General features: G+C 65.9%; 56 protein-coding genes and 2 tRNA genes (2 of these 58 running past the window's edge). 29 read left to right on the forward strand and 29 right to left on the reverse strand.

Annotated features, from left to right (window positions below; all coding sequences use genetic code 11):
* From AC5P8R_RS09820 to AC5P8R_RS09880, 13 genes are all read right to left on the reverse strand, one after another.
* Window positions 1–434, reverse strand: the 5' portion of a protein-coding gene (locus AC5P8R_RS09820) for a type II secretion system F family protein (RefSeq protein ID WP_014646168.1). 421 nt of this gene lie to the left of the window's left edge; only the first 434 of its 855 coding nucleotides appear in the window; its start codon is at window positions 432–434; its stop codon lies beyond the left edge, outside the window.
* Complete coding sequence (locus AC5P8R_RS09825; RefSeq protein WP_111205553.1) at window positions 427–2151, reverse strand: TadA family conjugal transfer-associated ATPase; 1725 nt, start codon at window positions 2149–2151, stop codon at window positions 427–429. The genes AC5P8R_RS09820 and AC5P8R_RS09825 overlap by 8 nt, the downstream gene beginning before the upstream one ends.
* Window positions 2152–2164: 13 nt before the next feature.
* On the reverse strand, window positions 2165–3661 hold the full coding sequence (locus AC5P8R_RS09830; protein WP_495223328.1) for a type II and III secretion system protein family protein: 1497 nt from the start codon (window positions 3659–3661) through the stop codon (window positions 2165–2167).
* Entirely contained in the window at window positions 3648–4442 is a 795-nt protein-coding gene (gene cpaB / locus AC5P8R_RS09835; protein WP_014036170.1) for a Flp pilus assembly protein CpaB, read from the reverse strand. Before cpaB ends, AC5P8R_RS09830 begins: the two co-directional genes overlap by 14 nt.
* Window positions 4439–4624, reverse strand: coding sequence for a hypothetical protein (locus AC5P8R_RS09840; RefSeq protein ID WP_014646171.1), 186 nt, complete (start codon window positions 4622–4624; stop codon window positions 4439–4441). The genes cpaB and AC5P8R_RS09840 overlap by 4 nt, the downstream gene beginning before the upstream one ends.
* Window positions 4625–4634: 10 nt before the next feature.
* The gene (locus AC5P8R_RS09845; protein ID WP_495223329.1) at window positions 4635–5303 is read right to left on the reverse strand and encodes a hypothetical protein; all 669 of its coding nucleotides are present in this window, start codon (window positions 5301–5303) and stop codon (window positions 4635–4637) included.
* Entirely contained in the window at window positions 5287–6102 is an 816-nt protein-coding gene (locus AC5P8R_RS09850) for a TadE/TadG family type IV pilus assembly protein (RefSeq protein ID WP_014036173.1), read from the reverse strand. The genes AC5P8R_RS09845 and AC5P8R_RS09850 overlap by 17 nt, the downstream gene beginning before the upstream one ends.
* 15 nt (window positions 6103–6117) lie before the next feature.
* Window positions 6118–6903: a hypothetical protein gene (locus AC5P8R_RS09855; protein WP_495223330.1), complete on the reverse strand. Its 786-nt coding sequence runs from the start codon at window positions 6901–6903 to the stop codon at window positions 6118–6120.
* Window positions 6900–8429 carry a pilus assembly protein TadG-related protein gene (locus tag AC5P8R_RS09860; protein ID WP_321210539.1) on the reverse strand — a complete coding sequence of 510 codons (1530 nt, stop codon included), beginning with the start codon at window positions 8427–8429 and terminating at the stop codon, window positions 6900–6902. Before AC5P8R_RS09860 ends, AC5P8R_RS09855 begins: the two co-directional genes overlap by 4 nt.
* A 112-nt stretch (window positions 8430–8541) precedes the next feature.
* The gene (locus tag AC5P8R_RS09865) at window positions 8542–8814 is read right to left on the reverse strand and encodes a hypothetical protein (protein ID WP_014036176.1); all 273 of its coding nucleotides are present in this window, start codon (window positions 8812–8814) and stop codon (window positions 8542–8544) included.
* A 539-nt stretch (window positions 8815–9353) separates the two neighbouring features.
* Window positions 9354–10385: an OmpA family protein gene (locus AC5P8R_RS09870; RefSeq protein WP_032958215.1), complete on the reverse strand. Its 1032-nt coding sequence runs from the start codon at window positions 10383–10385 to the stop codon at window positions 9354–9356.
* Window positions 10386–10405: 20 nt separating this feature from the next.
* Window positions 10406–10735, reverse strand: a complete 330-nt coding sequence (locus tag AC5P8R_RS09875) for a hypothetical protein (RefSeq protein WP_126411778.1) — start codon at window positions 10733–10735, stop codon at window positions 10406–10408.
* Window positions 10736–11545: 810 nt separating this feature from the next.
* A tRNA-Ser gene (locus tag AC5P8R_RS09880) sits at window positions 11546–11638 on the reverse strand.
* 143 nt (window positions 11639–11781) lie between these two features.
* Here AC5P8R_RS09880 and dnaX point away from each other — a divergent pair.
* The 4 genes from dnaX (at window position 11782) to AC5P8R_RS09900 (ending at window position 15284) form a co-directional block, all read left to right on the forward strand.
* Window positions 11782–13848: a DNA polymerase III subunit gamma/tau gene (gene dnaX, locus AC5P8R_RS09885; protein ID WP_495223332.1), complete on the forward strand. Its 2067-nt coding sequence runs from the start codon at window positions 11782–11784 to the stop codon at window positions 13846–13848.
* A gap of 6 nt (window positions 13849–13854) precedes the next feature.
* Window positions 13855–14175: a YbaB/EbfC family nucleoid-associated protein gene (locus tag AC5P8R_RS09890; RefSeq protein ID WP_005408298.1), complete on the forward strand. Its 321-nt coding sequence runs from the start codon at window positions 13855–13857 to the stop codon at window positions 14173–14175.
* 82 nt (window positions 14176–14257) lie between these two features.
* A complete protein-coding gene (gene recR, locus AC5P8R_RS09895; protein WP_049441038.1) occupies window positions 14258–14857 on the forward strand; it encodes a recombination mediator RecR in 600 nt (199 codons plus the stop codon).
* 67 nt (window positions 14858–14924) lie between these two features.
* Window positions 14925–15284 (forward strand): histidine triad nucleotide-binding protein, encoded by a 360-nt coding sequence (locus tag AC5P8R_RS09900; RefSeq protein ID WP_014646179.1) that lies wholly within the window; start codon window positions 14925–14927, stop codon window positions 15282–15284.
* 103 nt (window positions 15285–15387) lie between these two features.
* Here AC5P8R_RS09900 and AC5P8R_RS09905 read toward each other — a convergent pair whose 3' ends face one another.
* Genes AC5P8R_RS09905 through AC5P8R_RS09920 form a run of 4 tightly spaced genes read right to left on the reverse strand, consistent with a single transcriptional unit; the run spans window position 15388 to window position 19754 of the window.
* Window positions 15388–15915: a Slp family lipoprotein gene (locus tag AC5P8R_RS09905; protein ID WP_495223333.1), complete on the reverse strand. Its 528-nt coding sequence runs from the start codon at window positions 15913–15915 to the stop codon at window positions 15388–15390.
* Window positions 15912–17861, reverse strand: a complete 1950-nt coding sequence (locus AC5P8R_RS09910) for a transglutaminase TgpA family protein (RefSeq protein WP_046429192.1) — start codon at window positions 17859–17861, stop codon at window positions 15912–15914. Before AC5P8R_RS09910 ends, AC5P8R_RS09905 begins: the two co-directional genes overlap by 4 nt.
* Entirely contained in the window at window positions 17854–18777 is a 924-nt protein-coding gene (locus tag AC5P8R_RS09915) for a DUF58 domain-containing protein (protein ID WP_014646181.1), read from the reverse strand. Before AC5P8R_RS09915 ends, AC5P8R_RS09910 begins: the two co-directional genes overlap by 8 nt.
* Window positions 18778–18800: 23 nt before the next feature.
* On the reverse strand, window positions 18801–19754 hold the full coding sequence (locus tag AC5P8R_RS09920) for an AAA family ATPase (RefSeq protein ID WP_032958559.1): 954 nt from the start codon (window positions 19752–19754) through the stop codon (window positions 18801–18803).
* 42 nt (window positions 19755–19796) lie between these two features.
* Between AC5P8R_RS09920 and AC5P8R_RS09925 the strand changes: the two genes are divergently transcribed.
* A complete protein-coding gene (locus tag AC5P8R_RS09925) occupies window positions 19797–21632 on the forward strand; it encodes a glycosyltransferase family 39 protein (protein ID WP_049441029.1) in 1836 nt (611 codons plus the stop codon).
* A gap of 103 nt (window positions 21633–21735) precedes the next feature.
* On the opposite strand, the gene AC5P8R_RS09930 is transcribed toward AC5P8R_RS09925, so the two are convergent.
* Window positions 21736–22305: a Maf family protein gene (locus AC5P8R_RS09930; protein ID WP_014646184.1), complete on the reverse strand. Its 570-nt coding sequence runs from the start codon at window positions 22303–22305 to the stop codon at window positions 21736–21738.
* A 113-nt stretch (window positions 22306–22418) separates the two neighbouring features.
* Between AC5P8R_RS09930 and AC5P8R_RS09935 the strand changes: the two genes are divergently transcribed.
* From AC5P8R_RS09935 to AC5P8R_RS10010, 16 genes are all read left to right on the forward strand, one after another.
* Window positions 22419–22928: a YceD family protein gene (locus AC5P8R_RS09935; protein ID WP_049404889.1), complete on the forward strand. Its 510-nt coding sequence runs from the start codon at window positions 22419–22421 to the stop codon at window positions 22926–22928.
* 107 nt (window positions 22929–23035) lie between these two features.
* On the forward strand, window positions 23036–23230 hold the full coding sequence (gene rpmF, locus AC5P8R_RS09940) for a 50S ribosomal protein L32 (RefSeq protein WP_004154640.1): 195 nt from the start codon (window positions 23036–23038) through the stop codon (window positions 23228–23230).
* A 91-nt stretch (window positions 23231–23321) separates the two neighbouring features.
* On the forward strand, window positions 23322–24299 hold the full coding sequence (locus AC5P8R_RS09945; protein WP_014646186.1) for a beta-ketoacyl-ACP synthase III: 978 nt from the start codon (window positions 23322–23324) through the stop codon (window positions 24297–24299).
* Window positions 24300–24376: 77 nt separating this feature from the next.
* Window positions 24377–25159 carry a BUD32 family EKC/KEOPS complex subunit gene (locus AC5P8R_RS09950; RefSeq protein WP_014646187.1) on the forward strand — a complete coding sequence of 261 codons (783 nt, stop codon included), beginning with the start codon at window positions 24377–24379 and terminating at the stop codon, window positions 25157–25159.
* A gap of 160 nt (window positions 25160–25319) precedes the next feature.
* Window positions 25320–26264 carry an ACP S-malonyltransferase gene (gene fabD / locus AC5P8R_RS09955; RefSeq protein ID WP_032958546.1) on the forward strand — a complete coding sequence of 315 codons (945 nt, stop codon included), beginning with the start codon at window positions 25320–25322 and terminating at the stop codon, window positions 26262–26264.
* A gap of 82 nt (window positions 26265–26346) precedes the next feature.
* Window positions 26347–27090, forward strand: coding sequence for a 3-oxoacyl-ACP reductase FabG (gene fabG, locus AC5P8R_RS09960; protein WP_005408312.1), 744 nt, complete (start codon window positions 26347–26349; stop codon window positions 27088–27090).
* Window positions 27091–27242: 152 nt separating this feature from the next.
* Window positions 27243–27482 carry an acyl carrier protein gene (gene acpP, locus AC5P8R_RS09965; RefSeq protein ID WP_005415509.1) on the forward strand — a complete coding sequence of 80 codons (240 nt, stop codon included), beginning with the start codon at window positions 27243–27245 and terminating at the stop codon, window positions 27480–27482.
* A gap of 143 nt (window positions 27483–27625) precedes the next feature.
* Window positions 27626–28888 carry a beta-ketoacyl-ACP synthase II gene (gene fabF, locus AC5P8R_RS09970; protein WP_134808562.1) on the forward strand — a complete coding sequence of 421 codons (1263 nt, stop codon included), beginning with the start codon at window positions 27626–27628 and terminating at the stop codon, window positions 28886–28888.
* Window positions 28889–28980: 92 nt separating this feature from the next.
* Window positions 28981–30345: an aminodeoxychorismate synthase component I gene (locus AC5P8R_RS09975; RefSeq protein ID WP_046429208.1), complete on the forward strand. Its 1365-nt coding sequence runs from the start codon at window positions 28981–28983 to the stop codon at window positions 30343–30345.
* Between the two features lie 192 nt (window positions 30346–30537).
* On the forward strand, window positions 30538–31599 hold the full coding sequence (gene mltG, locus AC5P8R_RS09980; RefSeq protein ID WP_014646191.1) for an endolytic transglycosylase MltG: 1062 nt from the start codon (window positions 30538–30540) through the stop codon (window positions 31597–31599).
* Complete coding sequence (tmk, locus tag AC5P8R_RS09985; RefSeq protein WP_495223334.1) at window positions 31596–32261, forward strand: dTMP kinase; 666 nt, start codon at window positions 31596–31598, stop codon at window positions 32259–32261. Before mltG ends, tmk begins: the two co-directional genes overlap by 4 nt.
* A complete protein-coding gene (locus AC5P8R_RS09990; protein ID WP_495223335.1) occupies window positions 32258–33214 on the forward strand; it encodes a DNA polymerase III subunit delta' in 957 nt (318 codons plus the stop codon). Before tmk ends, AC5P8R_RS09990 begins: the two co-directional genes overlap by 4 nt.
* Window positions 33211–33564, forward strand: a complete 354-nt coding sequence (locus AC5P8R_RS09995) for a PilZ domain-containing protein (RefSeq protein WP_005412452.1) — start codon at window positions 33211–33213, stop codon at window positions 33562–33564. Before AC5P8R_RS09990 ends, AC5P8R_RS09995 begins: the two co-directional genes overlap by 4 nt.
* Window positions 33565–33681: 117 nt before the next feature.
* A tRNA-Val gene (locus AC5P8R_RS10000) sits at window positions 33682–33756 on the forward strand.
* A gap of 137 nt (window positions 33757–33893) precedes the next feature.
* A complete protein-coding gene (locus AC5P8R_RS10005) occupies window positions 33894–34382 on the forward strand; it encodes an ImmA/IrrE family metallo-endopeptidase (RefSeq protein ID WP_495223336.1) in 489 nt (162 codons plus the stop codon).
* Window positions 34383–34396: 14 nt separating this feature from the next.
* Window positions 34397–34894, forward strand: a complete 498-nt coding sequence (locus AC5P8R_RS10010; protein ID WP_495223337.1) for a hypothetical protein — start codon at window positions 34397–34399, stop codon at window positions 34892–34894.
* Between the two features lie 23 nt (window positions 34895–34917).
* On the opposite strand, the gene AC5P8R_RS10015 is transcribed toward AC5P8R_RS10010, so the two are convergent.
* The 4 genes from AC5P8R_RS10015 to AC5P8R_RS10030 form a co-directional block, all read right to left on the reverse strand.
* Window positions 34918–35697 (reverse strand): reverse transcriptase family protein, encoded by a 780-nt coding sequence (locus tag AC5P8R_RS10015; RefSeq protein ID WP_495223338.1) that lies wholly within the window; start codon window positions 35695–35697, stop codon window positions 34918–34920.
* 139 nt (window positions 35698–35836) lie between these two features.
* Window positions 35837–36142 carry a helix-turn-helix domain-containing protein gene (locus AC5P8R_RS10020; protein WP_495223339.1) on the reverse strand — a complete coding sequence of 102 codons (306 nt, stop codon included), beginning with the start codon at window positions 36140–36142 and terminating at the stop codon, window positions 35837–35839.
* Window positions 36143–36854: 712 nt separating this feature from the next.
* On the reverse strand, window positions 36855–37418 hold the full coding sequence (locus AC5P8R_RS10025; protein WP_495223340.1) for a hypothetical protein: 564 nt from the start codon (window positions 37416–37418) through the stop codon (window positions 36855–36857).
* 52 nt (window positions 37419–37470) lie between these two features.
* The gene (locus tag AC5P8R_RS10030) at window positions 37471–37878 is read right to left on the reverse strand and encodes a hypothetical protein (RefSeq protein ID WP_197648269.1); all 408 of its coding nucleotides are present in this window, start codon (window positions 37876–37878) and stop codon (window positions 37471–37473) included.
* Window positions 37879–38444: 566 nt separating this feature from the next.
* Between AC5P8R_RS10030 and AC5P8R_RS10035 the strand changes: the two genes are divergently transcribed.
* Window positions 38445–38825, forward strand: coding sequence for a tautomerase family protein (locus AC5P8R_RS10035; RefSeq protein ID WP_111175642.1), 381 nt, complete (start codon window positions 38445–38447; stop codon window positions 38823–38825).
* A gap of 34 nt (window positions 38826–38859) precedes the next feature.
* On the opposite strand, the gene AC5P8R_RS10040 is transcribed toward AC5P8R_RS10035, so the two are convergent.
* The gene (locus AC5P8R_RS10040) at window positions 38860–39957 is read right to left on the reverse strand and encodes an XVIPCD domain-containing protein (RefSeq protein WP_495223342.1); all 1098 of its coding nucleotides are present in this window, start codon (window positions 39955–39957) and stop codon (window positions 38860–38862) included.
* 32 nt (window positions 39958–39989) lie between these two features.
* Window positions 39990–40571 (reverse strand): hypothetical protein, encoded by a 582-nt coding sequence (locus tag AC5P8R_RS10045; RefSeq protein ID WP_495223343.1) that lies wholly within the window; start codon window positions 40569–40571, stop codon window positions 39990–39992.
* A gap of 261 nt (window positions 40572–40832) precedes the next feature.
* Here AC5P8R_RS10045 and AC5P8R_RS10050 point away from each other — a divergent pair, with 261 nt between their 5' ends.
* From AC5P8R_RS10050 to AC5P8R_RS10065, 4 genes are all read left to right on the forward strand, one after another.
* Complete coding sequence (locus AC5P8R_RS10050) at window positions 40833–41228, forward strand: DUF2946 family protein (RefSeq protein ID WP_014646198.1); 396 nt, start codon at window positions 40833–40835, stop codon at window positions 41226–41228.
* A gap of 129 nt (window positions 41229–41357) precedes the next feature.
* Window positions 41358–43496 (forward strand): TonB-dependent receptor, encoded by a 2139-nt coding sequence (locus tag AC5P8R_RS10055; protein ID WP_495223344.1) that lies wholly within the window; start codon window positions 41358–41360, stop codon window positions 43494–43496.
* 11 nt (window positions 43497–43507) lie between these two features.
* On the forward strand, window positions 43508–45013 hold the full coding sequence (locus AC5P8R_RS10060) for a PepSY domain-containing protein (RefSeq protein ID WP_495223346.1): 1506 nt from the start codon (window positions 43508–43510) through the stop codon (window positions 45011–45013).
* A 172-nt stretch (window positions 45014–45185) separates the two neighbouring features.
* On the forward strand, window positions 45186–46466 hold the full coding sequence (locus tag AC5P8R_RS10065) for an RICIN domain-containing protein (protein WP_478444251.1): 1281 nt from the start codon (window positions 45186–45188) through the stop codon (window positions 46464–46466).
* Window positions 46467–46537: 71 nt separating this feature from the next.
* On the opposite strand, the gene AC5P8R_RS10070 is transcribed toward AC5P8R_RS10065, so the two are convergent.
* Complete coding sequence (locus AC5P8R_RS10070) at window positions 46538–47671, reverse strand: MFS transporter (RefSeq protein WP_495223347.1); 1134 nt, start codon at window positions 47669–47671, stop codon at window positions 46538–46540.
* 11 nt (window positions 47672–47682) lie between these two features.
* Entirely contained in the window at window positions 47683–48459 is a 777-nt protein-coding gene (locus AC5P8R_RS10075; RefSeq protein WP_014646202.1) for a DeoR/GlpR family DNA-binding transcription regulator, read from the reverse strand.
* A gap of 162 nt (window positions 48460–48621) precedes the next feature.
* Here AC5P8R_RS10075 and smqnr point away from each other — a divergent pair, with 162 nt between their 5' ends.
* Window positions 48622–49269, forward strand: coding sequence for a SmQnr family pentapeptide repeat protein (smqnr, locus tag AC5P8R_RS10080; RefSeq protein WP_014646203.1), 648 nt, complete (start codon window positions 48622–48624; stop codon window positions 49267–49269).
* Between the two features lie 3 nt (window positions 49270–49272).
* Here smqnr and AC5P8R_RS10085 read toward each other — a convergent pair whose 3' ends face one another.
* Together AC5P8R_RS10085 and AC5P8R_RS10090 are read right to left on the reverse strand one after the other, a co-directional pair.
* Entirely contained in the window at window positions 49273–49947 is a 675-nt protein-coding gene (locus tag AC5P8R_RS10085; protein WP_014646204.1) for a class I SAM-dependent methyltransferase, read from the reverse strand.
* 98 nt (window positions 49948–50045) lie between these two features.
* Window positions 50046–51425, reverse strand: a complete 1380-nt coding sequence (locus AC5P8R_RS10090; protein ID WP_069117551.1) for an aminotransferase-like domain-containing protein — start codon at window positions 51423–51425, stop codon at window positions 50046–50048.
* A gap of 133 nt (window positions 51426–51558) precedes the next feature.
* On the opposite strand from AC5P8R_RS10090, the gene AC5P8R_RS10095 reads away from it, so the two are divergent.
* A complete protein-coding gene (locus AC5P8R_RS10095; protein WP_032958514.1) occupies window positions 51559–52422 on the forward strand; it encodes a DMT family transporter in 864 nt (287 codons plus the stop codon).
* A gap of 49 nt (window positions 52423–52471) precedes the next feature.
* Here the strand turns inward: AC5P8R_RS10095 and AC5P8R_RS10100 are convergent, their stop codons facing one another.
* Window positions 52472–53395 carry a LysR family transcriptional regulator gene (locus AC5P8R_RS10100; protein WP_495223348.1) on the reverse strand — a complete coding sequence of 308 codons (924 nt, stop codon included), beginning with the start codon at window positions 53393–53395 and terminating at the stop codon, window positions 52472–52474.
* 106 nt (window positions 53396–53501) lie between these two features.
* On the opposite strand from AC5P8R_RS10100, the gene AC5P8R_RS10105 reads away from it, so the two are divergent.
* On the forward strand, window positions 53502–54966 hold the 5' portion of the coding sequence (locus AC5P8R_RS10105; protein WP_014646208.1) for an MFS transporter. 53 nt of this gene lie beyond the right edge of the window; only the first 1465 of its 1518 coding nucleotides appear in the window; the start codon lies at window positions 53502–53504; its stop codon lies beyond the right edge, outside the window.

Here is a 54966-nt window from a genome sequence, read left to right on the forward strand (position 1 = left end):
AGCGGAGGCAGGCCGTCATGGGCCAGTGCTTCCAGCGCAGGATTGAAGCCGACGCCGGCCTTGAGGCTGCCGGCCAGCATCAGCAGCCCGTCGGGCAACTGCTGCTGGATCTGGTCGAGGCGGCGCTGCTTCAGCCACAGGTAGATCTTGCGTGGCGCTATGGCCAGCAGGATCAGGGCCAGGATCGGCAGCAGCAGGTTGCCGCCGGTGACGATCCACAGCAGCACGGGAATCGCCAGCAGCATCAGGACATTGGTCCTGAATAGCACGCGCGGGTCGACGAACAGGAACATGTCGGCCAGATTGACCCGCGCCTGGTCCATGAAGTTGGCGCGGTAACGGTCCATGAAGCCGGAGCTGGCACGCGCCAGCAACAGCACCGAGCCCGTCACGCAGGCAAAACACAGCAGGGCGATCAGCAGGATGTCACTCATTCCGCCGTCCCCCGGTACGGAAAATGTCCAGGTCAACGGCGACGCCGCGCTCGGCAAGCTCTTCATAGAACTCCGGCACTGCACCGGTCGCGACGAACTCGCCCACCACCTTGCCATCGCGTCCGGCAGTGGAGCGTGCCTTGAACAGGAACACATCCTGCAGCTGGATGGTTCCGCTTTCCATGCCCGTCAACTCAGTGATGTGGCTGACCTTGCGCGAACCGCAGGGGAAGCGCTTCTGGTGCACGATCAGGTCCACTGCCGACGAGATCTGTTCGCGCACCACCGTCATCGGCAGCTCCATGCCGGACATCATGACCATCACTTCCAGGCGCGACAGCGCCTCGCGCGGATTGTTGGCATGGGCGGTGGTCAGCGATCCTTCGTGGCCGGTGTTCATGGCCTGCAGCATGTCCAGTGCTTCGCCGCCGCGGCACTCGCCGACCACGATGCGGTCCGGGCGCATGCGCAGCGCGTTGCGCACCAGGTCGCGGATGGAAATATGGCCCTTGCCTTCCATGTTGGGAGGACGCGCTTCCAGGGCAACCAGGTTGGGCTGGACGAGCTTCAGTTCGGCCGCGTCCTCGATGGTGACGATGCGATCGGTATCGGGAATGAAGTTGGAAAGGATGTTGAGCAGGGTGGTCTTGCCGGAGCCGGTGCCGCCGGTGACGACGATGTTGCGCCGTTCGCGCACCGCAACGATCAGGAATTCCAGCATCGGCTGGCTGAGCGAACCGAAGGTGAGCAGGTCCTTTCCTTCCAGCTTGCGCTTGGCGAACTTTCGGATGCTGATGCTCGGGCCGCGCAGCGCCACCGGCGGAATGATGGCGTTGACGCGGGAGCCATCCTTCAGCCGCGCGTCGACCATCGGCGAGCTTTCGTCGATGCGGCGACCGAGGGGCGTCACGATGCGCTCGATGGCTGACAGCACCGCGCGGTCACTGGTGAAGACAATGGGGGACCGTTCGATCCGGCCCGCACGTTCAATGAAGATCTGGTCGTGCGCGTTGACCATGATTTCCGTCACCGTCGCATCGTCGATCAGGTCTTCCAGCGGGCCCAGGCCGATGGCCTCATCGAGCACCTCCTTGGCCAGCCTGCGTGGGTTGATCGTCTTGGGCAGCTCGGAGAACTCCCGTTGCATCACCTCATCGATCAGCTTGATCGTGGCGTTGCGCAGCGACTCATCGTCCATGCTGCGCACGTCAAGCCGGCGCAGGTCCATCTGCTTGACCAGCGAGGCATGCAGCTTTGCACGATAGACCGCCATGTCCGGCGGCAGCTGCTCCGGCCGCGCCAGCTGGCGTTCGCTGGATGGCTGCGCCGGTGCGGGTGCCGGTGCGGGCGTGGCGTCCACCGGTACATCGTTGGCCGCGCCCGCATTGAAACTTCCAGCATCGGCGAGGGGTTCGGCCGGCGGGTCGTCGTCCACCACCTGCAGCAGGTAGTCGCCGATCTGCACGCGGTCACGGCTGGTGAGCGGGCCACGGCTGCCTTTGACCTGTTCGCCATTCACCAGTACCGGCGAGCGGCCTCCCAGGCTCTCGATGAAGATGCCCTGGTCCTCGCGCTTCAGCGCCGCATGGCGTTGGGCGATGCTCCAGCCCTGCAGCACCACCAGGTTGCCGTCGCCACGGCCGATCCCGCATTCACGGTGCAGGCAGCGGACACGTCGCTGGTCGCGGTTGGGTGTGTCGATGAGGATGTTGAACATGCGACGGCTCCGGTCACTGCACGAAATCTATGTTCCGGCGCGGCATGGCCTGCTGGCCGCGCTCCTGGATCTGTCGCGCTCGCTCCAGGCCATCGAGGTTTTCCTGCGAGCCCGGCGTCACCACGCGCGGAGTAACGAACATCACCAGCTCGGTACGGTTGCCACGGAAGCCATCGGAGCGGAACAGCTTTCCGAGGATCGGGATATCGCCCAGCAGCGGCAGGCGCTTGGCATCCTGCTGCGCGCTGGAGTCGATCAGCCCGGAGATGACGATGGTTTCCCCTGCGTGGACGTTGATTTCCGACTCGGTGCGGCGGGTGGTGAAGCCAGGCACGCCCTGCACGGTCACCGTCGGATCGACGCGGCTGACCTCAGCCAGGATGCGGGTGGAGATGTCCTGGTTGAAGTTGACCAGGGGCTCGATGTCGAGCTTGATGCCGTATTCCTTGTAGTCGACGGTGACCTGGCCGAAACCCTGCGGAACCGGGATCGGCACTTCGCCGCCGGCCAGGAACTTGGCCTGCCCGCCGCTGCGGGCGCTGAGTTGGGGCGAGGCCAGCAGGAACGCCTTGCCCTTGTTCATCATCAGGTTGATCGCCGAGCCGATCTGCGTGGCGATGCCAAAGAAGGCCTGGGTTCCCTGCAGCTTGTTCGGCAGCAGCACGCCGTTGGCCGGGCTCTGCTCGGGGTTGATGCGGTAGTAGTTGTTGTTGGTGAAATCCTTGACGATGCCCGCCACCGGGCCACGGATGACGTTGTCCCACTGGATGCCGAGTTCTTCCAGCGCATTGGTGTCGAATTCCATGATCTTCACGTCCATCTGCACCATCGGGCGCATGCCCACCGGGTCGGCAGTAGTGAAATTCAACACCGTCGGGTAGATCTTCTGGATCGCATCAATGCGGCTGCCGATGCCCGGGTTGATGTCCTGGCCGGTAATGACCACACGGTCGGCGACCGCATGCACATTGATCTTTTCCACGTCGGCCAGCAGGGTACGGATGGTCTCGGCCAGGCTGACGGCATCGTTCTCGGAGATGTCCACCTGCACCTGCAGCTGCTTGCCGTTCTGCAGCCACAGGTGAACCGTGGTGGAGCCGGGCTTCATGCCCATCATGATCAGGTCGCGCGGGCCGACGTTGGTGACCTCGAGCATCTCGCCACTACCGACGGCCACGCGCTTGAGCCCGCTGGGCAGCGTGTAGACGGCGGCCTGGCCGGCATAGATCCGGGCGCGGGTGGGCAGTGGCACCGCGGGCATGGCCGACGCGCTGGTGCGATAGGCGGGATCGGGAACCGGCGCCGGGAAGGCGCTCTGCCCACCGGGTACCGGTGCATGGTTGGTGTTGGGCTGCGGTTGCGCCTGGACAGCAGGGTGCGGTGCGGCCATGACCGGTACCGGGGTCAGCTGGGTGCCGGTGGTCTGTGCCACGGCCAGCAGTGGCGAGGTGACAACAGCGATGGCCGCAGTGGCGGCGATGAGGCTGCGGATTCCATTATTGCTGCGCATTCGTCGACCCTTTGCCCCCAATGATGAATTGCACGCCAGCACGACCCTGCGTGCCGTTGCCGAGCAGTTCCCTCTGCGTCATGCCACTGAGGCCGAACGCACCACGATCCTCCACCTGGCGAAGCATCACCCGCATCGAACCGGCCTTGGCGGCGACCGTGAGTCGCTGCGCCTGTGCCGGTGTCAGTTCCAGAGTGATGTTCGAATAGCCCTGCTGGTCTTCCGAGGCCGGCGTTTCGCCGACGCGGTTGCCGGTTGCCAGAACGTTGATGTCCTCAAGCAGCGGCAGCACCCGGGCACCGGTCTGTTCCTGCTCGACGGTGAGCAGGATGTCGACGTGATCCCCGGGAGCAATCATGCCGGAGATCGAGTTCGTCTCGTCCACCTGGAGGGTGTAGCCCACGTTGCCCTTGGCGATCACGCGCGAGAACTGGTCGTACAGCGGTACCAGTGCACTGGCACCCAGCGGTGCACCTTCGCGGATCGGCGCGCGCAGCATGCGGCCGCTGTACTCGGACACATTGTCCGGCGTGATCGCATCGGCAGGCGGCAGGTCGGCGGGGACTTCGCGCACTGCAAGGTCGGCAACGGTGACAATGCTGCCCGGCTCCATGTCGGTCTTGGGCACGGCTACCGGCACCATTTCCACCGGCGGAGCGGCACGCTCGTTCACCGCCTTCTGCACGTAGCGCACGGCGACCAGGGCCGCGAACAGGCCGAGCGCGAGGGCGATGATGATGAAGACGACGTTGCGGTTGGCTTTCAGCGGGAGCGCCTTCATACGACTCCCATCGACAGCATGTAGGTGAACCCCTGGTACGCCTTGCGCAGTGAATCGATCAGCTCGAGCACGATGTTCGGCTCGGCGACCAGGACCAGGACACCGACGGAAGCGACCACGGCGTACTCGATCAGTGCGGCCCCGCGCTGGCGGCGTAGGGACGGGGGAATGCGTTTTCTCATGGCGGTGGTCTCAGTGCTGCGACTGGTTGACGACAATCGAGGTTCCCTGCTCGTGCCGGTTGAAGGTCATGGTCATTTCCTGGCTGCCCTTGCTGTAGCGGACAACGCACTGCAGCGCGATCATCGAACAGCCCGCAGGGCCGGAACTTCGGCTCCAGCCGTCCGCAGGGAGGCGGCTGGCATAGAAGGCATCGGTCTGGAACGGAGACAGCGTGCTTTCCATGGACAGGCTGCGCCCGGGCGCGTCCAGGTAGGTGATGTCGTTGATCACCTGCGTCCCGGACGGTTTCGGGAAATCGGCGCCGGCCGCGGCATCGGGCTTGCGCTTGAGCAGGCGTGTAATGCCGATCTGTGACTGGCTGCCACTGCCCTTGGCCGATACCTCGATGGTCACGTAGTACTCACCGTGTGCGTGGCCGATCACGGTCTTGCCGCCGACCTCGTTGATCACGGTCTGCCCGGGCCATTCGCGGTTGTAGTAGCTGACGATGGACGACACCGGCAAGGCGGACGTGAAGCGCGAGATGCGCATGGGCAGGCCGTTGTAGAGCATGTCCTTGGCCACCCACTCGCTCTGCGCGCCCTCGGGCTCGGGAATGTCCGGCCAGGACGCGGCCAGCGCAGGCCAGGCGAACAGCAGCGCGGCCAGTGCCGCCAGCAGGTCAACGCGACGGCGCATAGGCAGGCAACTTGTCGACAGGCACCACGTCGGGCGCGATGTAACCGGGATCAAGCCTGCTCAGCGTCCCGATCATCGGGATGCCGGAGAGGCCGTCAAACGCCTTGGCGATGCCCGCCATGTGCTGGGATGGCACCAGTGGCTTGACCTGCGCGATCACCGAGCGTGACGAGTTGACCTTGAGCCCGGAACCGGCTGCATTCCAGGGGTCGGCCAGCACCACATGGGTGGCCTGCAGCTTCAGGCCCAGCGAATCGAAGGGTTCCAGATAGGCGGCAGCACTGCCGTTGGCACTTTTCAGATCCTGCACATCCAACCGCAGCTGGGCCTGGGTCAGGCCGTTGCGGTTGGGCGGGAACGAACCGAACATCGAGGTCACGTCGCCGATCTTCTTCATCATGCCGCCTGCCGACGTGCTGGTGTAGGAGACCAGGGCGAGGTCACCGCGCCGCACCAGCGGCTGGTTGGAGAAGGTATTCATCAGGACGTCGCCGACGGCGGCATCGCGTGCGCCGGTCTGCGCCTGGCTGACGATGGGATCGTTGGCACGCCCGAAATAGCGGTCGACGGCAAGATCGCGCTGGCGGCCGCTGGCCGGCAGTTTGTAGTCCGGCGATACGGTGGCTTCCCAGGCGATCGCGCGCGCGGCCTGCTGGGTGGCCTGGCGGGCGTGGATGTACTTGGCCAGGATCGGGATCAGCAGGAAGATCGGCACCAGCACGGCGCAGAGCACGGCGACTTCGGTGAGACTCTGGCCGCGCTGGCGACGCGCGCCGCGGAATGGGCGTTCCCTGTCCATGGCTACCTCAGCAGGTCATCGTTGGGAGGACGGTTCGCGCGGTACCTCGAGGTCGCCGCTTTCAAAGGGTTGGCCCACCGTCATGCGCTGCGTGGTCAGGCGGGTGCCATTGCCGTCGAGGGGTTCCTGCTCCAGGACAATGGCGTAGCGGCTCGGCCGGTAGTCGTTCAGCGCACCGGGGGTGAAGCCCCAGCTGGCACCAGCCGACCACACGCACTGGCTGAACCGTCCGTTCTCGTCCTTCCACACGTTGCACGGCTGGCCAGCGACCCTGCGGTTGCCCGCGCGCTGGAAGCCCGGCGAGGCGCTGCCTTCGTCGGCTTCGGCGGCAAAGCGGGTGAGCCCGTCGCTGTCGGCAGGGGACTGGCTACGCTCTCCCGTTGCCAGATCGACCTGCTCCACGCCGGAGGCGCTCTGGGTCTCCTGCAGGCCGGTGGCCTCCAGCCGGAACTGGCAGCTGGTCGCAGGGCCATCGTTGAGCAGGCGCCATTCGCGGGTACGGAACACTTCCTCTTTGCTGGAAAGCCAGGCTTCGTAACGGACGGTTCCCAGGCGGGCGACATCGGCGTCATCCAGTGCGCGGGTCGGCAATCCTGCCGCCTGGCAGTCGCTCAGTGCCTGCTGGTAGCTGGTGCGCGCCGCGTTGCGTCCATCCACCAGGGTTTCGGCAATCTGGTCAAGATGGATGCCCGGCATGTTCCTGGCAGCGGCGGGCTCGCCGTTGTCCGCCGCGCTGCCACAGCCGCTGATCAGCAGTGTGGCGATCGACAGGTGCAGGCGATTGAAAACAGCAAACGTCATGGCATCAAGGCTCCGGCTGCCGCCAGGGCAGCCTTGGTGGTGGCATCGGTCTTGACCAGTCGTGCCTGCCAGTAAGGGCTGAACAGGTTTCCGGTTTCACGCTTGCGGTCATCGCGGCTGAACATGCGCAGCTGCACCGGGCGGTCGAAGAACACCTGCGCGGAGGAAAGTGCGGCGATCTTGTTGTTGGCCATCCTGTCCGGCAGTTCCATCTGCGAGCCGGCCGGGGCGCCGATGCCGGCGCCGGACGTGGTGCGCGCGCTGGTGCCGGCGGTCTCGGCATAGATGGTGAAGACCGGGCCGACCTTGTCGCGGTCACGATCATTCTCGGCGTAGGGCTGCAGTGCCTGCCCGGCCTTGACGTCGTGATAGTCGCGCAGGCCGTTGTAGCCGGTGAAGAAGGCCTTGCGATGCTGGCCATTGGCGAAGCGCACGTTGGCATCCTGGCTGCGGTCGACAATCCACGCCGCGCCACGATTGCGGCGCACCGCTTCGCCATACGGGCGGTAGCGGCGGCGGTCCCAGTCCGAGTACCAGCCGTTGCCGTTGCCGAAGCCGTTGAGGAAGCGCTGGTTGCGATAGCTTTCCACGGCCTGCGCACCGCCCCAGCCGACTGGAATATCGATATCGGAAAGCGGCCATGGCAGCGGAAGCTCGACGGCCATGGTGTCCAGCGCTGCCCATCGGTTGTAGTCGACCATGTCGGTGCCGCCGGACTGCACCAGGAAGCCGAGGAAATCATCGCTGCGGCTCTTGCTGAAGCCATCACGCGACTGCATCACCACATTGCGGAAGCGGTCGGCGCCCTGGCGCTGCGTGGCCGAGCCACCGTTGGCGGTACGGGGAATGCTGTAGCGCTGCAGCAGCCGGTTCTCGGCCGTGGCCAGTTGCGTGCCGAGCACCGCGGTTCCGATGGTGCCCAGTTGTGCCTGCGGTGAGTTCCGCTGCAGCACATCCTTGGCGATGGTGTAGCTGTCCAGCCGCGATACGCCCTCGATGACGAGCTGCACCGAGGCGGCGAACATCATGTTGAGCTTGTCGATGGCGATGATGGCCGCCTGCGCGACAGGCTGGAACGTCTGGCGGGTGACCTTGAGAATGCGTTCGGCGACCTTGAAGGCGGTTGCCAATGCCTTGAACACCACGCCGATGTAGGGAATGGCGGAGAGCACATCCAGCGTGGTGCGGATGACGATGGAGGTGGTGTGCATCTGGTTCAGCCACGAATAGAGGCTGATCGTCTGTGCCACGGCCACTTCGTTGGCAACGCGGGCACGGTTCATGTAGGCCGCGTAGTTCAGTGCGCGTGCCTGCTGGATCGCAACGCTGTAGGCGGCGGCGTCGGCCGCATTGACCAGCTCCACCTTCTTGTTCACCACCTGCCCTGTGTTGAACAGCAGGACAATCCCGATGCATAGAACCAGAATGAGTGCCAGCCCGAGAACCATTGCTTGGCCGGCGACCGTTCGGTGGCTGGAAACGCCCCGGGCCGCACGGCTTCGTGCCAAAGCCAATGCGCTGCGCATAACGAATTCCTGGGCCGGAGGCCATGGCTGCCCGTCGCGCGCCGCGTGCGGTGCGCGCAGGGAGATTATGCTGGGAGGGCCCTGGCGGCTTCATGCCGCCAGGGCTGGGGTATTACTTGTTCTTGTACGCGTCCATGCCCTTGGTCTTGTCAGCTTCCTGCTGGGCGCTGTTGGCCTGGTTCTTGGCGCGGTTGATCGACTGCGTCGCGCTCTGGCCGGAAAGTTCCTTCGACATGCCTGCCACCTGGCTGCGAACCGTGCCTCCGAAGAAGGTGACGGCTCCGATCGCGGCGATGGCGATCAGCGCGGTGATGATGATGTACTCGGTCATGCCCTGACCGGCCTGCTTACGGGAAAAACGGATGTGACGACGGCTGCGTTCCATGTATTTCCTCCTTGATGGCAGGAATCCTCCCGGGTGTGCGGGATATTCGGCGTGTCCGCTGGGGGATCCTGATTAATGGCAGGGCGAGGTAAAGACAGGAAGCTCACACCCTGGTTCGTCGAAAATTTGTCGCTTGTTCGAGAACGGGGCCAAGCCTATCGACAGAAAATTGACGATACAAGTCAGGTTTTTCCGATATGCAATGAAATATTTGAAAATGTGATGCACATTGCAGATTAACAATTGTCTGCACATAATCACGTCAAATTTGAGCTAGATGCACCGCTTTTCGTTAAGGAAATTAACACTCAACTGACATATTTGTGTCACGCGGGCGGCTTGTGGTGCCGGAATATTGGCGCGCTACAGAGGGCGCGTGCACGGCCTGCTTCTTGTTCGAACGGCATGAGAGATCCGCGTGTTTTTATCTCGTTGCATCCGCGGCAAAACAAATGACCGTGCGGCGCGGAAAAGAAAAAAGCACATGCAGGGCATGTGCTTTTTCCGGAGTGCTTCAACGCAGTAACGTCGTGGTGATATCAGCGCTTGACCAGTTCCACGCGACGATTGGCGCGACGCCCTTCTTCGGTTGCGTTGTCGGCGACCGGCTGGCTCTGCCCATAGCCTTTCGCGCTCAGGCGTTCGGCTGCGATTCCACCGCCGACAAGACGCGTGCGCACCGACTCCGCACGCGCCTGCGAGAGCGTCTGGTTGTGCGATTGGCTGCCGCTGTTGTCGGTGTGTCCTTCAACGGAAAGGCGAAGCTGTGGGTCGGCCTTCAACAGCTGGGTGACCTGTGCGATCTGCGGTTCCGAATCGGGCAGGATCTCGGCGGCGTCGGTTGCGAAGTTCACCTGGATGGATACCTTGCCACTGCTGTCCAGTGCCTGTTTCAGCGTGTCCGCTTCAATGACCTTGGCCGTGATCTGCACCGGTTTTGTCTCTGCGACGAGCAGGCCGCCGGAGTTTCCACCCGAGCCCAGGTGAATCCAGATATCGCGATCTTCGCGATGGATGACATAGGTTTCTGCGGGTTCGTTGTAGATGTCGCCGATGCCGCCGACATAGGTGGTCGCCGCCTTGCTGTTGCCGATGTCACGCGATGCATCGGCCGGTATGGTGCCGGAGAAAATGCGCTTGCCCCCCAGGGCCTCGACCAGGCTCTGTACATTGCGGCTGAGCTCCAGCTGCGAATAAGGGTGATCGCTGCTGCTCTGCAGGACCGAAGAATGAACCTTGCCTTCAATCCATTCCACGCGATCGCCGGTCCAGAACGGTACGCGATCGAATTCGCTGTCTACGACGTCCTGGCTGGTGTAGCCCTGCGGCAGTCCGAGATAGGGGAAGCTGCCGATCGTTGCCTGCGATACGGGCAGCTCGGCAACATTGAACGCTGCGGCCTTCTGGCTTCCATCCGTGGCCGCAGCCGCCTGCGGTGATGGTTCGGCTGCGGTGCTGGAAGGTGCGGCCGAGGAAGCGCCACCCTCTGCAGGCGCTTCGCCAGCGCGCTTGCAGGCACCCAGTGCCAGTACCAGGCTGGCGGCCAACAGGCTCGCGCGCACTGCGGACATCGTCGATCCGTGCTTCTGCGTCATGAACGCACCTGCTTCATCAGTTCGTTGCAGACTTCGCTGGTGGGCTTGTACTGGCCCTTCTTCCAGGCATCGGTGATCTTCTTCTGTGTCTGCGCTTCGGCCGTGTCATAGGCCTGGTCGAAGCCTGCTTCGGCGCCGAACACGGTTTTTGCCTGTGCCTTGTGGCTTGCGCGCAGCTTGGCGGCCTGTTCCGGGGTTGCGCCGCACGCCAGGGCATTGCCTGCATGCGTGCCTCCCAGTGCGCCGAACTGCGCCGCACCGCCGCCCTGTGCGACTGCGGTGCCGCTGCCGATCAGCAAGGCGGAGGTGATCACTAGCTTCGTCATGAAATACCGCATGTTGATGTTCCTCATCCGGCCCGATAGCGGGCATCAATCCCCTGTGGCCCGAGCATAGCAACAGGCAGTGAGTGCCAGCGTGTCGTTGCATCGCCACGGCACGGCCAGTGGTCAGGGCGTGGACAGGAAGCGCGGGGTGCCACGACGTGGGGCAGATCCTGTCGTTGGACGGCCATCGAACGTGGAAGCGGGACAGCCGACCAGGCATCCCCGCACGGCGGAAACCCATTGATGGATCTGGAGCAACAAGCCCCTCTGTTGAGGGGCTGCCCCGACAGGGGCGGGGAGAGGCCGGCAAGGGGAGGGGCCCGAACGTTGCGCAGCAACGTTTGGGGCGAAGCGCGCGCAGCGCACTTCGCATCCCCCGCCAGTGGCTTCTGCGAGGTACAGCCGATCAGGCATCCCCGCACGGCGGAAATCCATTGATGGATCTGGAGCAACAAGCCCCTCTGTTGAGGGGCTGCCCCGACAGGGGCGGGGAGAGGCCGGCAAGGGGAGGGGCCCGAACGCTGCGCAGCAACGTTTGGGGCGAAGCGCGCGCAGCGCACTTCGCATCCCCCGCCAGATAACTGAAAAAGGCTGCCCGAAGGCAGCCTTTTTCAGTTATCTGGCGGAGAGAGGGGGATTGTCGGGTGCATCCATGCACCCGATCCCGGTGCGCGCTGCGCCCCGGGACCCGCCTTCGGCGGTCCGGTTCTGCTCCTGCAGAACCGTCGAACCCCGGCAGGGCTTCTCTCGCCCGATGCTCTCCGCCAGCCAAATAAAAAAGCCGCCCAGAGGGCGGCTTCTTCATTTGTCTGGCGGAGAGAGGGGGATTCGAACCCCCGAAGCGCGGTTTAGACGCTTACACACTTTCCAGGCGTGCTCCTTCAACCACTCGGACACCTCTCCGGATCCCTGCCATCGGCAAACGCCTCAGCAGGGGCGCAGATTCTAGCGGGCGGCGCGGCCGGACACAAGCACCCTGATCAGGGGCGCATCCAGCGGCATTGTTGGCGAGGGGGCTGGACAGGCATGGCACAATGGAACATCCGATGGAAAACGGTGGCCTGATGTCCTATCTCGTCCTTGCCCGCAAGTGGCGTCCGAAGCGTTTCGCCGAGCTGGTGGGCCAGGAACACGTGGTCCGTGCGCTCAGCAACGCGCTGGACAGCGGCCGGGTCCACCACGCGTTCCTGTTCACCGGCACCCGCGGCGTGGGCAAGACCACCATCGCGCGCATCTTCGCCAAGTCGCTGAACTGCGAGCAGGGCACCAGCGCCGACCCCTGCGGCCAGTGCGCGGCCTGCCTGGACATCGACGCCGGCCGCTACATCGACCTGCTGGAAATCGACGCCGCGTCCAACACCGGTGTGGATGACGTGCGCGAGGTGATCGAGAACGCGCAGTACATGCCCTCGCGCGGCAAGTACAAGGTCTACCTGATCGACGAAGTGCACATGCTGTCCAAGGCGGCGTTCAACGCGCTGCTGAAGACGCTGGAAGAACCGCCGGAGCACGTGAAGTTCCTGCTGGCCACCACCGATCCGCAGAAGCTGCCGGTCACCGTGCTCAGCCGCTGCCTGCAGTTCAACCTCAAGCGCCTGGATGAAGACCAGATCCAGGGCCAGATGACCCGCATCCTGGCGGCGGAAGCGATCGAGGCCGATGGCAGCGCCATCGTGCAGCTGGCCAAGGCCGCCGATGGCAGCCTGCGTGACGGCCTGTCACTGCTGGACCAGGCGATCGCCTATGCCGGCGGCGCGCTGCGTGAGGACGTGGTGCGCACCATGCTGGGTACCGTGGACCGCACCCAGGTGGCGGCGATGCTCGATGCGCTGGCCGACGGCGATGGCCCGCGCCTGCTGCGGGTGGTAGCCGCGCTGGCAGAGTTCTCGCCGGACTGGAGTGGTGTGCTGGAAGCGCTGGCCGAAGGGCTGCACCGCATCCAGGTGCAGCAGCTGGTGCCGGGCGCTGCCGCGGCGGAAGGCCTGGATGTCGCCGCATTCGCCGAGCGCCTGCGCCCGGAAGTGGTGCAGCTCTGGTACCAGATGGCCTTGAATGGCCGCCGCGACCTGCCGCTGGCACCCAGCCCGCGCGCGGGCTTTGAAATGGCCGTGCTGCGCATGCTGGCGTTCCGTCCGGCCGCAGCGGTACCGCCGGTGCCGAAGGCCGTCGACGGTGCGTTGGGCGGCACGCCGGGTGGCAACGCTGCCGGTGGTGGCGCCGGTACCGGTAGCCGCGATGCGACGCCGGCCGCTGCTGCCGCTTCGGGCAGCCCGGCGGTAGCGGCGCAGGCCGCCGCGCCGGTGCAGGCCGCGCCGCGCGAACCTGAACCCGAGCCCGAACCGGCCCCGCAACCGGAACCAGACCCGACGCCGGAGCCCGAGCCGGTTCCGGTGGAAGAGCCCGTGTCGCCGCCGCCGGTGAAGGCTGAGCCACAGGCGCCGGCGCCTGCCGTCACTGCAGAGGCAGGCGACGACCTGCCGCCGTGGGCCACTGACGAAGCCGAGGCGCGTGACGAGGCATTGGCGGCCGAGATGTCCGGCCCGGACGCCGCCATGGCTGCGCCCTGGCACGAACCGCCGGCTCCCGTCGCGGCTCCCAGCGAGCCTGCGCCGCCCGAGCGCCCGTTCCGCGCCGAAGGCATTGCCATTGCGCCGGCCGAACATGCCAAGCCGGCCCCGGCGCATGCCGCCGCGCCGCAGGAAGGTGTCAGCGAGCTGGCCACGGCCGAAGACTGGCTGGACCTGGTCGCCAACAGCGGCCTCAGCGGCCCCTCGCGGCAGCTGGCTGCCAACGCCGCCTTCATCAGCTGCCAGTACGGGACCTTGAAACTGGGCCTTTCGCCCGGATTTGAATACCTGCGCTCGGAGCGCGCGCTGGCTGCCCTGGGCGAGATGCTGCAGAAGGCCCTTGGCCAGGCGCCGAAGATCGTGGTCGAGACCGTGGAAACCGAACACGTTCCGGCCGAGACCCTGCATCAGCGGGCCGACCGCCAGCGTGGCGAGCGGCAGCAGGTGGCAGAGGCCGTTTTCATGGACGACCCGGAAGTGCAGGTGCTGATCCAGCAGCACGGTGCCCGGGTTGTTTCCGATTCCATCCGTTCTTTTGACGAGTAAGACACCATGCGCGGAAACATCGCCCAACTGATGCAGCAGGCCCAGAAGATGCAGGAAAACCTGCAGAAGGCCCAGGAAGAAATCGCCAAGATCGAAGTGACCGGCAGTGCCGGCGGCGGCATGGTCAGCGTGACCCTGACCGGTGCCAAGGAATGCCGCAAGGTGCGCATCGACCCGTCGCTGACCAGCGACCCGGAGATGCTGGAAGACCTGATCGCCGCCGCCTTCAACGACGCTTCGAACAAGATCGACGCCGAGTCGAAGTCGAAGATGGGTTCGGCCACCGCCGGCATGCAGCTGCCGCCGGGCATGAAGCTGCCGTTCTGATTGCCAGCGTGGCACCCGTGCAAGCGGGTGCCACAGAATCTGTAGCTGTCGAGCCTGCTCGACGCCATGAAAGCATGCCGCCGTGTCCGCACCCCTGCTTGAACAATTGATCGACGCGCTGCGGGTGCTGCCTGGCGTGGGCCAGAAGACCGCACAGCGCATGGCCTACCACCTGCTCGAGCGCGAGCGCGAAGGTGGCCAGCGACTGGCCGAAGCCCTGGCGCTGGCGGTGGAGCGCATCGGCCACTGCGCGCAGTGCCGCGACTTCAGCGAAACCGAGCTGTGCCCGACCTGTGCCAACAGCAGCCGCGAGCGCAGCCAGCTGTGCGTGGTCGAATCGCCGGCCGACCGCCTGGCCATCGAAAACGCCACCGGCTTCCGCGGTGTCTACTTCGTGCTGCAGGGCCGGCTGTCGCCGCTCGATGGCATCGGCCCGCGCGAGCTGGGCCTGGAGCAGCTGGAGCAGCGTCTGGCCGAAGGTGAGGTGCAGGAGCTGATCATCGCCACCAGTGCCACCGTCGAAGGCGAAGCCACCGCGCACTACCTGGCGCAGCTGGCGCGCGCGCGCAAGGTGCAGCCCAGCCGGCTGGCACAGGGCCTGCCGCTCGGTGGCGAGCTTGAATACGTTGACCGCGGCACGCTGTCGCACGCGTTCGGAACGCGCAGCGAATTCCGCGATTGAGCGCCACCCGGGCATCGCCCGGCGCGGCCGGCCTACAATGCGGAAGACACTCCCGCCGAGGCCGACCATGAGCAACGAAACCCTCTTCAGCAAGATCATCCGTCGCGAGATCCCGGCCACCATCGTCTACGAGGACGACGAGGTGCTGGGCTTCAAGGACATCGCACCGCAGGCGCCGGTGCACGTACTGTTCATTCCGAAGAACGAGATCATCCCGACCCTGGACGACCTGCAGCCGTCGCAGGCGCACCTGATCGGGAAGCTTGCCCTGGCTGCCGCCGAATATGCGCGCCGCGAAGGGTTCGCGCAGGACGGCTACCGCATCGTGATGAACTGCCGCGAGGATGCCGGGCAGACCGTGTTCCACATCCACATGCACCTGCTGGCCGGTGCGCCGCTGGGGCATTTCGGTACGCCGGGGCGCTGAGCGCCCGGCATCCACCATTGCCCGCAGTGGATCCATGCGATGCGTGGATGAAAAAAAGGCCGCCCGAAGGCGGCCTTTTTCGATCACGCATGGCCGGTGGCGATCACCACCAGCCCCAACGGCCGTAACCACCCCAGTACGGGCCATACGGGCCCGTGCCCCACGGGCCATAGGGGTAGGGCACCACATCGACCTGGCGCTGTTCCGGCCACAGGTAGATCACATCGGCCGACAGCTTCGGCAGGCGATAGTCGTACTCCCCGATGCGGGTGTTCTGGTAGCCGTCGATCTTGCCGATGAAGGTCACGTCGCGGCCGGCTTCAAACACGGCCGGGTCGTAGAAGCCGGCGCGGCAGGCAATGAAGCGGCCGTCGCTGGCGTCGGACGAGGTGGTGTTCGGGCGGCCACTGGCGTTGAGGGGGCGCGAGATCATCTGGAAGCAGGTCTCGCCCTGGCCGGGCTTGGTCTCGATGATGCGACCACCCCATCGGACCGGCGTGCCGACCTGCTGGGTGGCGACCGAGTCGCGCGGGGAGACCAGGCTGAACTGTCCCTGCAGCGGCTTGGGGGCCGTGGCGCAGGCCGACAGGGCCAGCGTGGCCACAGCGGTGAGGAGGAACTTGGTGTTCATGGGGAGGCTCCGGAAGTCGGGCGATGCCTGCGCAGGTCCCGCAATAATGAAGCGAGGTCGGTGCAAGTTCCAGCGTAACGCGCGTCGGCGAAACGCTGGCTGAGTGCCAGCAGGGCGGGGTCGGGGCGCACGGCGTGTACCCGTCGTGACCAGTCGCATGCCGTCTCGTGGGGGGCGCGGGCCAGGCCAAGGCGCGCATAGCGCCGCCCCAGCCGGTGCCAGGCGCGCAGCAGCGGGTCGCGCTCGCGCTCGCCGCGGGCCAGCAGCCAGGCCATCCATGCCAATGCCAGCAGTGCGGCGACCACGAAGCCGGCCACCAGCTGCGCCGGCCCGAGATCATCCAGCCCGAACGGCCTGAGCAGCTGCTGCTGACGGCGTGCGTCGAAGGAAAGCACCAGGTCGTTCCAGCCACGGCGCAGCCAGTCACCCATCTGCCCCAGCTGCAGCCAGCGCTGCTGCAGCGGGGTGTCCGTGCCGGCCTGCAAGCGGTCGTCCAGCGTGTCCAGGATGCGTTCCGGTGCCACGGCCGCAGTCGGGTCCACCCGGACCCAGCCGCGCTGGGGCAGCCAGACTTCGGCCCAGGCGTGGGCGTCCATGCGCCGCACTACCCAGTAGTCCCCGATGCGGTTGCGGGTGCCACCTGCGAAGCCGGTCACCACCCGGGCCGGAATGCCGGCGTTGCGCATCAGCACCACGAAGGCCGAGCTGAAGTGCTGGCAGAAGCCGGCCTTGTAGTTGAACAGGAAATCGTCGACCGGATCGCGCCCGGCCACCGGGGTATCGAGCGTGTAGGAGAAGTCGCGGGTGATCCACTGCAGCGCTCGGCGGACGATGGCTTCGTCATCGTTGCCGGCCTCCTGCCGCCATTGCCGTGCCAGCTGGGCGGTGCGCGGATTGAAGCCGGGGGGAAGCTGCAGCGCGGCACGGCGCAGGTAGGGCGACAGATCGGTGTCGAACCGTTGCGGAGGCGCCGAATGCAACCGCCAGCGGCTGAGCGCGGACAGCGTGCGGTCGCTGCGCAGGCTCATGTCCGCATCGAAACTGCTGCCTTCCGGTGCGCGGCTGGGCAGGTCCAGGGCCACCAGCAGGCGACGGTCGGTGGGTTCGTAGTCGATCTGGTAGTCCCATCCCTGTGCGGCGGCTTCGACCACGGGGGCGGGGCGCCGGGCCGTCGCGCGATCGCGGCTCCAGCGGTGGCCATCGAAGGAAGTCAGCACCGGGCCGCGCCAATAGCGCTGCGCGGGCTCGGGCACCGCGCCGAAGAACTGCACGCGCAGCGCCGGGGTGTCGTCGGCCATCAGGTCCAGCCATTGGTCCGGCGCCATGCTGTCAGCCAGGCCGGGTGTACCCACCGCTCGTTCGGGTACGCCCCACAACGGCGTGGACAAGCGCGGGAACAGCCAGAAGCAGGCCAGTGCCAGCGGCAGGCCGATGCCAAGCAGGCGGCCGACGCCGCGCAGTTGACCGTGCAGTGGCAGGCGTGGGCTGCGGCCCTCGTCCTGGGCCAGGCGTTGCAGGGCCAGCAGTGCGGCAACCGCGGCCAGCGCAGCCAGTCCCGTGGTCAGCGGGCCCTGGTCGAGCAGGAAGGCCGCGAACGGCGAGAACAGCGCGAAACCGAGCAGGCTGCGCGCATCACGCAGGTTGCGCAGTTCGCTGGATTTGATGGCCAGCATCGCCGCCAGCAGCGCACAGCCGGTATCACGCCCCGGCCGCACCATGCCCATCTGCCAGACAATGGTGGCGAGCATGGCCAGCACCAGCAGCAGGCGCACCGGCATCGGCAGCACCCGCCGCCAGGAAAGCGCAGCGGTCAGCACGGCGGTGATCGCGATCACGACGGCCAGCACCGGCGGCAGCTGCAGCAGCAGTGGCAGCAGCGCCAGCGCTGCGCTGGCCAGGGTCCAGCTGCGGGCGTTGCGATCGAGCAGGACGGCAGGCTCAGTCATGGGGCATCAGCGCCAGTGCGCGCAGGCACAGGTGGTGGTGGCTGGCGCCCTGGCCGGGCCCGAACGGGGGATGGGCTGGAAGCAGCAGCGTGTAGCGCCGGCCTTCGCGCTCGGCCATGTCGACCCAGCGTGCCAACCGCGCGATGCGTGCTTCATGGCCCAGCGGCGCCAGCGTGCGCCAGTCCAGCACCACTTCGATGCCGATCGGCTTCTCGTATTCGCGTACCAGCAGGCTGTCGCGGCGCGCCGAGTGTTTCCAGGCAATGCTGCGCGGGGCGTCGCCGGCACGATAGGGTCGCAGCTGGTGCAGCTCTTCGCCACTGGCATGGGCGCGGGTGTGCAGTGGATCGCTGCCACTTTCCGGAAGGGGTGGTGCCAGTACCTCGGCCAGTGGATAGACCAGCAGCGGCTGCTCCGGCCACACCCACGACCATGCCCGCACCAGCCCCAGCGGCTGCGTGCTGGACAGGCGGATGCGCGGCAGTTCCAGCCAGCCGCGGCGCTCGCTGGGGACATCCAGCTCCACTTCGCCGCGACCGTGTGCAGGCAGTGCGACCCACGCCTCGCTTGCGCCCAGCTGCAGGTGCAGCCCGTGGCGCGCGCGCGGGTCGCGCAACGACAGGTCCACGCGCAGGCGCAGGGGGTGCCCGGCCGGAACCGGCTCGGCGGAGATTGCATCGATCTGTATGCCGGACAGCTGCAGGTGCGCGGCAATGGCGCTGGCGATCGCTGCTGCGGCCAGCAACAGGGCCAGCAGCAGGGCCGGGTTGTTGTTGTAGTTCAATGCGCCCAGCAGCATCGCCGACAGCAGGGTGGCGACGAACAGGCCGAAGCGCGTCGGTAGTACATAGATGCGATGGCGATCCAGTCGCTGCGGCAGGGCTTCGGGCCTGCGTGGGCGTGCCAGCAGCTGCATGCGTGCCCAGCGTGTGGCCACCTTCAGTCCACCGCGACGGTCTGCAGGATCGCCCGCGCCAGTGCCGGCCCGGAGCTGGATTCGGCCTCCGCCACCAGGCGATGGCCGGCCACTGCCACGAACAGGGTCTGCACGTCTTCGGGCACCACATGCCCGCGGCCGAGCAGCAGTGCATGCGCCCTGGCGGCACGCAGCAGGGCCAGCCCGGCGCGCGGTGACAGGCCCACGCGTACGCCGGCATGCTGGCGGCTGCGGGTCAACAGTGCCTGCACGTAGTCGATCAGCGCGTCGCTGGCGTGTACCTGGCCAACGGCTTCACGCAGCGCACGCACCTGGGTGTCATCCAGCTTCGGCACCGCGCGGGCGATCAGGTCGCGGCGATCGCTGCCACGCAGCAGCTCGCGCTCGGCCTGCACGCTCGGGTAGCCCATCGCCAGCCGCAGCAGGAAACGATCGAGCTGCGAATCCGGCAACGGGAAGGTGCCGGACAGGTCGACCGGGTTCTGCGTGGCGATCACGAAGAATGGATCGGGCAGTGGATGCGTCTGTCCATCCAGGGTGACCTGCTGCTCGGCCATCGCCTCCAGCAACGCACTCTGCGTGCGCGGCGGTGCGCGGTTGATCTCATCGGCCAGCAGCACGTGGGTGAACACCGGGCCGGGGTGGAACTGGAACTGGCGGCTGCCGGCCTCGTACACCGATACGCCCAGTACGTCCGCCGGCAACAGGTCGGAAGTGAACTGCACGCGCTGGAAGCTGAGGCCGAGGCTGCTGGCCAATGCATGCGCCAGCGTGGTCTTGCCCAGCCCGGGCAGATCTTCGATGAGCAGGTGGCCGCCGGAAAGCAGGGCGACAAAGGCCAGCCTGACTTCCGGCACCTTGCCCAGTACCAGTGCGTTCACCTGATCCTGTGCCTCCCGCAGGGCCTGGCGCAGTTGATCGGTTAGCATGCTGGGATTGGGGGACGAGGCTGGCATGATCGTCTCAGGTCTGGAATCCACTCGATTATCCATAGAGCAATGCAAGGCGAACAGCGCGCGCGGGCAATATTTCTCTGGTTATGGACGCTGATCACAGCGGCCAAGCTGGTGGTGGCTGCACGCCTGCCGCTGTTCGTCGATGAGGCGTTCTATTGGCAGGAAGGCCAGCACCTGGCCGCCGCCTATTCCGACCTGCCGGGGTTGACAGCATGGCTTGCACGCCTGGGCGTGGAAATCGGTGGCCATCACGTGCTCGCATTGCGCCTGCCGTTCCTGGCCATCGGTGCGTTGCTGCCGTTGCTGGTGGTGCGCATCGCCACGCGCTGGTTTGGCAACGTCGCAGGGTGGCAGGCGGGCAGCCTGACCCTGCTGATGCCGCTGTCGGCCACGCTGGGCCTGCTGGCCGTGCCGGATGTGCCGATGGCGCTGGCGGCGGTGATCTGCCTGCACGCCGGTGCGCGCCTGCTGCACAACGTGGATGCGTCGTCGGCGATGAAGCTGGCGCTGGGCCTGCTGATCGGTGCGCTCAGCCACTACCGTTTCATTGGCGTCATCGGTGTCGGCTTCATTGCGCTGCTGGCGCTGCCGCAGGGCCGCCGCATGCTGGCCGACCCGCGCGTATGGGTGGCGCTGGCGGTGGGTGTACTGGCCTGGCTGCCGTTGCTGGCGTGGAATGCGGACAACCATGATGCCGGCCTGAAGTTCCAGGTGGTCGAGCGCCACCCGTGGACGTTCGAGTGGGAAGGGCTGTGGTTCCTGGTGATCCAGCCGATGCTGGTGACGCCGATCCTGTGCATCGCGATGTGGAAGGTCGCCCTGGCGGGTACCCGCAGCGGTGGTGGTGTGCGGGTGCAATGGCGCTATTTCGGCCTGGTGGGCGGGGTGTCGACGCTGGGCATCTTCCTGCTGGGCTTCTTCACCGATGTCGAGCGGATCAGTTTCCATTGGCCGTTGCCGGGCTACCTGGCGCTGCTGGTGGCCGTGCCGGTGGTCCTCAACGGCTGGCCACGCTGGCTGCGCCGCACCGGCTGGTGGCTGGCAGCTGCAGGCACCGTACTGGCTTTCGGCTACTACCTGATGGCGTCCACGCCGGCGCTGCGCGAGCAGATGGCCGGCAGCAAGTACTACCCGCGCAACTTTGCCGGCTGGCAGCCGCTGGCCGTGGCGGTGCGCGACGAACTGCGGCAGATGCCGCCGGGCACGCGTGTGCTGGCGGGCAACTTCAAGGTCGGTGCCGAACTGGGCTTCCAGCTGGGCAACGGTGATATCGAGGTGTTGCCGCATCCGCTCAACGACAAGCATGGGCGGACCGCACAGCTGGCACAGTGGGGCCTGCTGCACGAAGGCCCGCGCAGTGCGCCGATGCTGCTGGTGCTGTCACCCAGCGACCAGCGCTACCGCGATCTGCTGGCGCGCTATCACGCCATCTGCGAGCAGGTGGGGCCGTTGCCGGCGCCGCGCGTGGTCAGCAGCGATCATGGTTTCCAGCGCTTCCTGCTGTTCCGGCTGCCGGTGCAGCGCGCGCAGGGGCCCTGCGTGACGCCGGCAATGGCCTGGCTGGATGCACCGTCCAACGGTGAGAAGGTCTCCGGAACGCTCGCCATCAAGGGCTGGGCATTCAAGGATGGCGTGGGGTTGGCGCGCATCGAAGTGCTGGTCGATGGCCATTCGATTGGCGATGCGCGCTACGGGCGCATGTTCGACATCCGCCACACCTGGCCGGACAGCACCGATCCGCAACATCCGGCGGTGGGCTTCGACGCATCGCTGGATACCACCACGCTGGCGCCGGGGCGGCATTGGCTTGGCCTGCGCCTGCACGGCCGCGACGGCAGCGTGGAGGCGTGGCAGGAGCAGCCGTTCGAAGTTCGTTGAGGTCCCCTGGTCCTGTAGAGCCGAGCCGATGCTCGGCTGCTTCTGCTACAGATGGCGGGCAGCCTAAAAAAAAGACGGCCGAGCAAGGGCTCGGCTCTACCGTTCACGGCACCGCGAATCCAGCCCTGCGCAGCAGGCCGCACACCGCGATCAGTGGCAGGCCGACCAGCGCGGTCGGGTCGCGGTTGTCGATTGCCTCGAACAGGCTGATGCCCAGGCCCTCGCACTTGAAGCTGCCGGCGCAGTCCAGCGGCTGCTCGGCGGCGACGTAGCGGATGATTTCCTGCGGGTCCAGCACGCGGAAGCGTACTTCGGTCAGATCCAGGGTGGCGAGGGATTCTCCATCCCGCCTGAGACTGATTGCCGTGTGAAAGCGCACCGTCTGTCCGGACATTGCCGCCAGCTGCGCACAGGCCGCCTCGACCGTGCCCGGCTTTCCCAGCGGCTGGCCGTTCAGGTCGGCCACCTGGTCCGAGCCGATCACCCAGGCGCCCGGATGGCGGGCGGCCACGTCTGCGGCCTTGGCGGCGGCCAGGCGCGTGGCCAGGGCCAGCGGGGTCTCGGCGCCCAGAGGGGTTTCATCCACGTCCGGGCGTGCGCAGTCGAAGGGCAGGCCCAGCCGTTCCAGCAGTTCGCGACGGTAGCGGGAGGTGGAGGCCAGGACCAGTGACATGTGACAATACCGGGGCAGGGCGCGGCAGTCTGGCCCCTCCACGGCGCCAGCGGCAAGTCCTGCAGGGCGGGCATTTGACAGCGGGCGGTGCGATCCTTAGTATTCAGCGGCTTATGTCCGCGAACGTGCCCGAAACGCTGGATGCCTGGCGGATGGTTGTAGCGCGAAGGCGCTTCGACGGTCAGGTCTCCCTGGCTGAATTGACCCGCCTGCAGGGGTTGGTCGCAGATACCGACGGCGAGTGTGTCTACTCGCTTGAATTCGGTCGCGACGACGTCTTGCGGGTATCCTATGTGGAACTGACCATCGACACCGCGCTGCCGCTGACCTGTCAGCGCAGCATGCAGCGATTCCTGTTGCCGGTGAAGGTGACCCAGAGGCTTGGCCTGATCCGCGACGAGGACGAGGAATCGTCCCTGCCGGAGGAATACGAGGCGTTGCTGGTGCCGGAAGACGGCCAGCTGCGTCCGCTGGATCTGGTCGAGGACGAATTGGTGCTGGCGGTGCCCGTGGTGCCGCTGTCGCCCGACGGTGAAGCAGTCGACAAGGACTGGGCACCGAGCGAAGAAGAAACGAAGAAGGCCAACCCGTTTGCGGCGTTGGCAGCACTGAAGAAACAATAGCAGCCGGATTGTCGTCGGCGGCTGCGGCGAAAGCGAAAGTGTGCTGGGCGCTGGCGTCCTGCGCGACGATACGACGAAGCAAATCGAACCGAGTTTGGAGCAATCCCATGGCTGTGCAGAAATCCCGTGTCACCCCGTCCCGCCGCGGCATGCGTCGTGCCCACGACGCCCTGAGCGCCAAGCAGCTGTCGACCGACCCGACCACCGGCGAAGTGCACCTGCGTCACCACATCACTGCCGACGGTTTCTACCGCGGCAAGAAGGTCATCCAGACCAAGACCTCGGCCGTCGAAGAAGATTGATGTGCCGGGAAGGCCGCTGCCTCCGGGCAGCGGCCTTTGCCTTCTTTCCCGGGCGTGCCGGTGATCGGCGGCCCGCGCAACAGGAAACATGATGAGCAAGCGGATCTATTCGAGGATCGCGGGCACCGGTAGCTATTTGCCGGAAAAAGTCCTGACCAACGCCGACCTGGAAAAAATGGTCGAAACCTCGGATGAGTGGATCCAGTCGCGCACCGGCATTCGTGAACGGCACATCGCGGCCGAAGGCGAAACCACCAGCGACCTTGGCTACAACGCCGCCCTGCGCGCGCTTGAAGCCGCAGGCATCGATGCCTCGCAGCTCGACATGATCGTGGTCGGCACGACCACCCCTGATCTCATTTTCCCGTCCACCGCGTGCCTGATCCAGGCCAAGCTCGGTGTGGCCGGGTGCCCCGCCTTCGACGTCAACGCAGCCTGTTCCGGCTTCGTGTTCGCGCTGGGCGTGGCCGACAAGTTCATCCGCTCCGGCGACTGCAAGCACGTGCTGGTGATCGGCACCGAAACGTTGACCCGCATGGTCGACTGGAACGATCGCACCACCTGCGTGCTGTTCGGCGATGGCGCCGGCGCTGTCGTGCTCAAGGCCGACGAAGACACCGGCATCCTCAGCACCCACCTGCATGCCGATGGCAGCAAGAAGGAACTGCTGTGGAACCCGGTCGGCGTTTCGACCGGCTTCAAGGACGGCGCCAACGGTGGCGGCACCATCAACATGAAGGGCAACGACGTGTTCAAGTACGCCGTCAAGGCGCTGGACTCGGTCGTGGACGAGACCCTGGCCGCCAACGGCCTGGACAAGTCCGACCTGGACTGGCTGATCCCGCACCAGGCCAACCTGCGCATCATCGAAGCCACCGCCAAGCGGCTGGAGATGTCGATGGACCAGGTCGTGGTGACCGTCGACAAGCACGGCAACACCTCCTCCGGCTCGGTGCCGCTGGCGCTGGATGCCGCGGTGCGTTCGGGCAAGGTCGAGCGTGGCCAGTTGCTGCTGCTGGAGGCCTTCGGCGGCGGCTTCACCTGGGGTTCGGCCCTGCTGCGCTATTGATAGTGCAAGTTACGACAATGTGAAGTCTTGTCGTTACGGCCCCTCCGGGGCCGTAACGCGTTTAAGGAGGACCTGTCATGGTTGAGCCCATCGTCATCGAAGGGCAACGTGCCTGGCTGAAGCAGTACGGCAAGGGAAGCCGGGCAATGGCCCTGGGCCTGCTCAATTTTGTTGCGCGCCGTTTCCATCTGGATGCGCTGCGCCCGCCGCCGCACCGCGGTGGCGACGCCGCACGCGAAACCGAGGCCCGCCGCCTCGCGGAACTGCAGGCGCAGGGTGTGAACGTGCCGGACGTACTGGGCACCGGCCATGCCGCGCTGGTGATCGGCGACAACGGCAGCTCGTTCAATACCTGCCTGCGCGAAGCCGACGAAGCCGGTCGCGATCGGCTGGTGATGGCGGCGATGCTGGCCATTGCTGAAGCTCATGCCCGCGGCGCCTATTTCGGCCAGCCGTTGCCGCGCAACCTCACATGGGATGGCGAGAAGGTCGGCTTCATCGATTTCGAGGAAGATCCGCTGGAAGTGATGGATCTGTCCGAAGCGCAGGCCCGCGACTGGCTGATGTTCGGTTACGGCGTGGCCAAGTACTACGCCGACCGCCCCGGGCACCTGCAGGCGATGATGGCCGAGGCGATGGGTGACGTTCAGGCGCCGGTGCGCGAGCACGTGCATGCGGTCAGCGGCCGCCTGCGCAGCCTGGCACGGGTCTGCATGAAGCTGGGCCGTTCGGCGCGCGCGCTGGCCCATTCCATCTTCATCGCCCACGGCGCCAGCACCGCCGGCGTGTTGATGCTGGTGGGCCTGTGCGTGGATTTCCTCGCCGACGGCGACCTGGACGTCCTGCAGCTGTTCTGCTGATGGCTGACAGGGGTCAGATCCCTTTTCCTGCGGAAAAGGGATCTGACCCCGTTGCGCTTGCCCGGCCGCGCTCCATACGCCTGCATACGCGCACGTACAGACGACACGGCATGTTCCCCCTTATCATGGCCCGCTTCGATTGCAACAAGCGGATGACCGCGTGACCGTATCCACCCTCGCTTTTGTCTTCCCCGGCCAGGGCTCGCAGTCTGTGGGCATGGTGGCCGAGCTGGCCGAGCTGCACCCACAGGTGCGTGAAGCCTTCACCGAGGCATCCGATGGTGCCGGCGTCGACCTGTGGGCGCTGTCCCAGGGCGGCCCGGAGGAAATGCTCAACCGTACCGAATACACCCAGCCGGCCCTGCTGGCCGCGAGCATCGGCGTGTGGCGCGCCTGGAACGCCGTGGGCGGTCCGCGCCCGTCGGTATTGGCCGGCCACAGCCTGGGCGAGTACACCGCCCTGGTTGCCGCAGGCGCACTGAGCCTGCATGACGGTGCGCACCTGGTGCGCCTGCGCGGCCAGCTGATGCAGGAAGCCGCACCGGCCGGTGTCGGCGCCATGGCTGCCGTGCTCGGCGCTGAAGACCAGCTGGTGCTGGACGTCTGCGCCGAAGCGGCAGGCAGCCAGGTGGTGGTGCCGGCCAACTTCAATTCGCCGGGCCAGATCGTGATCGGTGGCGACGCCGACGCGGTCGACCGTGCGCTGGCGCTGCTGGCCGAGAAGGGCGTGCGCAAGGCGGTCAAGCTGGCCGTCAGCGTGCCCTCGCACACCCCGCTCATGCGCGAAGCCGCCAACCGCCTGGCCGAAGTGATGGCCGGCCTGTCCTGGCACGCGCCGCAGCTGCCGGTGGTGCAGAACGTCGACGCCCAGGTGCACAGCGGCATCGACGCGATCCGCACCGCGCTGGTCCAGCAGCTGTACCAGCCGGTACAGTGGACCGGGTGCGTGCAGGCGCTGGCTGCCCGTGGCGTCACCCGGATCGCCGAGTGCGGCCCGGGCAAGGTGCTGACCGGCCTGGTCAAGCGCATCGACAAGGCCATCGACGGCCGTTCGCTGGCCACGCCGGGCGACTTCGAAGCCGCCCGCGAGGCATGGTCGGCCTGATCCCCCCTGTTCCTGCCGACCGTACCGGTGGCCGCGGCAAGCGGCACGGGTGCGGCGGTCGCCCCAGCCTGAGGAAAACATCATGAGCAAGCCCCTGCAGGGTGAAATCGCACTGGTCACCGGCGCCAGCCGTGGCATCGGTGCCGCCATCGCCGATCTGCTGGCCGCCCAGGGCGCCACCGTCATCGGTACCGCCACCACTGAATCCGGCGCTGCCGCGATCGGCGAACGCCTGGCCGCCCACGGTGGTCACGGCCGCGCGCTGAACGTCACCGATGCCGCCGCGCTGGACAGCGTGCTCGATGGCATCGCCAAGGAATTCGGCCCGATCTCGATCCTGGTCAACAATGCCGGCATCACCCGCGACAACCTGCTCATGCGCATGAAGGACGAGGACTGGGCGTCGATCATCGACACCAACCTGACCAGCGTGTTCCGCACCAGCAAGGCGGTGATGCGCGGCATGATGAAGGCGCGCAAGGGCCGCATCATCAACATCGCATCGGTGGTGGGCGTGACCGGCAATGCCGGCCAGGCCAACTACGCCGCGGCCAAGGCGGGCATCATCGGCTTCAGCAAGTCGCTGGCCAAGGAAATCGGTTCGCGCGGCGTCACCGTCAATGTTGTCGCACCTGGCTTCATCGACACCGACATGACCAAGGCGTTGCCGGAAGAAGCGCGCACCGCGCTGATCAACGACATCGCCCTCGAACGCCTGGGTTCGCCGGAGGACATCGCCCATGCGGTGGCCTTCCTGGCCAGCCCGGCTGCCGGTTACATCACCGGCGAAACCCTCCATGTGAACGGCGGCATGTACATGCCGTAAGCAAGGGGCGCAGGGATTGCGCCGCAAGTGGTTGATCTGCGGAGGTTTTTGCTGCAATGCAAGGCCGCGCCGGTTTCCACTACACTATCCCACGGCCATCGCCTTTGATGGCGACCACTTTTGAACCACAACTCCATCTGGAGCGAGATCCCATGAGCACCATCGAAGAACGCGTCAAGAAAATCGTCGTCGAACAGCTTGGCGTCAAGGAAGAAGAAGTCACCAACAGCGCATCGTTCGTCGATGACCTGGGCGCTGACTCGCTGGACACCGTCGAGCTGGTGATGGCCCTGGAAGAAGAATTCGAGTGCGAGATCCCGGACGAAGAAGCCGAGAAGATCAGCACCGTGCAGGCCGCCATCGACTACATCAAGGCCCACGTCAAGGCCTGATGTCAGACGGCAGTGCGCGCGCGGGCCCACGCTCGCCGCGCACCGCACCCCATGGGGCCGCAGTTGCGGCCCCGTGTGTTTGAGCATCACACCGAAGCAAACCGCGTTGCCCGTTGAAATCAGCCGGGTCAGGAGAATCAGCAATGAAGCGTCGCGTCGTCGTAACCGGCCTGGGTATCGTCTCGCCGTTGGGCAATGATCTGGCCAGCAGCTGGGAAGGCATCACCCACGGTCGTTCGGGCATCGGTCCGCTGACCAACGTTGCGGATGCCTATCTGGATCGGTTCACCACCAAGATTGCAGGTGAGGTCAAGGGATTCGACATCACCGCCGACAATGAATTGTTCGGCAAGTTCCGGGTCAGCGGCAAGGATGCCAAGAAGATGGACCCGTTCATCCATTACGGCCTCGGTGCCTCGTTCATGGCCCTGCACGACTCGGGCCTGGAGATCACCGACGCCAATGCCGAGCGCATCGGCGCCATCGTCGGCGCCGGCATCGGCGGCCTGCTCGGCATCGAAGAGCAGACCATCGAGTTCCACGAGGGCAAGAAGATCTCGCCCTTCTACGTGCCCAAGACCATCATCAACATGCTGCCGGGCCAGCTGAGCATCATCACCGGCCTGAAGGGCCCGTCGTTCTCGGCGGTGTCGGCCTGCGCGACCTCGAACCATTCGATCGGTACCGCGATGCGCATGATCCAGTACGGCGACGCCGACGTAATGGTGGTTGGCGGTGCCGAGCGTGGCTCGTCGCCGACCGCGCTGGGCGGCTTCTGTGCGATGAAGGCCATGAGTACCCGCAACGACGCCCCGGAACAGGCCTCCCGCCCATGGGACAAGGACCGTGACGGCTTCGTGCTGGGCGACGGCGCCGGCATCCTGATCCTGGAAGAGTACGAGCACGCCAAGGCGCGTGGCGCGAAGATCTACTGTGAACTGGCCGGCTTCGGCGCAAGCTCCGACGCGTACCACATGACCGCACCGAGCGAGAACGGCGAAGGCGCCGCGCGCTGCATGGCCATGGCCATGAAGGACGCGGGCGTGAGCCCGGAACAGGTGGGCTACCTCAACGCGCACGGTACCTCCACGCCGCTGGGCGACCTGGGCGAGACCATGGCGATGAAGACCGCCTTCGGCGACCACGCCTACAAGATGATGGTCAGCTCCACCAAGTCGATGACCGGCCACCTGCTGGGTGCTGCCGGCGGTGTGGAAGCGATCTTCTCGGTGATGGCACTGCAGGACAACGTCATCCCGCCGACCATCAACCTGCAGCAGCCGGGCGAAGGCTGCGACCTGGACTACGTGCCCAACGAAGCACGCCAGGCCAAGGTCGACGTGGTGATGTCCAATGGCTTCGGCTTCGGCGGCACCAACGGCACGCTGGTCTTCAAGCGCGTCTGACCGAGTTGTAGCGTCGGGCCATGCTCGACGCCGCGTTCTACGGAGCCGCCGCAAGGCGGCTTCCGTGCATCTGAACCCCAGAACTGGCTGCCATGACCCACGCACCGCTGATCCACCCGCTGCCGCACCCGATCGATCTGCTGGCCCTGCAGCAGCATGACCCGGCGCGCTTTCCGCTGCTGATGGAATCCACTGCCTCGGGCACCGCGCAGGGCCGCTGGAGCCTGCTGCTGGCCGCGCAGGGCGATGGCCTGCGACTGGATGCGGATGGCCAGGTGCGCGACCAGCACGACGCGGTGCACGCCGGCAGCTTCCTGCAGGTGCTGGACCGTGCCTGGCAGCGCGAACGCCTGCCGCATGACGGCAGCCACAGCCTGCCGTTCCGCGGCGGCTGGGCGTTGATGCTCGATTACGAAGTGGCCAGCCAGATCGAACCGGTGCTGCCGGCGCGTGCGCGCGAGGACGGCCGCCCGACCGCGCTGGCGCTGCGCTGCCCGGCCGCGGTGCTGCATGACCATCACAACGGCGCCAGCTTCGTCATCGCCGAGGCCGGCGAGCAGGCGTTGCTGGATGCGCTGGTGGCACTGGCCTCGGCCGCGCTGCCCGAGGCCGGGCAGGGCTGGCAGCCGCCCCAGGCGGTGGGCGAGGATGCGCCGCAGCGCTTCACCGACGGCGTGCGCCGGGTGATCGAGTACCTGCGTGCCGGCGACGTGTTCCAGGTGAACCTGTCGCGGCGCTGGAGCGCGCAGTTCGCTGCGCCGGTCAGCCCGCAGGCGCTGTACGCGCAGCTGCGCCGTGCCAACCCGGCACCGTTCGCCGGCCTGTTCAGCGCCCACGGCCGCCATGTGGTCAGTTCCTCGCCGGAGCGGCTGGTGTCGGTCCATGCCGGCCACGCGCAGACCCGTCCGATTGCCGGTACGCGTCCGCGCTTCGAGGGGGACGATGATGCCGCACGCATCCAGGAGCTGGTCGGCCACCCCAAGGAGCGTGCCGAGCACGTGATGCTGATCGACCTGGAGCGCAACGACCTGGGCCGCATCTGCCTGCCCGGCACCGTGGTGGTCGATGAGCTGATGACAGTGGAGAGCTACGCGCATGTGCACCACATCGTCAGCAACGTCAGCGGCCACCTGCGCCCGGAGGTCACGCCCGGCGAGGTGATCGCCGCGACCTTCCCGGGCGGCACCATCACCGGCTGCCCCAAGGTGCGCTGCATGCAGATCATCAGCGAGCTGGAGCAGGTGCCGCGTGGTGCCTACACCGGCGCGTTCGGCTGGCTGAACCGCGATGGCGACCTGGACCTGAACATCCTGATCCGCACCGCCGAAGTGGATGGCCACCAGGTCAGCTTCCGCACCGGCGCCGGCATCGTGGTCGATTCGGACCCGGACAAGGAACTGGACGAGACCCGCGCCAAGGCCCGCGGCCTGCTGCGCGCGCTCGGCCAGCAGGGCTGATCCGGTCGGGGTCGGATCCCTTGCGCACCGCGCGAGGGCTCTGACCCCCGCAGTCATGCCGCCGGGCGTTCATCCACGCATGGCGTGGATCTACTGATCGACCGTTGGCCGGCACGCAGGCGCCACCCCGGTCATGACCCCAATCCACCGGCACGGTATCCTGCACGACGGAATCGAGTTCAGAGGTAGTCCATGGCGGGAGCCAAGCGCGGGTGTCTGTTCGTGGTAACGCTGGTGGTGGTGCTGGCCGCCGTCGTGGCCGGCGCGGGCGCGTGGTTCTTCTACCAGCAGACCCGCTTCGCCGACGCCCCGATCACCCCGACCGCCGAGAGCGTGGTCATCGCCAGCGGCGATGGCATGAACAGCGTGCTGCGCAAGCTGCGCGATGCCGGCGTGGACGAGGGCCAGGACACCCAGTGGCAGCTGTTGGCGCGGCAGCTTGATGCGGCCGGCAAGCTGAAGGTGGGCGAGTACGCGCTCGGTGGCGAGCTGACCCCGCGCGAGCTGCTGCTGCGCATGCGCGCCGGCAAGGTGCTGCAGCACCGCGTCACCATTGTCGAGGGCTGGAACATCCGCCAGCTGCGTGCCGCACTCAAGCGCGCCGAGCCGCTGCTGCACACCACCGACAACCTGGATGACGCCGCGTTGATGCAGCGCCTTGGCTTCGGTGGCCAGCACCCGGAAGGCCGCTTCCTGCCGGAGACCTACGTTTACCAGCGCGGCGACAGTGATCTGGACGTGCTCAAGCGCGCCCACGCCGCAATGGAAAAGGCGCTGGACGAAGCCTGGGAAAGCCGCGCGCCGGACCTGCCGATCAACACGCCCTACGAATTGCTGACGCTGGCGTCGATCATCGAGAAGGAAACCGCGCTGGCCAGCGAGCGCCCGCAGATCGCCGGCGTGTTCATGCGCCGCCTGAAGATCGGCATGCGCCTGCAGACCGACCCGACCGTGATCTACGGCATCGGTGCCGCGTATGACGGCAACATCCGCCGCCGCGACCTGACCACCGATACGCCGTACAACACCTATACCCGTGCGGGCCTGACCCCGACCCCGATCGCCATGCCCAGTCGCGACGCGCTGATGGCCGCGGCGCAGCCGGCCGCCGGTGATGCGCTGTACTTCGTCGCCGTGGGCGACGGCAGCGGCGCGCACGTGTTCTCGCCCAGCCTGGACCAGCACAACGCCGCCGTAGCCCGCTACCTGCAGCAGCTGCGCCAGCAACGTACCCAGGAGACCCCGGCGCAATGAGTCCCGCGCTGCTTCGCCACCCGCGTTTCGTCAGCCTGGAAGGCGGCGAGGGCGCAGGCAAGACCACCGCCATCAATGCCATCCGTGACTGCCTGCGCAGCCACGGCCACGAGGTGGTACTGACCCGCGAGCCGGGCGGTACGCCGCTGGCCGAGCGCATCCGCGGCCTGGTGCTGAAGCCCGATGCCGAGATCGCCGCCGAACCGCTCAGCGCCGAAGCCGAGCTGCTGCTGGTATTCGCCGCGCGCGCGCAGCATGTGCGCCAGGTGATCCGGCCGGCGCTGCAGCGCGGTGCCTACGTGCTGAGCGACCGCTTCACCGATTCCAGCTACGCCTACCAGGGCGGTGGCCGCGGGCTTGACCCGCAGTGGATTGCCGACCTGGAGCGCCGCGCGGTCGGCCTGCTGCCAGGGCTGACCCTACTGCTGGACGTGGACGTGGCCGTCGGCCGCGCGCGCGCCAACGGCCGTGACCTGTGGCCGGACCGCATCGAGAGCGAGCAGGACGATTTCTTCCAGCGCGTGCGCGCCGTGTTCCGCAGCCGTGCACAGCAGGACCCGCAGCGCTTCGCGCTGATCGACGCCGGCCAGGTGCAGGAACGCGTGGCCGCCGATGTGGTTGCACATGTCGAGCGTTGGCTGCAGGAAGGGGAGGGCGCATGAGCACGTTTTCGCCGTGGCAGCAGCGCGCGTTCGACCAGACCGTGGCCGCGCTCGACGCCGGTCGCCTCGGTCATGGCCTGCTGATCTGCGGCCCGGCCGGGCTGGGCAAGCGCGAGGTGGCGCTGGCGCTGGCCGACCACGTGCTGGCGCAGGGTGATGCAACGCACGCCACGCGCACGCGCCAGCTGATCGCCGCCGGCACCCATCCGGACCTGCAGCTGGTCAGCTTCATCCCGAACAAGAGCGGCGACAAGCTGCGTACCGAGATCGTCATCGAGCAGGTGCGCGAGATCACCGACAAGCTGGCGCTGACCCCGCAGTACGGCGTGGCGCAGGTGGTGATCGTCGATCCGGCCGATGCGATCAACCGTTCGGCCGCCAACGCGCTGCTGAAGACGCTGGAGGAGCCGCAGCCCGGCCGCTACCTGTGGCTGATCAGCAGCGATCCGGCACGCCTGCCGCAGACCATCCGCAGCCGTTGCCAGCGCCTGGAATTCAAGCTGCCGCCGCAGCACGAAGCACTGGCCTGGCTGCAGCAGCTGGGCCACAGTGAAGCATCGGCGCGCGAAGCGCTGGAGGCCGCCCGCGGCCATCCCGGCCAGGCCGACAACTGGCTGCGCGAAGACGGCCTGAGCCTGCGCCGCGAAGTCGGTCGAGATCTGGGACAGCTGGCCGCCGGCAAGACCGGCGCGGTGGAGCTGGCGCAGAAGTGGTGTGGTGATGACAACGCGGCGCTGCGCCTGCGCTTCGCTGCCGACCTGGCGCTGGCCCAGGCCAGCACCGATGCCTTGACCACGCCGGAGCGATTGCACAAGCTTGCAGCCTGGTTCGATGCGGCCAACCGCACCCGCGACCTGCTGCGCACCACGGTGCGTGCAGACCTTGCGGTGGTCGAGTTGCTGCTGGCCTGGAACAAGGTGAACGAGCGGCCTGCCGCAAGGGGAAATCGATGAGTGCCAGCAACGCCCGCCAGGGCATCCTGTCCCTGGCTGTGAAGGACAAAGCCGCGCTGTACAGCGCGTACATGCCGTTCGTGAAGAATGGCGGCATCTTCGTGCCCACGCCCAAGCGCTACTTCCTGGGCGACGAGGTGTTCCTGCTGCTGACGCTGCCCGATTCCAGCGAGCGCCTGCCGGTGGCCGGCAAGGTGATCTGGGTGACCCCGGCCGGCGCACAGGGCAACCGCACCGCCGGCATCGGGGTGCAGCTGGCCGACGGTGCCGAAGGCGAGGGCGTGCGGCACAAGATCGAGACCCTGCTGGCCGGGCTGACCGGCTCGGACAAGCCGACCCATACGATGTGATTCCGGTAGCGCCGGGCCATGCCCGGCTGCGTGCCCCGAAACGCCCGTGAACACGACTGTGAAAAACTGTTGACGGCCTCTGAAAAGCCCCTATAATGAGCGGCTCAGCAACACACCGGGCGGTTAGCTCAGCGGTAGAGCATTGCCTTCACACGGCAAGGGTCACAGGTTCGATCCCTGTACCGCCCACCAAATAGAACCTGATTTTTCAGGTGTTATGAAAGGACCGGCCTTGAGCCGGTTTTTTCGTAACTGCACGCCAACTGCAGTTACGTCCAACTGCTTGTTCTTGCGGTTGTGATATCGTCATCGCGTGCATTGGAGGCCCTATGATCGAGCGTCAGCTTGCGGAGCAGGTAATCCAAAGCTATTGGTCCGGGCGTCCCGTGCCGGTGGACCCCTCGGCGATCGCCCAGGCCTGCGGTATCGACGTTCGTGGCATGTCTCCTTTCCAGCCTGGCTATGATTCGTCGATAAGTGGCATGTACACCGCCGACGAAGGAAGGCCGACGATTTGGTACAACATGGCCGATCCTCCGAATCGGCAGCGTTTCACCATCGCGCATGAGCTTGGTCATCACTTCTTGCAGCATGGCCCCCGATTCCGCGACACCTCTTCGACTTTGGCAGGTGCTAGTTATGACCCTGTCGAGGTGTCGGCTAATCGTTTCGCTGCGGAATTGTTGATGCCGGCGTACACCATGAAGATCTTAGTTGTAGACCGAGGCATGACCTCAGTTCCAGCTTTGGCGTCGATGCTTCAAGTCTCCGAACCCGCCATGGTCTATCGGCTGAAGAATCTTGGGTACATTCGCTAAAGGGAGTTGTGAGCATGCCAAACGAAGGATCGTTGACCGGGCAGGGTGGAGCGGAAGCGTTGAATCCCGCTGGAAGTGTTTCATCACCCCAAATCCTGGCTGGTCCAACCATCAAGCAGCAGCTGATCGCTGCCAACGATAAGCGCTTCCAGCGCTGGACCTTCTACTTTTTCCTGATGGCATTCAGTACCGGCTTTTTCGGTCTGTTTTTCTTTGTTATGTGTACGGCAGCGATGCGAACCTTAGCTTGGTCCGCTCGCACCAGTCCTGTTGATGCTGCTAAGGAGTTGGCAGCTCTTGGAGCGGCGTTGTCCGCCTTCCCTCCAAGTAGCACGGCGATACTTGGAGCAGTCATCGCATCGGTTGTAGCGATTCCGCTCTCTCTGTCCATTGCGCTGGGCAAGATGGTCAAGGAGGAGGCTGACGCTGGGCTGGCTGAGACTGCATCCTTCACAAGTGCCTTGTTCGAACTGGGAAAAGCCTTTGGTCAGGGCTGGAAGGCAGGCAAGTGAAGCGCTCAAGCGACATATCCTATCTAAATCCCTTCTTTCGCAAACAGCGACGCTGCAGCTCGCATAAGTCCACGACGCTCATCGTCTAGGAGTGCGACGTGGCGCATACGGCCCACAGCAGAAGCTCGTAGTTGGTCATTCATGGGCACGGCACGGGCTGCTGCTAGCGCCAAGCGCATCTTGAGATGCTGGCGATTTGGTGCGCGACTTACCCCGTTACGCAGCGCACGTCCTGTAATGACCTTCGGCTTTCTTGCTCGGAACATCCTGGTTTTCGCAGGGTTGATCGCAAGCCCGACTCGCTGAAGTGTTTTTGTTATCCATAAGATGTCACGTCTGCCGATGCAGTGGCCGGTCACTGCGATATCATCCATGTAGAGCGTGAAAATGCCGCCGCGCGATCTAAAGCGGGCAGCAATCGCATCGAAGACGTGCATGTTTGCCAGATACGACAGGATCGGGCTGGCGGGACTCCCTGTTGCGAGATGGTCATCGCAGCAAACTAGGTTGGCTAGAATTAGGGCCACGTCGGGCTTGCACTTGAAGTCGGCCACCAACATTCCTGTAATTCGCTCAAGCGAAACAGATTGGAAGAAGCCGGAGATATCTAAAGTGACTGTGCAGCCCTCAGCATCCCGGTGCGCCGCTGAATTGCTAAGGTAAGATCTGCCGGGCACGCCCGAGTGCACATATGCCGGCAACCGTATGCGCTTAAATAGCTTCTCCAAGGACTTCTGGAAGGCCTTCAGAGAATCAAGTGGAGCTTCCACAAGTCGGGGTTTCTCCGGCTTTGTGCGATCCATGTAGCGCCGATAATTCTTCGGGTTCTGGGCAAACTTGGCTAGAGAGCTCGGTGCGCCTGCCCAGCCTATGAGTTGAGCTAGCCGTCGCTTTGACGAAAGGCCATACAATGGAGAAGTTTCGAGATCATACGACTGAGCTTTAGTGCTTCTCGGAACTCTCATCAGATCGGTCCAGTGTCCATTCCAAAACGCTGAGAAGTTTCTTCGCTCGTTCGCGTCGCTTTTCAGATTCACCTTCAAGCGCTTCCATGAAGCTCAAAAATGTAGACGCCGGCACGTCGAACACGTCTGCGTAGCGCTTGAGTACTTCCAGCGTCACGTTCTTTCGTCCGCTCTCTAGTTCTGAAAGGTGCGACTTGGAGATGCCGAGCTTCTGAGCCAATTCGGCCTGGGGTATCTGATGGACTTCTCTTACTGTTTTTAATGCACGGTCTAGCATTTTCATCCTCGGTGCCTCGATGAGGCTGAACCTGAAGGAATGAATTAGAGGAGGGGGTTGCTGATCCTTTATCGGTCTTTTCTGACGATGATTCTTAGTCCGTGATCCGGTCAATAATTTTCCAAATCACTGCGATCAAAATCTTGAAGACCCACCCCTTCCGCAAACTGCGCTTCAGGGTACTCAGCAACGACTGACGCTTGTCGTGTTCTCGACCGTTCTCAACCATGGTCTGTTCCTGGTGTAGTGCCAAGCCGGCACCCCTTGCAACATCAGGAACTGGGTCACGTCAGACACTACCCTCCACAATCCACTGGCTCCGACCCCTTGTCGGAGCCACCTGAATCCCACGTCTCCGTCGGAAGCAGCCATGACGTTGCCGTAGGAACATTTGGGGCGCTATCGCCCCGCGAGTCGTTTCCGACTCCATCTGCGCAAGGAATGATCCCTTTCACACGACGGGGTGATCGTACCATGCGCCACCGCCAGTTACGAACTTAGTTCGCTTCAAGCGAACTGGGTTTAAGTTCTGTTCATTATATTATCGGGGCGCAGAGATGTGGGAGCTTCTTGACTTGCGCCTTTTTTGCTACGTGCCATTCCCTAGAGAAACAGCGGGCGATGGCGCGTGTGCCGGTCACCAGCGCGAGGTTCGCGGATCCGCAGAGCGCAGGCCGGGCTGCAGGTGTTGTTTGGGACACCGCCTGCTGCTATCTCCTCAGCCGTGTCCGCCCAGCAGCTCGCGCGCGATCATCGCCGTGGCATCCAGGAGGTCATGGCCGCTACCCGCCTGCACCACCACCGCCAATAGGCTACGGCCCACCTCGGCACTACCGCTGGTCAGTTCCATCTCGCCTTCAAAGCACAGATCGGCCAACCATTCGTGCGCCTGCTGCAGACCGCGCTTGCGGACGCGGCGGAACTCCGCGAGCAGCTTCGCCTGGCCGGCCTCCTGCTCACCCTCGGCCAGCAGGCCGATGGCACCGCCGTGCGCCGCGCGCCAGAGGGCCGGCAGCGGGCGACCGTTCGCGTCCACCACGTCCGCCGAGAACTGCGCGCAGTACATTTCGTAGCGCTTGCCCGCCGTGCTGCGGGGCACGATGCCGGCCTCGGCCAGCAGGCGTTCGGCTTCATCCAGTGTGCTGAACTTCAAGCGCAGCAGTGCAGGGCGGCTCAGTTGTTGTGCCAGCGCCTGCTGGTTGGCGGCGAACCAGACGTTCCAGCCCACGCTTGCGCGGCTTTCCAGTGCGGCCTTGAAGTACTCCAGGTGTTCGGCGTCCATCGCTGTCTCCTGCGCTCCCTGCGGGATTGTAGCGGGAGCATATCCGGGCCGGTCAGGCATCGCCGCTGGAGAGGCAATGATGTGCCTCGCGCACCAACTGTCGTGCGGCCACGATCAGTCCGTCGATATGGAAGGCGCCCAACTGTTCGTCCGGGCCGCCTTCGTTGCGCGCATGGTCGGCGGCCTGCAGCAGATCGAGCAATGCGCCGAGCCCAGATAGCGAGCGGCGCAACGAAGCGTGATTGCTGGCGCCGAGGGTGAGGCTGATGCATGGCTGTCCGTCATCGCCGTCAGCATGGTTGATCGCATTGAGACGGGCGAAGAAAGTGGGCAGCTGCGCGGGCAAATTCTGCGCGTTCAGGGCGCACTCGATCTCGCGTGCGAGGTCTTCCGGCACATCGGCCGCGACGTCGCCGATCAGGGTGTGCAGGCGGGGATGGACGGCGGTGCGGTTGGTCATGGCGAAACCCTCACTGGCGTAGGGCCACCTTCCGGAGTGAAGGTGGCGGACGGTGCGGGTTGGCGTACCAAGGCAAACAAGCTTCAGGGGAGAAGAATGCCTGGCGGATCTGGCGATCCCCACGCACCGGCCGCCATTGAGGGCAGTCGGTGCATTCTCTCTGCTGCAATTGTTCTTGCAGCCCCTAAATCTTGTTTGTTTATTCGAGACGCCAATCCCGGCCAAGGCGTCTTGCCTCGGCGCGGCGATCTTCAAGCCGGGCAATCACATCGGTCTGTAAGGAAAATTCTCAACTGTCCCTAGGCAGGCCAGACAATTCCCGTTGTGTGCCGTCCGACACCTGCGAGTAGTGCGGCCCATCACTGATGGCGCACATCGCCGCCCCTACCGACCGTGCACAAGACGACTCCGCAGGGATGCCGCCACGGCAATCGCGTCACCCCGCGCGGCGGAGGCGGGACCATGCCACGCATGGAGCCAGAGGGTTCCATCCCTGCGCTGTCCCGCCGCCCCGGGCAGGCGTAGTCTCAGCCCGTTGCCGTGCCCATCCACTCTGGAGTGCCACCATGCCGCTCGCCCGCATCGATCTTCGCAAAGGTAAATCCGCCGACTACCTGCAACGCGTCGGCGAAACCATCTACCAGGCCATGCGCGCGGTGGGCGTGCCGGAAAACGATCGCTTCCAGATCTTCCAGGAACACGCGCCCGGCACGCTGATCTACGACCCCGGTTACCTGGGCGTGGATCGCACCGACGACTTCATCTGTATCCAGATCACCTGGAACGAAGGGCGCACGCTGGAGCAGAAAAAGGCGTTGTACCTGGGCATTGCCGATGGCCTGCATGCGGCGGTGGGCATCCGCCGCGAGGATGTGTTCATCAATCTGGTGGAAGTGAAGAAGGAGAACTGGTCGTTTGGTAATGGCGTGGCGCAGTACGTGAGTTGATGCGGGAACGGTGTCTGCGCCTGATGCGGCTGGGTCAGGCCATGCGCGGCGACGCCTGCTGTTGTGCCTGTTGCTCGTCCTGCGCCAGCCGGCTTGCGTCGCGGGATTGCTGCTGCACGTTGGCCTGCTGATACAGCGTATCCGCGTCGCCCTGCTGCGTATCGAGCAGGGACAGGCGCTGGCGATTGGCGGCAGGGTCCGGCGAGGCGGTGTCGCCGCTGCGATGCAGGAATACGTAGCCGGGTGCCTCGGCGGTGCTGTTTGAACTGAATGCCACCTGCAGCGTGTCCTTTTCGCTGAAGCCGGCCTGCACTGCCGCGTGGGTCAGATGGCCGGCCAGGCGTTCATGCTCCTGTCCGGGGGGCAGTCCCTGCTGTTCGCTTGCCTGGGCGAGTGCGGTACGCACTTTCTGGTCCAAGGCATGAAGGTTGTGCCCCGGTGCGCGCGCGTCCGCAGCCAGACGCTCGCCCAAGGGGCCATCAACGCCATCGGTTTCGCTGAGCAGTCGCTGCTTCAAGCTGCGCTCGGGCAGGGGATGGGTGATGGTGCGGTTGAGTTCGCTGTTGGGGAAGGGCGGTTCAATGCTGTCCACGCCATGGATGTTGCGCAGGGGGCGGTAACCGTCCTTGCCCTGTGACTGGATGCCCAGCGGAATGCGGACATCGGGCAGCAACTGGCCGACGGGGCCGCCGATGCTGTTCACGTCCAGGCTGTGCTTGCGCTGGATGCCGGCATGATTCAATGCGTCCCAGGTGAAGTCCACGCAGTTGTGGCGCACGTCGGCGTAGTGCTTGCTGAAGCCGTGCGCCACTGGATCGTCGCCGAACGCCTTGAGCTTGTTGTACTGGGCTTCGGTGATTTCGATGGTACGGACATGGGCGGGGTCCTTATAGACTTTCACGTCGTCTCTGACGATGCGCCCGGGACCATTCATGCTGCCATGCTCGACGGGTGCGAAGCCGAAACTCTGCGCCGCTTTACCTGGAGCGTGCAGAACATAGAACATGTGGCCAGGCCCGGAAGTATCAGGAGTGCCATCGGGCGTCAGCTGCTGCTTTCCCGAATCGGGATCGAGCAGTGGGGTGCCGGGTGCGGCAATGACAATGTCCAGGCTGTAGCGGGGCTTGTTCATGGAAACTCCTTCGTTCCTTCGAATGAATGGTGTCACTTCCCTGCAGGACGCGAGGCGTGCACGACTAGTCTTGCCGAATAGTCTTGCAGTCCTGATATGGCATGGACCGTTTGAATCTGCAGCCGGTATCTGCTGTCGAGCTCCAGCGGCAGCGCTGTCACGTTCAGGAGGTAGCTGCCGTCGCTGCCTGATGCGAGCGAGGCATAGCGCCAGCTCTCAGAGTGGTGCCACGAGGGGAGCGGCTCGACACCGTTGCGCGCGCGTGCCTGATAGCTGTCCTGTGTTGCAATCTCCTGCCAGGTAGTGCCTTCCCGACGCTGCAGGGATACTTCGAATGGGATGTTGATACTTGCTATATCGGGCGTGCCCGTTGTAGCTGGACTTCGCCGCTGCAGTTCCAGTTCCACCGCATAAGTGCGGTAGCTGGCAAAATTGCGCGCCGTGGTTTCGAACTCGAACTGCACCCGCTGGCCGGGCGCGTCCACGGCGATGGGCTGTGAGAGTTCCAGCGGCTCTGGCGGTGGGGGCGGCCCGTTGTCGGCGCAGGCGACAAGCAGCAGCCCGGACAGACCAAGCAGGCCGATGCGCAGGCGGGGCTTGATGGGGATGGTCATGCAGGTTCCTCTGGCTCCTTGCCGTGGCCTCTGAACCCTAACGTTCGCGATACGGGGCCTGCAAGCACGGGGAGCCCGGGAGCGCCACGCGGCGCGTTCACACGTCGCAGCCAACAGGTTGGCGCAGGAAGCAGGGGCTGCGTCACCGTGTCGCAGGGGCCAAACCCTGAACGGGGTCCAAGGTTGGCTATGGCCCCGTAGAATGGCGGCGTGCGCCATTCTGTTCTCCACCGCCGGTTCCAGGCCCTGGCATGGCTTGCCATGCTGCTGGTGCTGCTCGCCCCGCTGGTGAGCCGCTGGCTGGCGCATGGTCACGTGGCTGCCGCTGCGCCGGTGGCGGCCATGGACCACGCAATGCACGCAGAGCACGCGCTGCACGCGATGGAAGGGCACCACGACCATCACGCAATGGCCATGCCGCACGGCGGGGCCACGAAGAAGCCGCCCGCCGATCCACATGCCGATCATGAGATGGGTGTGGACTGCGATTACTGCCTGATCGCTGCACGGCTGATCACCCTGCTGGTGGCGGCCGTGCTGCTGTTGGCGCCGATGGCACCGGTGTGCCGCGCACTGCGCGGCGCGGTGCGGGCGTTGCCGCAACGGATCAGCGGCACATTGGGCGCGCGTGGGCCGCCGGCACTGATGGCCGCCTGAGCCGCACGCGCGCTGTATTGAACGTTCTTCCATGAGGTTGCCGGCCACGGCCGGTGCCCGCACGCGCGTGTCTGTCCCTTTCTGATTGCTGCCCTGCCATTGCGGGGTGGCCTTGCATGCCGTGAAAAAATGAAAACGAACCCCAACTCCGCGCGCCTGCGCCGGGCGACGCTGCCTGTCCTGTGCGCGTTGCTCCTGCACACCGCCCCCGTACTTGCCGCTGACGCGGCCCCACCGACCACGCTGGATACCGTGCGGGTGGTCGATACCCGCAGCGGTGAACTGTCGTCCACCGCCAGCGCGGGCTCTGCGTTGGGCCTGAGCGTGTTGCAGACACCGGCCAGCCTGACGGTAATTTCGCGCGAGCAGCTGGAGCAGCGCGGCGACAGCAACCTCAACGATGCGATCAGCCGAGCGGGTGCGATCAGTGCCATGCCGCATCCGGGCAATGGCCTGAGTGCGCTGTCCAGCCGCGGCTTCACCGACGGTGCCTCGGTGATGCGGCTGTACGATGGGCTGCGCCAGTACGGCGGCGTGGGCATCACGTTCCCGTTCGATACCTGGTCGATCGAGCGCATCGAAGTGCTGCGCGGCCCGGCCTCGGTCATCCATGGCGACGGTGCGATCGGCGGTGTCATCAACATCGTGCCGAAGAAGCCCACGCGTGGGGCGATCGAGAACGAGATCAGCGTGACCGTGGGCAGCGAGGACACCGCGCGGCTGGGCTTCGGCAGTGGTGGCGCGCTGACGCCCGAGCTGGCCTACCGGCTGGATGTGAGCGGCAACTACAGCGGTGGCTGGGTTGATCGTGGACGCAACAGCGACGCGACATTCTCCGGTGCGTTGCTGTGGCAGCCACGTGCGGACCTGCAGCTGATGCTCACCCATGCGCAGGGCTACCAGAAACCCATGCGCTACTTCGGCACGCCGCTGGTCGAGGGCCGCCAGCTGGAGGCGCTGCGCCACCGCAACTACAACGTGGACGACAGCGAGATCCGCTTCCGCGACCGCTGGACCCAGCTCGACGCGCTGTGGACACCAAACGCGAACGTGGAATGGCGAACCCGCGTCTACCAGATCGACAGCCAGCGTGATTGGCGCAATGCCGAGGCCTATGTCTACAACCGCGCTACCGGCTTGATCGATCGCTCGGGCAATACCGAGATCACCCACAACCAGGACCAGACCGGACTGACCTCGACGCTGCGTGTGCAGGGAACGGCGGGTGGCCTGCAGAACAACTTCGCGGTGGGCCTGGACGCCAACCGCGCGCACTTCAAGCACACCAACAACACCTATGCCGGCAGCTCGGGCCCGGTCGATCCGTTCGATCCTGTCCCGGGCCAGTTCGCGAGCGACGCGCCGAACCTGCCGCGCTACCGCAACCGTGCCGAGCAGTACGCGCTGTTCGTGGAAGACCGGCTGGCGCTGAGCGAGCGCTGGTCGGTGCTGGGTGGCCTGCGCCACGACCGCGCGCGCATTGATCGCACCGATCTGATCAGCGGCCAGAACGCGTTCTCGAAGACCTACAGCAGCACAGGCTGGCGTGCGGGTACGGTACTCGCGCTGCAGCCGACGCTGAGCCTGTATGCGCAGTATTCGCAGGCGGCGGACCCGGTCAGTGGCCTGCTGATGATCAGCCCGGCCAACGGCGCCTTTGACCTGGCCAAGGGCCGGCAGATCGAGGTGGGCCTGAAGCAGGCCTTCGACGGTGGCGAGTGGACGCTGGCGGCGTATCGCATCCGCAAGACCGGGCTGCTCAGCCGCGATCCGCTGGTGCCGGATCGCCGGGTGCAGGTGGGCGCGCAGACCTCGCGCGGTATTGAAGCGTCGTTGAACTGGAACTTCGCGCCGCGCTGGTCGCTCGATGCCAACGCGACGGTGCTGAAGGCCGAATTCGAGGACTTCCTGGAAACCACGGGTTCGCCGGCGGTGTTGGTGTCGCGCGACGGCAACGTGCCGCCGAACGTGGCCGAGCGCTTGGCCAGTATGTGGTTGAGCTGGCAGTTCGCACCGGATTGGAGTGCGGCGGGGGGCGTGCGTTATGTCGGCAAGCGCTACGCCGACAACGCCAATACGCTGGAACTGCCCGGCTACAGCACCACCGACCTTGCACTGACCTGGCAGGCGGCACCGCGCACTCAGCTGTCCGCGCGGTTGTTCAACGTGTTCGACAGGGCGTACTACGCCACCGCGTACTACACCAGCACGCAGTGGCTGCTGGGGGCGGACCGGCGCGTCGAATTCACCGTCGACCATCGCTTCTGAGGGCGCGGGCAATGACGTTGCGTTCCACCGCCAAGCGCTGGACCTACCTGGTGCATCGCTGGCTGGGCATCGGCGGATGCCTGCTGATGCTGCTGTGGTTCGTCAGCGGCATGGTGATGCTGTTCATTGGTTACCCGAAGCTGACGCCCGGCGAGCGGCTGGCGGCGTTGCCGGTGCTGGGTGAGGCCCGCGACCTGCAGGGGCTGTCGGTACTGCCTGCCGCCGTGCAGGCCGAGCCGGAGGCTGTGGCATTGACCACGCTGCGTGGAGCGCCTGCCTATGTGGTGCGCAGTGGCAGCAACGTGGGCGCCTGGTCTGCCGTGACCGGCCAGGCGCTGCTGCCGGTGTCGGCACAGCGCGCCGAAGCATCCGCTGCGCAGTTCGCGGGCGGCCAGGCCTTCGTGGGTGCGATGCGCGTGAATGAGGATCGTTGGACGCATTCGCGTGCACTGGACGCGCATCGGCCGCTGTATCGGGTGGAGGTGGGCGGCGCGCAGCCGGGCGACCTGTATGTGTCCTCGCGTACCGGTGAAGTGGTGCTGGACGCTCCGCATGTGCAGCAGCGCTGGAACTATGTGGGCGCCTGGCTGCACTGGCTGTACTTCCTGCGCATGCAGTCGGTCGACCCGGTGTGGACGTGGGTGGTGATCGTGCTGTCCGCACTGTGTACGGTGGCGGCGATCAGCGGCATCGTGGTGGGCGTATGGCGCTGGCGTTTCCGTGGGCACTATCGTTCCGGTGCGAAGACTCCGTACGTGGAGTCGTGGATGCGCTGGCACCATCTGCTTGGCCTGATGGCGTCCGCCTTCGTGTTCACCTGGATCTTCAGCGGGCTGATGTCGATGAACCCATTGGGTGTCTTCAGCAGTACGGGTGAAGCGATCGATGTTGAGCACTACCGTGGCGGCGCGGTGGCGGTGGATGGTGCGCTGGGTGATCCTGCGAAGCTTCTGGCGATGGCCGAAGCTGCGCGCTTCCAGCCGGTGGAGATCCAGTGGCGACGGATCGGTGGTGAGCTGTTCGCGGTGTTGCTGGACGGGCAGGGTGATACGCGCATCGTGTCCGGCGGCAATGGGCACCTGCATGTCGCACGGTGGCTGCCGACCGCGTGGTTGCAGCAGAGGGCACGTGCGCTGTCCGCTACACCCATGCAGGGTTTCGTGGTGCAGCATGCAGCGGATGCGTACTTCTACCCGCGTGCGCCCGAGGCCATGAATGGTGCAGCGGTACGTCGCTTCCCGGTGGCAGTGGTGGATTTCGGTGATGCCGAGGCGACACGCGTCTATCTCGATCTGGCGACCGGCGATCCGTTGCTGACGATGGGCCATCGCGAACGCGTCGGCCGCTGGCTGTTCTACTTCCTGCACAGCTGGGACCTGCCGGCGATGCTGCGCCAGGAAGGTGCCCGGCTGGCGGTGTTGCTGCTGCTGAGCGCTGCCGGCACCGCGCTGTGTGCCACGGCGACGGTGATCGGCTATCGGCGCTTGCGGATGAAGCTGCGGCGCAGGCGGCGCTAGCATCCTGCCGTGAGCGCGCCGTCTGTGAGACTATCCGGAGTTCCTGGCCATGAAGGCCGAGGCCCGCAGTCGATGTCGGTGTCGATGGCCAGGGAGTGCAGGGACACCGTACTTGCAGCGTTTCAATGGTCGTCCCTGGATAGGATTTCCACACAGCGTAAATGGAGCAAGGATGAATTACGTTTCGATGGGTGTTCTCGCAATTGGAATTGCAGCGGCGTCTGCAGGTGCAAAGGCCGACTCTCTGCCGCGCCTGTACAACTTTCCGACCACCACCACAGCTGCCGTCTCCAATGCGCTTCCGGCGCCGGGGCAGGTCATCCAGCTTTCCGCACAGGTCGAGTCCCAGGCGTTGGGGCTTTACCACATTCCAGGAAACGACCAGATCGGTGGTTTTGTTGAATTCAAGGTCAACGGTCAGCCGGTCGGCAAGGTCCAGGTCAGTACCTCCAATACCCCCTTTCTGGGTACGGTTTCCGACCTGAACAAGGGTTGTTGGGCTGCTATCCGTGATGTCTGGCGCTGCACGCACCAGTACGCCTATGGTCGCCAAGCCAAGGTTGCGGTGAACTACACCGTGCCCGCCGGCTTCACCACCGCGTCGATCACCGCCACCTTCAGCGGCGATGGCCAGTTCTCGCAGGGGTCGGTATCGGCGCCGGTCAACCTTCGCAACATTCCCACGTTTGGTGAGATCCGCGGAGCAGGCAACAAGTGCCTCGACGCCGAAGGCGCCAACACCGGTCCGGGTACCGCCATCCAGGTGTGGGACTGCACGCCGGGCACGCCGCAGCAGTTGTGGACGGTGAAGCCCAACACGTCGACCATCACCGGTGTGCCCAGCAACCGCGTACTCGATATCGTCGGTTACGGCACCAGCAATGGAAGCCGGATTCAGCTGTATGACGCGCACGGTGATTGGAACCAGTCGTGGAAGTTCACCAATACCTCCATCGTCGGCGTGGGCAACAAGGTGCTCGACGCCATCGGTGCGTCCAGTGCCAACGGCACCAAGATCCAGCTGTATAGCAACGCACAGACCAGCAACCAGAAGTGGGAGTTCAACCCGGCCAACGGTTCGATCGTGGGCGTTGGCGGCAAGTGCCTGGATGTGGAAGGTGCCAACAGCGCAGATGGCACGCGCGTACAGCTGTGGGATTGCACGGGCGTGCCACAGCAGCGCTTCGAGCTGGGTGCGGATGGTTCGATCCGTGGGCTGGGCGGCAAGTGCCTGGAGGCCGCCGATGGCGCAAGCCATGACGGCAATCCGATCCGCATGTGGTCGTGCAATGGTGGCGCCCACCAGTCCTGGCGCCTGGTCGGCGAAATCCGTAATCCGCAGACCAACATGTGCCTGGATGACCCGGGCCTGGGCAACATCAACGGCTCCAAGGTGCATATGTGGATGTGCCAAGGTAGCGACAATCAGCGTTGGGAGTTCTCCTCGTACTGAGGCCTGCTGCCGCTGATGCAGCGTTGTTCAACCGCGCGCCTTCGGGCGCGCGGTTTTTCCGGCGCTAGGCGTTATACCCGCAGCCAGCGCGTGGACACCGCCACCAGCAACAAGGCTGTGGCCACGCCGATGAATGCAGCGATCAGGCCGAAGTGATTGGCAGCGAAACCGATCAGCGCCGGCCCAGCAAGGATGCCGGCAAAGCCCAGCGTGGAAACGGCAGTGATGGCCAGCGCGCCGGGCATGCGGGTCTGGTGGCCAGCCAGCGAGAACAGCGCCGGTGCGATGTTGGCGCAGCCGAGGCCGACCAGCACATAGCCGATCAGCGACGCCTGCCACGGCGTGACCAGGGTCAGCACCAGCACGCCCGCGGCGGCAAGCAACGCGCCGAACACGATCGCGCGCTGGCGGCCCACGCGTGCCACCAGTGCATCACCGAACAGGCGTGCGACGGTCATGGTCAGGGTGAAGGTCACATAGCCGATGCCGGCGAGGCCGGCATCGACGCGGCGCACGTCGCTGAGAAACACCGCGCTCCAGTCGAGCATCGCACCTTCGCCGAGGAAGGCGACGAACGCCAGCACGCCGATGAACAGCACGATGCCGTGTGGCAGGGCCAGCATCGGTGTGTCATGCGGCATGCGTTCGCTGTGCCAGTACGACGCCGACAACAGCATCACCAGCAACATGGCGCCGACGCCGACCAGCACGGATGCCAAGGGCGGCAGCTGTGCGGACAGCAGCACGGTCATGGTGGCCGCGCCGAGGAAGCCGCCGATGCTGAAGAAGGCATGGAAGCCGGACATCATCACGCGCCGTGCTTCGCGCTCGACGATGACGGCCTGTACGTTCATCGTGCAGTCCATCGCGCCCACGGCGGCGCCGAACACGAACAGGACCAGCCCTAGTGTCCAGGCCGAACCGGCCAGCGCCAGGCCGGGCACGGTCAGGCAGATCAGCAGGCTGCTGGCCACCATCACCCGCCGGCAACCGAGGCGCGCGGCCAGCACGCCGGACAACGGCATTGCCAGCAGCGAACCGGCACCGAGGCAGAGCAGCACCAGCCCCAGCGTGGCGTCGTTGATCCCGGTGCGTGCCTTTGCGAACGGCACCAGGGTGGCCCACAGCGCGGTGGCGAAGCCGGGAATGAAGAACGCAGCGCGGGTCGCGTGCTGTTCGGCGCGCGCGCGGTTGGCAAGGGACATGAGCGGTACGGTCAGGGGGGAGTGGGGTGTACCGCGATGCCTGCGGCGCGGAAGCGTGCCGCCAATGCGGGCGGTGCGGTGGTGGTCAGCACCAGGTCGTCGATCTCGTCGAGGCTGGCAATCTGCCAGTTGCCGCGTGCACCCAGCTTTTCAGTCGTGGCGGCGACGATGACACGGCTGCTGCAGGCCACCATCGCGCGCTTCAGCGTGGCTTCTTCCGCATCCATTGCCCACACGCCGGTGTCGCCGTCCACCGCGCAGGGGCCGGGCAGGTACACATCGGCGCGCAGGCGCTGCACCTGGGCCAGTGCTTCGGCGCCGACCGCGCCGCCACCGCTGGCCAGGCGCCCGCCGATCAGCTGCACCGAGGTGCCTTCAAGCAGGCTGGCGGCCGTGGCGATCTGTGGCGCGTTGGTGATCACCGTCAAGCCGAGGGCGGCCGGCAACTGCTGGGCGATCGCCAGGTTGGTTGAACCAGCGTCGAGCAGTACGACCTGGCCGGGTTGCAGCAACGCGCAGACGCGGGCGGCCAGCTCGGCCTTGTCGCCGCGGTCGCGGGTCAGCCGCTCGCGCAGCGGGCGTTCCTTGGGCGGTGGCAGTACGGCGCCACCGTAGACGCGCTGGCACAGGCCCTGCGCGGCCAGCTCGCGCAGGTCGCGGCGGATCGAATCTTCGGACACGGCATAGCGGCGCGCCAGCTCGGCGGCAACCACGCGGCCCTGCTGGCGCAGTTCCTCCAGAATCTGCCGGGTGCGCTGGGCGGGGAGGGGGCTGGGATCGGAGCTCATGCTGCAAGTCTGCACGTTCGTGCATTAACGTGCAACAACGTGCATGCTGCGTTTGGGCGGGGCACAGGGCGGCTGGACTGCCGGTGAATCCGCCCGCGCCCACGTCTATGGATCGCCCTCGCGGCCCGGCATGATGGCGGGGCACCTGGCATGGAATCCCTGATGTCCCCCACCGTTCACCGCAAGCTGCGCATCGGCGCGGACCAGTACACCGGCCAGAAAGTGGTCGACCAGCAGTTCCATGAGTGCGATTTTTCCGGTGCCGACCTGACCGCCACCGAGTTCATCAACTGCAGCTTCTACGATGCCGACAGCCGCAGCGGCTGCCGCTTCAATGGCGCCACATTGAAGGAGGCCAGCTTCCGCAGCTGCGACATCAGCATGTGCCACTTCAACTTCATCAAGGCGCTGGGCCTGGAGATCAGCGAGTGCCGCGCGCAGGGTGCGGATTTCAGCAACGCCAGCTTCATGAACCAGATCACCACGCGCAGCTGGTTCTGCAGCGCCTTCATCAAGAAGTCGAACCTGCGCTATGCCAATTTCTCGCGGGTCACGCTGGAGAAATGCGAACTGTGGGAGAACCGCTGGGACGGTGCAAACGTCAGCGGCGCCAGCTTTGCCGGCTCGGACCTGTCCGGTGGCCAGTTCGAGGGAATCGACTGGAACAGCGCCAACTTCACCGACTGCGACCTGACCAATTCCGATCTGGGCGAGCTGGACCTGCGCAGCACCAACCTGCGTGGCGCCACGCTGGATGTCCAGCAGGTGGCGCTGTTGATGCAGCGGATCGGCATCACCGTGGTGCCGTAGGCATTACCCGGCGTACGCCACCCAGCCCTTGAAGCTGAAGCCTGCATAGAACAGCTCCACGCCGTCGAAGCCGGCCTCCTGCAGCAGCGTCACTTCCTGTTCGGGGGCCAGCAGCGGCAGCCGCTCGGCAATGGCGTCGATCGCGCGCTGTGCATCGGCGTGGGCAACGCCGGAGGCTTCGGCGAACGCGGCGTAGCGCTGCAACCAGCGCAGCTTGCCGGCCGGATCCTGCGGCACGCTGTGGTGGGCCACCACCAGCGGCGCGCCGGGCTGCAGGCGCCTGTGCAGCTCCCGCAGCGTGTGCAGGCGCTGCGCGCCGTCGAGGAAGTGCAGGGTCAGCAGGCAGCTGGCACCATCGAAGCGCACGTCGGGGGCATCGTCGATGTAGCCTTCCAGCAACTGCACGCGCGACATCAGCGGGCCCAGTGTCTGTTCGGCCAGGGCCAGCATCGGTGCAGCCGGGTCCACGCCCAGCAGCTGCCAGCCCGGCTGCGCCTCGGCAAATGCCTTCAGCTCCAGCCCGCCACCGGCGCCCAGCACCAGCACGCGGCCCTGCGCAGGAACGTGTTCGGCCAGCAGCAGGCGACTCATCTGCTGCAACGCGAGGAAGCCCGGCACCTGGCGCAGCGGGCCCTCGGCATAGCGGGCAACGGCCTGCGGATCGGAGAACGAAGACATGCGTGCATTCCTGCAACAGGGACATACCACTGTACCGTGGCATGCAAGTGCCTTTGCCGGGGGTCGCTCCTGCCTGCGCTGACCGGCTTGCATCCAGCTCAACGCAACGCCCGCGCCAGCACCTGCCAGATCCTCGGGTCCTGGCACTGCGAGACGTTGAAGCGCAGATAGTCGGCCGCGCGCTGCGACTGGCTGAACGCGTTGCCCGGCGCCAGCACGATGCCCTCGCGCAGGCATTGCCGCGCCAGTGCGGCGGCGTCGCGGCCGTCGGGCAGCTGGCACCACAGGAACAGGCCGGCTTCCGGCTGCAGCCACGGCGTGATGCCCAGCGCCTGCAGTTTCCGCAGTGTGTGCCGGCGTGCATCGGCCAGGCGCGAACGTATCGACTGCATGTGGCGGCGGTAACCGCTATCGGTCAGCGCGATGTGCATCAACTGCGCGGCCAGATGGCCGCCGCCAAAGCTGGTCGCCAGCTTCAGGTCGGTCAATGCTTCTATCCAGTCATGGCGTGCAGCGATGTAGCCGCAGCGCGACGCTGCCGACAGCGTCTTGGAGAAACTGCCGACGTGGATCACCCGTGACAGTCCATCGAGCGCGGCCAGCCGCGGTGCCGGCTGCAGTTCGAAGTCGGCGAAGATGTCGTCCTCGACGATGATCAACTCGCTGCGTTCGGCCAGGCCCAGCAGGCGGTGCGCGGTGTTGGCCGAAAGCACCGCGCCGGTCGGGTTGTGCAGGCCGGAATTGGTGATGTACAGCCGCGGCGAATGCGCCTGCAGGGCTTGCGCGAACGCCTCCAGGTCCGGGCCGCTGTGCGTGTACGGCACGCCGATGGCCTGCACCTGGTGCGCCTTGAGCAGCGCGTGGTAATTGAAGTAGCTCGGGTCATCGACCAGCACGCAGTCGCCGGGCTTGAGCAGGAAACGGCAGAGCAGATCGACCGCGTGCGTACCGGATTCGGTCAGCAGGATCTGCTCCATCGGTGCATCGATGCCAAGCGTGGCGCTGCGCCTTTGCAGCAGCTGGCGCAACGCGGGCAGCCCGAGCGGACCGGCGTAGTCCACCAGTTGCATGGCATCGGCACGCGCCAGCCGGCGCAGGCCGCGGCGCACGCCATCGTGATACAGCCAGTCACTGGGCATCCAGCCGCACCCTGGCTTGAGATCGCCCGCGGGCGTTTCCAGCGATTGCCGTGACACCCACAGCGGATCCACCGCGCGATCCAGCCGCGGCTCCATTTCAGCCAGCGCCAGCGGTGCGGCCGGGCCACTGACGTAGAAGCCCGAGCCTGCGCGCGCACTGATCAGGCCTTCGGCCGCCAGGCGCTCGTAGGCCTCGACCACGGTGGAGACTGAAACCCCCATGGTCGCCGCCTGCGCACGTACCGAAGGCAGGCGGGAGCCGGGGCCATCCACCCGTGCACTGATGCGGGTGCGGACGGTCTGGATGACCGATTCGATGCGGGTGAGCGGGCGCGGCATGGTGGAACCGTAGTGGAAGTGTGGGCAGTACAGTTACTTGCGGCTGTACTGGATTGTAGCTGGGGTCGTTCCGCGCCGGATGCTTCCATACAGGTGCAGCCGGGCATCGTCCGGCACCTTCAGGAGTACAGGCGTGGAACGGTCGGCGAGTGGTTGGATCAATGGCTTCATCGGTGTGGTGATCTTCGCCGGCTCATTGCCGGCCACCCGCCTGGCGGTGCTGCAGCTGGATGCCGGGTTCGTCACCGCCGCACGCGCCACCATCGCCGCGGTGCTCGGTCTGGGGCTGCTGCTTCTGCTGCGCCAGCCATGGCCGCGGCGCGGCGACCTGCCGGGGCTGGTGGTGGTCAGCCTCGGCGTTGTGGTCGGCTTCCCGCTGCTGACCGCGCTCGCGCTGCGTCACGCGTCGTCGGCGCACACCATCGTGTTCCTTGGCCTGCTGCCGTTGAGTACAGCGGTGTTCGGCGTGCTGCGCGGTGGCGATCGGCCGCGCCCGGCGTTCTGGCTGTTCTCGTTGCTGGGCAGTGCCTGCGTGGTCGGCTATGCCGCGCGCAACGGAATCGAAGCCTCGTTGCAGGCCGACCTGCTGATGCTGGCGGCGATCGTGGTGTGCGGGCTGGGCTACGCGGAAGGTGGTCGGCTCGCCCGTCATCTGGGCGGCTGGCAGGTGATCAGCTGGGCACTGCTGCTGGCGTTGCCGGTGATGCTGCCGCTGACGGTGCTGATGCGCCCGGCCTCGTTCACTGCGGTCGGTGCCTCGGCGTGGTGGGCACTGGGCTACGTGGCAGTGTTCAGCATGCTGATCGGCTTCCTGTTCTGGTACCGCGGGCTGGCCCAGGGCGGCATCGCTGCCGTCGGCCAGCTGCAGCTGCTGCAGCCGTTCTTCGGCCTGGCCCTGGCCGCGCTGCTGCTGCACGAGTCGGTCAGCCTCAGCATGGTGCTGGTGACTCTGGTCGCGGTGATCTGCGTCGCCGGCGCGCGCCGCTTCAGCCGCTAGGAAAAAGGGGACGGAGGGGATTAAGTCGTTTCAGGCACAGCAGGACCAATTACGACTTAATCCCCTCCGTCCCTTTTTCCGGGGTGCTGCGGAAAAGGTGCGCAACGGCGTAGTCGATGAACACCCGCAGGCGTGCACTGGGATGGCGCCCGCCGGGCCACAGCAGCGAGAACTGCCCCTGATGCGTGGGCAGTGTGGGCAGCACCTGTTGCAGGCGGCCATCGGCCAGCGCGTCAGCGGCGAGGAAGTCAGGCATCCAGGCCAGGCCCATGCATCCGATCGCAGCGGCCAGCACGGCCTCCATGTTGTTGCAGGTCATCGCCGTGGGAAGGCGCGCCCCGGCGTCGCCTTCGATGCCCGGCAGCTGCCACGGATGCAGCTTTCCCGTGGTGGGGTAACGGAAGCGCAGCGCGGTATGCATGCGCAGGTCGCCCACATCGCCGGGCGTTCCATGCATCTGCAGATAGCCCGGCGCCGCACAGAGGATGAAACGAAAACCCCCCAGCCGCCGTGCGGTCAGGCTGGAATCAGCCAGTTCGCCACTTCGTATCACCGCATCCAGGCCTTCGCTGACCACATCGACGATGCGGTCGTTGAAGTCCAGTTCCAGCTGCACCTGCGGATAGCGTTGCTGGAAGCCGGGCAGCACCGGCAGCAGGAAGCGGTAGCCGATGGTGGGCAGGCCGATGCGCAGCAGTCCGCTGGGGGCGTGCTGTCGCTGCGCCAGGTCCGCCTGCGCTTCGGAAAGCTCATCCAGCGCACGTCGGCAGCGTTGCAGCAGCAGTTCGCCTTCGTCGGTGAGATGCACGCGGCGGGTGGTGCGATGGAACAGGCGCGTGCCGAGTTCCTGTTCAAGCCGGGCGATGCGCTTGCCGACGGCCGAGGCTGACAGGCCGAGTACGCGGGCGGCACCGACAATGCTGCCGGCCTCCGCGGTGCGGACGAAGGCGAGCAGGGCGGAGATGGAGTCCATGCTTGGATGATTGCGGAACATCTCGCCGCAATCAACGTCCACCGAGCCTGTTTTTCTGGAATAGCGGCCTGTCCATCATCAATGCCCCTGATGGATGGAGGCCCGCATGGCCCCGGATTCGATGCTCCCTGTACCTGTCCGCGCGCAGCAGCGCTGGGCGCTGCTTGCGGTCTGCCTGGCCGCGCTGGCGTTGCCGTTGTCCTTCTCTGCCGGTGCAGTCGCGGTGCCGGCGCTGGCCCGTTCCGCGGCGGCATCGCCCACCGCGCTGGCCTGGGTGACCAACGCCTTCATGCTCACCTTCGGCAGTCTGTTGCTCGCTGCGGGCGGCTTGGCCGATCGATATGGCCGTCGGCGGCTGTTCCTGCTGGGCACGGCGGGCTTCACCACCGCCACCGCCGCCGTCTGCCTTGCTCGCACGCTGCTATGGCTGGATCTGGCGCGCGGGTTGCAGGGCGTTGCCGCGGCGGCGGCGCTGGCATCCGGCACGGCGCTGCTGGCACAGGCCTGGCAGGGGCCGGCGCGTGCCCGTGTCTTCGCCCTGCTGGGCACCACGTTCGGCATGGGGCTGGCGTTGGGGCCCTTGCTCGCGGGCCTGCTGCTGCAGACATTGGGATGGCGCAGCGTGTTCGCCGCGGGCGGTGTGCTCACGTTGGTGGCCTTCGGCCTGGGGGCACGCGCGTTGCCTGAAAGTCATGGCGAGCGCCGACCACTGGATATCGGCGGCATGCTGAGTTTCAGCCTGACGCTGGCGACGTTGACCCTGGCGCTGCTGTGGCTGGGCGAGTTCGGCCTGCATGCCGCGCGCGTGCGGCTGGCGCTGCTGGTGACGCTGCTGTTGGGCGGGGTGTTCGTCTTCATCGAACGGCGGCACCCCTCACCGTTGCTGGACCTCTCACTGTTCTCGCAACCGGCGTTCCTCGGTGTCCAGCTGCTGCCGGTGGCGACCTGCTTCGGCTACGTGGTGCTGCTGGTCGCGTTACCTCTGCAACTGCTGGGCGTGCATGGCCAGAGCGCGACGCTGGTGGGACTGCAGATGCTGGCGCTGTCCGCGCCGATGCTGGTCCTGCCGATGCTGGCCGCGCGTTGGGCGGAGCGCGTGGGAAGTGCGCGGTTGTGCACGCTGGGTCTGCTGGTGTGTGCCGCCGGCCTGTACCTGTTGTCGCGGCAGGCGTCGCACCCGTCGCCCTTGCAGTGGGTGCCGCTGCTGATGCTGGTCGGCGCAGGCACGGCTTTGCCGTGGGGGCTGATGGATGGACTGTCGGTGAGCGTGGTACCGGTGCAACGTGCCGGCATGGCCGCAGGCATATTCGGAACCGTGCGGGTGGCCGGCGAAGGCATCGCGTTGGCCGCAGTCACTGCCTTGCTTGCGCTGCTGATCGGCCATCAGCTGCAGGGCGCGTCGCCGGCACCGCTGGTGCGTGCCGGTGCCTATCTGGCCACGGGGGCGCGGGAACAGGCGCAGGCACTGCTACCGACGATGAGCCGCATGCAGCTGCAGCACGCCAGTAGTGAGGCGCTGGCGACACTGCTGCGTGTACTGGCGCTGCTGACCGCCGCCTGTGCCGCCGTGT

Source organism: Stenotrophomonas sp. YJH_SMC_73, assembly GCF_059370155.1.

Coding starts and splice junctions, on each gene's coding strand:
- AC5P8R_RS09825 (WP_111205553.1), bottom strand. CDS start 2,151: ATGTTCAACATCCTCATCGACACACCCAACCGCGACCAGCGACGTGTC.
- AC5P8R_RS09830 (WP_495223328.1), bottom strand. CDS start 3,661: ATGCGCAGCAATAATGGAATCCGCAGCCTCATCGCCGCCACTGCGGCC.
- cpaB (WP_014036170.1), bottom strand. CDS start 4,442: ATGAAGGCGCTCCCGCTGAAAGCCAACCGCAACGTCGTCTTCATCATC.
- AC5P8R_RS09840 (WP_014646171.1), bottom strand. CDS start 4,624: ATGAGAAAACGCATTCCCCCGTCCCTACGCCGCCAGCGCGGGGCCGCA.
- AC5P8R_RS09845 (WP_495223329.1), bottom strand. CDS start 5,303: ATGCGCCGTCGCGTTGACCTGCTGGCGGCACTGGCCGCGCTGCTGTTC.
- AC5P8R_RS09850 (WP_014036173.1), bottom strand. CDS start 6,102: ATGGACAGGGAACGCCCATTCCGCGGCGCGCGTCGCCAGCGCGGCCAG.
- AC5P8R_RS09855 (WP_495223330.1), bottom strand. CDS start 6,903: ATGACGTTTGCTGTTTTCAATCGCCTGCACCTGTCGATCGCCACACTG.
- AC5P8R_RS09860 (WP_321210539.1), bottom strand. CDS start 8,429: ATGCGCAGCGCATTGGCTTTGGCACGAAGCCGTGCGGCCCGGGGCGTT.
- AC5P8R_RS09865 (WP_014036176.1), bottom strand. CDS start 8,814: ATGGAACGCAGCCGTCGTCACATCCGTTTTTCCCGTAAGCAGGCCGGT.
- AC5P8R_RS09870 (WP_032958215.1), bottom strand. CDS start 10,385: ATGTCCGCAGTGCGCGCGAGCCTGTTGGCCGCCAGCCTGGTACTGGCA.
- AC5P8R_RS09875 (WP_126411778.1), bottom strand. CDS start 10,735: ATGACGAAGCTAGTGATCACCTCCGCCTTGCTGATCGGCAGCGGCACC.
- dnaX (WP_495223332.1), top strand. CDS start 11,782: ATGGAAAACGGTGGCCTGATGTCCTATCTCGTCCTTGCCCGCAAGTGG.
- AC5P8R_RS09890 (WP_005408298.1), top strand. CDS start 13,855: ATGCGCGGAAACATCGCCCAACTGATGCAGCAGGCCCAGAAGATGCAG.
- AC5P8R_RS09900 (WP_014646179.1), top strand. CDS start 14,925: ATGAGCAACGAAACCCTCTTCAGCAAGATCATCCGTCGCGAGATCCCG.
- AC5P8R_RS09905 (WP_495223333.1), bottom strand. CDS start 15,915: ATGAACACCAAGTTCCTCCTCACCGCTGTGGCCACGCTGGCCCTGTCG.
- AC5P8R_RS09910 (WP_046429192.1), bottom strand. CDS start 17,861: ATGACTGAGCCTGCCGTCCTGCTCGATCGCAACGCCCGCAGCTGGACC.
- AC5P8R_RS09915 (WP_014646181.1), bottom strand. CDS start 18,777: ATGCAGCTGCTGGCACGCCCACGCAGGCCCGAAGCCCTGCCGCAGCGA.
- AC5P8R_RS09920 (WP_032958559.1), bottom strand. CDS start 19,754: ATGCCAGCCTCGTCCCCCAATCCCAGCATGCTAACCGATCAACTGCGC.
- AC5P8R_RS09925 (WP_049441029.1), top strand. CDS start 19,797: ATGCAAGGCGAACAGCGCGCGCGGGCAATATTTCTCTGGTTATGGACG.
- AC5P8R_RS09930 (WP_014646184.1), bottom strand. CDS start 22,305: ATGTCACTGGTCCTGGCCTCCACCTCCCGCTACCGTCGCGAACTGCTG.
- AC5P8R_RS09935 (WP_049404889.1), top strand. CDS start 22,419: ATGTCCGCGAACGTGCCCGAAACGCTGGATGCCTGGCGGATGGTTGTA.
- rpmF (WP_004154640.1), top strand. CDS start 23,036: ATGGCTGTGCAGAAATCCCGTGTCACCCCGTCCCGCCGCGGCATGCGT.
- AC5P8R_RS09945 (WP_014646186.1), top strand. CDS start 23,322: ATGAGCAAGCGGATCTATTCGAGGATCGCGGGCACCGGTAGCTATTTG.
- AC5P8R_RS09950 (WP_014646187.1), top strand. CDS start 24,377: ATGGTTGAGCCCATCGTCATCGAAGGGCAACGTGCCTGGCTGAAGCAG.
- fabG (WP_005408312.1), top strand. CDS start 26,347: ATGAGCAAGCCCCTGCAGGGTGAAATCGCACTGGTCACCGGCGCCAGC.
- acpP (WP_005415509.1), top strand. CDS start 27,243: ATGAGCACCATCGAAGAACGCGTCAAGAAAATCGTCGTCGAACAGCTT.
- fabF (WP_134808562.1), top strand. CDS start 27,626: ATGAAGCGTCGCGTCGTCGTAACCGGCCTGGGTATCGTCTCGCCGTTG.
- AC5P8R_RS09975 (WP_046429208.1), top strand. CDS start 28,981: ATGACCCACGCACCGCTGATCCACCCGCTGCCGCACCCGATCGATCTG.
- mltG (WP_014646191.1), top strand. CDS start 30,538: ATGGCGGGAGCCAAGCGCGGGTGTCTGTTCGTGGTAACGCTGGTGGTG.
- tmk (WP_495223334.1), top strand. CDS start 31,596: ATGAGTCCCGCGCTGCTTCGCCACCCGCGTTTCGTCAGCCTGGAAGGC.
- AC5P8R_RS09990 (WP_495223335.1), top strand. CDS start 32,258: ATGAGCACGTTTTCGCCGTGGCAGCAGCGCGCGTTCGACCAGACCGTG.
- AC5P8R_RS09995 (WP_005412452.1), top strand. CDS start 33,211: ATGAGTGCCAGCAACGCCCGCCAGGGCATCCTGTCCCTGGCTGTGAAG.
- AC5P8R_RS10005 (WP_495223336.1), top strand. CDS start 33,894: ATGATCGAGCGTCAGCTTGCGGAGCAGGTAATCCAAAGCTATTGGTCC.
- AC5P8R_RS10010 (WP_495223337.1), top strand. CDS start 34,397: ATGCCAAACGAAGGATCGTTGACCGGGCAGGGTGGAGCGGAAGCGTTG.
- AC5P8R_RS10015 (WP_495223338.1), bottom strand. CDS start 35,697: ATGGATCGCACAAAGCCGGAGAAACCCCGACTTGTGGAAGCTCCACTT.
- AC5P8R_RS10020 (WP_495223339.1), bottom strand. CDS start 36,142: ATGAAAATGCTAGACCGTGCATTAAAAACAGTAAGAGAAGTCCATCAG.
- AC5P8R_RS10025 (WP_495223340.1), bottom strand. CDS start 37,418: ATGGACGCCGAACACCTGGAGTACTTCAAGGCCGCACTGGAAAGCCGC.
- AC5P8R_RS10030 (WP_197648269.1), bottom strand. CDS start 37,878: ATGACCAACCGCACCGCCGTCCATCCCCGCCTGCACACCCTGATCGGC.
- AC5P8R_RS10035 (WP_111175642.1), top strand. CDS start 38,445: ATGCCGCTCGCCCGCATCGATCTTCGCAAAGGTAAATCCGCCGACTAC.
- AC5P8R_RS10040 (WP_495223342.1), bottom strand. CDS start 39,957: ATGAACAAGCCCCGCTACAGCCTGGACATTGTCATTGCCGCACCCGGC.
- AC5P8R_RS10045 (WP_495223343.1), bottom strand. CDS start 40,571: ATGACCATCCCCATCAAGCCCCGCCTGCGCATCGGCCTGCTTGGTCTG.
- AC5P8R_RS10050 (WP_014646198.1), top strand. CDS start 40,833: ATGCTGCTGGTGCTGCTCGCCCCGCTGGTGAGCCGCTGGCTGGCGCAT.
- AC5P8R_RS10055 (WP_495223344.1), top strand. CDS start 41,358: ATGAAAACGAACCCCAACTCCGCGCGCCTGCGCCGGGCGACGCTGCCT.
- AC5P8R_RS10060 (WP_495223346.1), top strand. CDS start 43,508: ATGACGTTGCGTTCCACCGCCAAGCGCTGGACCTACCTGGTGCATCGC.
- AC5P8R_RS10065 (WP_478444251.1), top strand. CDS start 45,186: ATGAATTACGTTTCGATGGGTGTTCTCGCAATTGGAATTGCAGCGGCG.
- AC5P8R_RS10070 (WP_495223347.1), bottom strand. CDS start 47,671: ATGTCCCTTGCCAACCGCGCGCGCGCCGAACAGCACGCGACCCGCGCT.
- AC5P8R_RS10075 (WP_014646202.1), bottom strand. CDS start 48,459: ATGAGCTCCGATCCCAGCCCCCTCCCCGCCCAGCGCACCCGGCAGATT.
- smqnr (WP_014646203.1), top strand. CDS start 48,622: ATGTCCCCCACCGTTCACCGCAAGCTGCGCATCGGCGCGGACCAGTAC.
- AC5P8R_RS10085 (WP_014646204.1), bottom strand. CDS start 49,947: ATGTCTTCGTTCTCCGATCCGCAGGCCGTTGCCCGCTATGCCGAGGGC.
- AC5P8R_RS10090 (WP_069117551.1), bottom strand. CDS start 51,425: ATGCCGCGCCCGCTCACCCGCATCGAATCGGTCATCCAGACCGTCCGC.
- AC5P8R_RS10100 (WP_495223348.1), bottom strand. CDS start 53,395: ATGGACTCCATCTCCGCCCTGCTCGCCTTCGTCCGCACCGCGGAGGCC.